The 57,671-nt window shown below is 44.4% G+C and carries 52 protein-coding genes (1 of these 52 only partly in view); 39 read left to right on the top strand and 13 right to left on the bottom strand.

Features of this window, described 5'->3' with window-relative positions; all coding sequences use genetic code 11:
- Positions 1–172 precede the first annotated feature (172 nt).
- Positions 173–1,759, top strand: coding sequence for a tetrathionate reductase family octaheme c-type cytochrome (locus L3V23_RS15705; RefSeq protein ID WP_180980323.1), 1,587 nt, complete (start codon positions 173–175; stop codon positions 1,757–1,759).
- 3 nt (positions 1,760–1,762) lie between these two features.
- The gene (locus L3V23_RS15700) at positions 1,763–2,341 is read left to right on the top strand and encodes a cytochrome b/b6 domain-containing protein (RefSeq protein ID WP_102966479.1); all 579 of its coding nucleotides are present in this window, start codon (positions 1,763–1,765) and stop codon (positions 2,339–2,341) included.
- 81 nt (positions 2,342–2,422) lie between these two features.
- Here the strand turns inward: L3V23_RS15700 and L3V23_RS15695 are convergent, their stop codons facing one another.
- A complete protein-coding gene (locus L3V23_RS15695) occupies positions 2,423–3,184 on the bottom strand; it encodes a TatD family hydrolase (RefSeq protein WP_102966478.1) in 762 nt (253 codons plus the stop codon).
- Positions 3,185–3,415: 231 nt separating this feature from the next.
- Between L3V23_RS15695 and hemB the strand changes: the two genes are divergently transcribed.
- The 3 genes from hemB to polA all read left to right on the top strand — a co-directional run bounded on the left by hemB (position 3,416) and on the right by polA (position 8,673).
- Positions 3,416–4,453 (top strand): porphobilinogen synthase, encoded by a 1,038-nt coding sequence (gene hemB, locus L3V23_RS15690; protein WP_042487945.1) that lies wholly within the window; start codon positions 3,416–3,418, stop codon positions 4,451–4,453.
- 91 nt (positions 4,454–4,544) lie between these two features.
- A complete protein-coding gene (locus tag L3V23_RS15685; RefSeq protein WP_102966477.1) occupies positions 4,545–4,982 on the top strand; it encodes a GNAT family N-acetyltransferase in 438 nt (145 codons plus the stop codon).
- Between the two features lie 892 nt (positions 4,983–5,874).
- Positions 5,875–8,673, top strand: coding sequence for a DNA polymerase I (polA, locus tag L3V23_RS15680; protein ID WP_237292487.1), 2,799 nt, complete (start codon positions 5,875–5,877; stop codon positions 8,671–8,673).
- A gap of 708 nt (positions 8,674–9,381) precedes the next feature.
- On the opposite strand, the gene yihA is transcribed toward polA, so the two are convergent.
- Positions 9,382–10,062 (bottom strand): ribosome biogenesis GTP-binding protein YihA/YsxC, encoded by a 681-nt coding sequence (yihA, locus tag L3V23_RS15675; RefSeq protein WP_102941501.1) that lies wholly within the window; start codon positions 10,060–10,062, stop codon positions 9,382–9,384.
- A 135-nt stretch (positions 10,063–10,197) separates the two neighbouring features.
- On the opposite strand from yihA, the gene L3V23_RS15670 reads away from it, so the two are divergent.
- The 5 genes from L3V23_RS15670 to hemN all read left to right on the top strand — a co-directional run bounded on the left by L3V23_RS15670 (position 10,198) and on the right by hemN (position 14,862).
- Positions 10,198–10,815, top strand: coding sequence for a c-type cytochrome (locus L3V23_RS15670; RefSeq protein ID WP_102941502.1), 618 nt, complete (start codon positions 10,198–10,200; stop codon positions 10,813–10,815).
- A 772-nt stretch (positions 10,816–11,587) separates the two neighbouring features.
- Positions 11,588–12,241 (top strand): class I SAM-dependent methyltransferase, encoded by a 654-nt coding sequence (locus L3V23_RS15665; RefSeq protein WP_042487961.1) that lies wholly within the window; start codon positions 11,588–11,590, stop codon positions 12,239–12,241.
- Positions 12,241–12,822 carry a Der GTPase-activating protein YihI gene (yihI, locus tag L3V23_RS15660; protein ID WP_102954585.1) on the top strand — a complete coding sequence of 194 codons (582 nt, stop codon included), beginning with the start codon at positions 12,241–12,243 and terminating at the stop codon, positions 12,820–12,822. The genes L3V23_RS15665 and yihI overlap by 1 nt, the downstream gene beginning before the upstream one ends.
- A 9-nt stretch (positions 12,823–12,831) precedes the next feature.
- The gene (locus tag L3V23_RS15655) at positions 12,832–13,320 is read left to right on the top strand and encodes a DUF2489 domain-containing protein (RefSeq protein ID WP_042487966.1); all 489 of its coding nucleotides are present in this window, start codon (positions 12,832–12,834) and stop codon (positions 13,318–13,320) included.
- A gap of 153 nt (positions 13,321–13,473) precedes the next feature.
- Positions 13,474–14,862 (top strand): oxygen-independent coproporphyrinogen III oxidase, encoded by a 1,389-nt coding sequence (gene hemN / locus L3V23_RS15650; protein ID WP_102954587.1) that lies wholly within the window; start codon positions 13,474–13,476, stop codon positions 14,860–14,862.
- A 76-nt stretch (positions 14,863–14,938) separates the two neighbouring features.
- Here hemN and L3V23_RS15645 read toward each other — a convergent pair whose 3' ends face one another.
- From L3V23_RS15645 to hemC, 4 genes are read right to left on the bottom strand one after another with little or no spacing between them, the layout of a single operon-like run.
- Entirely contained in the window at positions 14,939–16,120 is a 1,182-nt protein-coding gene (locus tag L3V23_RS15645; RefSeq protein ID WP_237292485.1) for a heme biosynthesis protein HemY, read from the bottom strand.
- The gene (locus tag L3V23_RS15640) at positions 16,117–17,406 is read right to left on the bottom strand and encodes a uroporphyrinogen-III C-methyltransferase (RefSeq protein ID WP_237292483.1); all 1,290 of its coding nucleotides are present in this window, start codon (positions 17,404–17,406) and stop codon (positions 16,117–16,119) included. The genes L3V23_RS15645 and L3V23_RS15640 overlap by 4 nt, the downstream gene beginning before the upstream one ends.
- A gap of 18 nt (positions 17,407–17,424) precedes the next feature.
- Positions 17,425–18,156 (bottom strand): uroporphyrinogen-III synthase, encoded by a 732-nt coding sequence (locus L3V23_RS15635; RefSeq protein WP_237292480.1) that lies wholly within the window; start codon positions 18,154–18,156, stop codon positions 17,425–17,427.
- A 39-nt stretch (positions 18,157–18,195) separates the two neighbouring features.
- A complete protein-coding gene (gene hemC, locus L3V23_RS15630; RefSeq protein WP_042487981.1) occupies positions 18,196–19,134 on the bottom strand; it encodes a hydroxymethylbilane synthase in 939 nt (312 codons plus the stop codon).
- Positions 19,135–19,512: 378 nt separating this feature from the next.
- On the opposite strand from hemC, the gene L3V23_RS15625 reads away from it, so the two are divergent.
- Positions 19,513–22,041 (top strand): class I adenylate cyclase, encoded by a 2,529-nt coding sequence (locus L3V23_RS15625; protein WP_102966469.1) that lies wholly within the window; start codon positions 19,513–19,515, stop codon positions 22,039–22,041.
- A gap of 113 nt (positions 22,042–22,154) precedes the next feature.
- Here L3V23_RS15625 and cyaY read toward each other — a convergent pair whose 3' ends face one another.
- Entirely contained in the window at positions 22,155–22,469 is a 315-nt protein-coding gene (gene cyaY, locus L3V23_RS15620) for an iron donor protein CyaY (RefSeq protein WP_042487987.1), read from the bottom strand.
- On the opposite strand from cyaY, the gene L3V23_RS15615 reads away from it, so the two are divergent.
- From L3V23_RS15615 to L3V23_RS15585, 7 genes are all read left to right on the top strand, one after another.
- Positions 22,449–22,661 carry a lipoprotein gene (locus L3V23_RS15615; protein ID WP_171138493.1) on the top strand — a complete coding sequence of 71 codons (213 nt, stop codon included), beginning with the start codon at positions 22,449–22,451 and terminating at the stop codon, positions 22,659–22,661. The two genes, cyaY and L3V23_RS15615, sit on opposite strands and share 21 nt — an antisense overlap.
- A 41-nt stretch (positions 22,662–22,702) precedes the next feature.
- Positions 22,703–23,956 carry a diaminopimelate decarboxylase gene (lysA, locus tag L3V23_RS15610; RefSeq protein WP_042487990.1) on the top strand — a complete coding sequence of 418 codons (1,254 nt, stop codon included), beginning with the start codon at positions 22,703–22,705 and terminating at the stop codon, positions 23,954–23,956.
- A gap of 11 nt (positions 23,957–23,967) precedes the next feature.
- Positions 23,968–24,798 carry a diaminopimelate epimerase gene (dapF, locus tag L3V23_RS15605; protein ID WP_042487992.1) on the top strand — a complete coding sequence of 277 codons (831 nt, stop codon included), beginning with the start codon at positions 23,968–23,970 and terminating at the stop codon, positions 24,796–24,798.
- A gap of 75 nt (positions 24,799–24,873) precedes the next feature.
- On the top strand, positions 24,874–25,611 hold the full coding sequence (locus L3V23_RS15600) for a DUF484 family protein (protein ID WP_237292478.1): 738 nt from the start codon (positions 24,874–24,876) through the stop codon (positions 25,609–25,611).
- A complete protein-coding gene (gene xerC / locus L3V23_RS15595; RefSeq protein ID WP_237292476.1) occupies positions 25,580–26,521 on the top strand; it encodes a tyrosine recombinase XerC in 942 nt (313 codons plus the stop codon). Before L3V23_RS15600 ends, xerC begins: the two co-directional genes overlap by 32 nt.
- 3 nt (positions 26,522–26,524) lie before the next feature.
- A complete protein-coding gene (gene yigB / locus L3V23_RS15590) occupies positions 26,525–27,244 on the top strand; it encodes a 5-amino-6-(5-phospho-D-ribitylamino)uracil phosphatase YigB (protein WP_237292474.1) in 720 nt (239 codons plus the stop codon).
- A gap of 102 nt (positions 27,245–27,346) precedes the next feature.
- Positions 27,347–29,830 (top strand): EAL domain-containing protein, encoded by a 2,484-nt coding sequence (locus tag L3V23_RS15585; protein WP_237292473.1) that lies wholly within the window; start codon positions 27,347–27,349, stop codon positions 29,828–29,830.
- Between the two features lie 27 nt (positions 29,831–29,857).
- Here L3V23_RS15585 and L3V23_RS15580 read toward each other — a convergent pair whose 3' ends face one another.
- Complete coding sequence (locus tag L3V23_RS15580; RefSeq protein ID WP_237292471.1) at positions 29,858–30,475, bottom strand: DTW domain-containing protein; 618 nt, start codon at positions 30,473–30,475, stop codon at positions 29,858–29,860.
- Between the two features lie 8 nt (positions 30,476–30,483).
- Positions 30,484–31,518 (bottom strand): hypothetical protein, encoded by a 1,035-nt coding sequence (locus L3V23_RS15575; protein WP_237292469.1) that lies wholly within the window; start codon positions 31,516–31,518, stop codon positions 30,484–30,486.
- Positions 31,519–31,557: 39 nt separating this feature from the next.
- Between L3V23_RS15575 and L3V23_RS15570 the strand changes: the two genes are divergently transcribed.
- Positions 31,558–32,031, top strand: coding sequence for an EVE domain-containing protein (locus L3V23_RS15570; protein ID WP_237292467.1), 474 nt, complete (start codon positions 31,558–31,560; stop codon positions 32,029–32,031).
- 87 nt (positions 32,032–32,118) lie between these two features.
- Here L3V23_RS15570 and L3V23_RS15565 read toward each other — a convergent pair whose 3' ends face one another.
- The gene (locus tag L3V23_RS15565; protein ID WP_237292465.1) at positions 32,119–32,946 is read right to left on the bottom strand and encodes a Cof-type HAD-IIB family hydrolase; all 828 of its coding nucleotides are present in this window, start codon (positions 32,944–32,946) and stop codon (positions 32,119–32,121) included.
- 136 nt (positions 32,947–33,082) lie between these two features.
- Positions 33,083–34,084 carry an alpha/beta fold hydrolase gene (locus L3V23_RS15560; RefSeq protein ID WP_237292464.1) on the bottom strand — a complete coding sequence of 334 codons (1,002 nt, stop codon included), beginning with the start codon at positions 34,082–34,084 and terminating at the stop codon, positions 33,083–33,085.
- Positions 34,085–34,357: 273 nt separating this feature from the next.
- On the opposite strand from L3V23_RS15560, the gene L3V23_RS15555 reads away from it, so the two are divergent.
- The 6 genes from L3V23_RS15555 to L3V23_RS15530 all read left to right on the top strand — a co-directional run bounded on the left by L3V23_RS15555 (position 34,358) and on the right by L3V23_RS15530 (position 40,166).
- Positions 34,358–35,584: an EAL and HDOD domain-containing protein gene (locus L3V23_RS15555; protein WP_237292462.1), complete on the top strand. Its 1,227-nt coding sequence runs from the start codon at positions 34,358–34,360 to the stop codon at positions 35,582–35,584.
- A gap of 154 nt (positions 35,585–35,738) precedes the next feature.
- The gene (locus L3V23_RS15550; RefSeq protein WP_042488019.1) at positions 35,739–36,077 is read left to right on the top strand and encodes a metalloregulator ArsR/SmtB family transcription factor; all 339 of its coding nucleotides are present in this window, start codon (positions 35,739–35,741) and stop codon (positions 36,075–36,077) included.
- 82 nt (positions 36,078–36,159) lie between these two features.
- Positions 36,160–37,164, top strand: coding sequence for an ArsJ-associated glyceraldehyde-3-phosphate dehydrogenase (locus L3V23_RS15545; RefSeq protein ID WP_167413633.1), 1,005 nt, complete (start codon positions 36,160–36,162; stop codon positions 37,162–37,164).
- Positions 37,164–37,676, top strand: coding sequence for a cyclin-dependent kinase inhibitor 3 family protein (locus L3V23_RS15540; RefSeq protein WP_237292460.1), 513 nt, complete (start codon positions 37,164–37,166; stop codon positions 37,674–37,676). Before L3V23_RS15545 ends, L3V23_RS15540 begins: the two co-directional genes overlap by 1 nt.
- A 49-nt stretch (positions 37,677–37,725) precedes the next feature.
- Positions 37,726–38,943 (top strand): organoarsenical effux MFS transporter ArsJ, encoded by a 1,218-nt coding sequence (arsJ, locus tag L3V23_RS15535; protein WP_237292459.1) that lies wholly within the window; start codon positions 37,726–37,728, stop codon positions 38,941–38,943.
- Positions 38,944–39,152: 209 nt separating this feature from the next.
- Positions 39,153–40,166, top strand: coding sequence for an acyltransferase family protein (locus tag L3V23_RS15530; protein WP_237292456.1), 1,014 nt, complete (start codon positions 39,153–39,155; stop codon positions 40,164–40,166).
- A gap of 39 nt (positions 40,167–40,205) precedes the next feature.
- On the opposite strand, the gene L3V23_RS15525 is transcribed toward L3V23_RS15530, so the two are convergent.
- Positions 40,206–40,535, bottom strand: coding sequence for a DUF2500 domain-containing protein (locus tag L3V23_RS15525; RefSeq protein ID WP_102962990.1), 330 nt, complete (start codon positions 40,533–40,535; stop codon positions 40,206–40,208).
- Positions 40,536–40,769: 234 nt separating this feature from the next.
- Here L3V23_RS15525 and L3V23_RS15520 point away from each other — a divergent pair, with 234 nt between their 5' ends.
- The 4 genes from L3V23_RS15520 (at position 40,770) to L3V23_RS15505 (ending at position 43,721) form a co-directional block, all read left to right on the top strand.
- Positions 40,770–41,138: a DUF4145 domain-containing protein gene (locus L3V23_RS15520; RefSeq protein ID WP_102962989.1), complete on the top strand. Its 369-nt coding sequence runs from the start codon at positions 40,770–40,772 to the stop codon at positions 41,136–41,138.
- A gap of 896 nt (positions 41,139–42,034) precedes the next feature.
- Positions 42,035–42,679 (top strand): lysoplasmalogenase, encoded by a 645-nt coding sequence (locus L3V23_RS15515; RefSeq protein ID WP_174435424.1) that lies wholly within the window; start codon positions 42,035–42,037, stop codon positions 42,677–42,679.
- A gap of 83 nt (positions 42,680–42,762) precedes the next feature.
- Positions 42,763–42,999, top strand: a complete 237-nt coding sequence (locus L3V23_RS15510) for a YecH family metal-binding protein (RefSeq protein WP_237292455.1) — start codon at positions 42,763–42,765, stop codon at positions 42,997–42,999.
- Between the two features lie 134 nt (positions 43,000–43,133).
- Positions 43,134–43,721 (top strand): YhgN family NAAT transporter, encoded by a 588-nt coding sequence (locus L3V23_RS15505; protein ID WP_042488042.1) that lies wholly within the window; start codon positions 43,134–43,136, stop codon positions 43,719–43,721.
- 114 nt (positions 43,722–43,835) lie between these two features.
- Here the strand turns inward: L3V23_RS15505 and L3V23_RS15500 are convergent, their stop codons facing one another.
- Positions 43,836–44,735: an AraC family transcriptional regulator gene (locus L3V23_RS15500; protein WP_102968437.1), complete on the bottom strand. Its 900-nt coding sequence runs from the start codon at positions 44,733–44,735 to the stop codon at positions 43,836–43,838.
- A 206-nt stretch (positions 44,736–44,941) separates the two neighbouring features.
- On the opposite strand from L3V23_RS15500, the gene L3V23_RS15495 reads away from it, so the two are divergent.
- The 10 genes from L3V23_RS15495 to L3V23_RS15450 all read left to right on the top strand — a co-directional run.
- Complete coding sequence (locus tag L3V23_RS15495; RefSeq protein ID WP_237292453.1) at positions 44,942–46,282, top strand: MATE family efflux transporter; 1,341 nt, start codon at positions 44,942–44,944, stop codon at positions 46,280–46,282.
- Positions 46,283–46,626: 344 nt separating this feature from the next.
- The gene (locus tag L3V23_RS15490) at positions 46,627–47,934 is read left to right on the top strand and encodes a carbohydrate porin (RefSeq protein WP_237292452.1); all 1,308 of its coding nucleotides are present in this window, start codon (positions 46,627–46,629) and stop codon (positions 47,932–47,934) included.
- Positions 47,935–48,095: 161 nt separating this feature from the next.
- Positions 48,096–50,120 carry a methyl-accepting chemotaxis protein gene (locus tag L3V23_RS15485; RefSeq protein WP_237292451.1) on the top strand — a complete coding sequence of 675 codons (2,025 nt, stop codon included), beginning with the start codon at positions 48,096–48,098 and terminating at the stop codon, positions 50,118–50,120.
- Positions 50,121–50,375: 255 nt separating this feature from the next.
- On the top strand, positions 50,376–51,383 hold the full coding sequence (locus tag L3V23_RS15480; RefSeq protein ID WP_042488053.1) for a LacI family DNA-binding transcriptional regulator: 1,008 nt from the start codon (positions 50,376–50,378) through the stop codon (positions 51,381–51,383).
- An 18-nt stretch (positions 51,384–51,401) separates the two neighbouring features.
- Positions 51,402–52,646 carry an extracellular solute-binding protein gene (locus L3V23_RS15475; RefSeq protein WP_042488055.1) on the top strand — a complete coding sequence of 415 codons (1,245 nt, stop codon included), beginning with the start codon at positions 51,402–51,404 and terminating at the stop codon, positions 52,644–52,646.
- Between the two features lie 63 nt (positions 52,647–52,709).
- Positions 52,710–53,699, top strand: a complete 990-nt coding sequence (locus L3V23_RS15470) for a sugar ABC transporter permease (RefSeq protein ID WP_042488058.1) — start codon at positions 52,710–52,712, stop codon at positions 53,697–53,699.
- A 1-nt stretch (position 53,700) separates the two neighbouring features.
- Positions 53,701–54,597: a carbohydrate ABC transporter permease gene (locus L3V23_RS15465; RefSeq protein WP_042488063.1), complete on the top strand. Its 897-nt coding sequence runs from the start codon at positions 53,701–53,703 to the stop codon at positions 54,595–54,597.
- Positions 54,598–54,606: 9 nt separating this feature from the next.
- Positions 54,607–55,956: a GH1 family beta-glucosidase gene (locus tag L3V23_RS15460; protein ID WP_237292500.1), complete on the top strand. Its 1,350-nt coding sequence runs from the start codon at positions 54,607–54,609 to the stop codon at positions 55,954–55,956.
- Positions 55,956–57,047, top strand: coding sequence for a sn-glycerol-3-phosphate ABC transporter ATP-binding protein UgpC (gene ugpC / locus L3V23_RS15455; protein ID WP_042488066.1), 1,092 nt, complete (start codon positions 55,956–55,958; stop codon positions 57,045–57,047). Before L3V23_RS15460 ends, ugpC begins: the two co-directional genes overlap by 1 nt.
- Before the next feature lie 76 nt (positions 57,048–57,123).
- On the top strand, positions 57,124–57,671 hold the start of the coding sequence (locus tag L3V23_RS15450; RefSeq protein WP_237292450.1) for a glycosyl transferase. Its footprint extends 1,864 nt past the window's final position; the window shows 548 of its 2,412 coding nt (coding positions 1–548); its start codon is at positions 57,124–57,126; the stop codon falls past the right edge of the window.

The following is a 57,671-nucleotide window of genomic DNA, read 5'->3' as shown; positions in this document are numbered from 1 at the left end:
CTGGCTGAGCAAATTCTATAACCATCACAGTTTTACGATTTGATGCGTTGTTGATGGTTTTTTGCACAATAGTTTGATTTAAAACAATTGTGCTGCGATCTGCTTTCGCATTTGAAATTCTTTTGTCTAATTATATAAGCGAATTCTAATTTACCAGGAAGGTATGTTCGGAATGAAAACTATAACGATTAGACACAGCTCGGTGTTATTGCTGTTACTTACGGTGTTTTTCACCGTAACTACGTCATTGGCTTATGCGTCAACGGCTGATCACCAAACCTTTGAACAACTGAACGGGCCTTTTAACAAAGCTCAGGAAGTGACAAAAGCGTGTTTGGAATGCCACACCGAAGCGGGTGAACAGATTCAGGCTTCAACCCACTGGACGTGGGAGCATGAACAGCTCAGTTCAGATGAGATTTACGGCAAGAAAAACGTCGTCAATAACTTCTGCATTTCTACTGCTTCCAATGAGCCTCGCTGTACAAGCTGCCATACAGGCTATGGCTGGAAAGACGACCAATTTGATTTCACCAAACAAGAGAGTATCGACTGTTTGGTCTGCCATGATCAATCCGGTCAATACCGAAAATTCCCTACCGCAGCCGGTCATCCCAATTATGTCGACACTGAATGGCCTGTTGGCTCAGGGAAAATTCTCCCTGCGGTTGATTTGGCACAATCCGCCAAAAGTGTTGCGACACCTGAAGTAAAGAACTGTGGCAGTTGTCATTTCTTTGGTGGTGGTGGTGATGCCGTCAAACACGGTGATATGGATTCAAGTCTAAATACCGCTTCACCTGAACTCGATGTGCACCTTGCCAAAGAGGGCGCTAATTTGAAGTGTCAGGACTGCCATACCACCAGTGCGCACATCACTCAGGGATCGCGTTATTCCTTGAATGCGAAAGATACCTCCGGTATCGATATTCCCGGACACACTGACATGAGTCGTGCGACTTGCGAATCTTGCCATAGTGCCGCGCCTCACCAAGGCTCACGTGAATCGATTCGCCTTAATCAGCATGCAGAAAATGTCGCTTGTCAGACATGCCATATTCCAGAATTTGCCCGTGAAAAAGCGACAAAAACCTTCTGGGATTGGTCTACTGCTGGCGACAAGAAACGGCCAATGACCAAAGATGAGTGGGGCAATCCACTTTACGATCCGAAAAAAGGGGATTTCGTCTGGGAGAAAAACGTGGTTCCTGAATATGCCTGTTTCAATGGCGAGATTGATTACACCACTGTGGGTGAGAAGGTTCAGCCTAATGCCGATGGTGTGATTGAACTGACCAAAGTTCAGGGAACTTGTGGTGAAGAAGGCACTCGCATCTGGCCGTTCAAAGTGATGAAAGGCAAGCAGCCTTATGATGTGAAAAATCAACTGATGATAACGCCACACTTGTTCGGTAAAGATAGTTCAGCTTATTGGAAATCTTATGATTGGGCTGCGGCTGCTACAGCAGGTATGGCGGCGAGTGGATTAGAGTTTGGCGGTGAGATGGCGTTTGTGAACACGGATTATCACTTTCCGATCACCCATATGGTGGCTCCAGCAGAGAAAGCGTTAGAGTGCCAAGATTGCCACAGTAAAGACGGAAGAATGGCTAAGATTGCGGGTTTCTATATTCCCGGTCGTGATGACGCCCTTGGTGGTAGCAGTCAGTACTTGTGGTGGTTGGTCGCCTTGACTGTGCTGGGTGTTGCGTTACACGGTTTGCTAAGGTTCTTTGCTCGCCCACAAGGTAAGGAGTAGGTTATGCGTCATATGGTTTATAAACGCTTTGAACGCTTCTGGCACTGGGCACAGAGCTTACTGATTATCGCGATGATAGCGACCGGATTTGAAATTCATGGCTCTTACCAGTGGTTAGGTTTCGAAGATGCTTTGTTCTGGCATGAGTTGTGTGCAGTGACATTGATTGTGCTTTGGTTGTTTGCCATTTTCTGGCATTTCACCACAGGGGAATGGCGGCAATATATGCCAACGACCGACAAACTTTCTGATGTGGTGCGTTTCTATGTGCGAGGTATTTTCCTTGGGCAGTCACATCCGTATCAAGCGACACCAGAGAGAAAGCACAATCCTTTGCAGCGCTTTTTCTATCTGGGTTTTAAGCTGATATTAGCGCCATTGATTTGGGTTTCTGGTGCTCTGTTATTGCTTCACCCTTTCGGTATTGAAGTCATTCCTTTGGGCACATTATCGGGGATGCATTTGTTGGTAGCGTTTTTATTTGTGGTGTTCTTGATTGGGCATATTTACATGACCACCACAGGGCCGACGCCCACCAGTCATATCAAAACTATGATTACCGGCTACGAGGAGGAACATTAATCTAAGGTGAAAGGAATAAAACTCTAACTCTTGGCTCACTATGAGAAAGCCCCCTTAAAAGATGAGGGGGCTTTGTTTTTACTAAAGGTTGAACAGCTTTTTGGCGTTCAATGTGGTGAGTGTGTCGACTTCTTCAATGGTCATCTCACGCAGTTCTGCGACTCGTTTCGCGACGAGTTGGGTGTAAGCCGGTTCGTTGCGCTTACCGCGATGAGGAACCGGCGCTAGGTAAGGGCAGTCGGTTTCTAAAATCACGTAGTTAAGGTTGAGATGAGGAATCACCTGATCCATACCACCATTTTTAAAAGTAGAAACACCACCTAAGCCAAGATGAAAGCCCAAATCGTTGATCGCTTTCGCTTCTTCTACACTGCCACCAAAGCAGTGGAACACGCCACGCAGTGAACCATCTTGCTCTTTACGCAGTAAGGCTAAGGTTTCCTCAATGGAGTCTCGGGTGTGTATCACCACTGGAAGGTCCATCTCTTTCGCCCAGTTAAGCTGAGTGACAAACGCCATTTCTTGTTCTGCGCGGTAGGTTTTATCCCAGTAGAGGTCGATACCTATTTCACCCACAGCGATGAAATTGTGTTTATCAAACCATGCGCGAATAGTTTCCAGAGTCTGATTTACGTTAGCGTCTACATAACAAGGGTGAAGCCCCATCATAGAACGGCATACTTCAGGGTAAGCCGCTTCTGTTGCCAGCATAGGTTCGATGGATTCTAAGTCGATATTTGGCAACAAGATTTGGTTGATACCTTGTTCTAAGGCGCGTTGAACAACGGCATCTCTGTCTTGGTCAAATTCGCTGGCATAGATATGGGCATGGGTATCAATCATGGTGTTGTCTCGCTAAATTCTGTTTGCGGGCAGTATACGTGAGTGTGAGCATCGGGTCATTTTTTGTATTTTTACTTAAAGGCTCTAGCACCAGAGTTTGAGAGTGATATGATTTCGCCTGAACCTGTTCCACTTGAAGTGCTTTTGTATGAGTGCTTTCTGTCTGAATGGGAATCTACATATCAAATAAAGTCTGAACTTTGAATCAGACAGACCAAGAAGGAGAGTAGAGTGTCAGTATCCATCCAAGGCCAGTTCCCAGGTCGTCGTCTACGCCGTATACGTAAACACGATTTTTCTCGTCGCCTAGTGGCCGAAAACAAGCTTTCGGTAAATGACCTGATTTACCCGATGTTTGTTTTGATGGGCAAAGATCGCCGTGAAGCGATTGAATCTATGCCGGGAATCGAACGTCTGTCTATCGATCTATTGTTGGAAGAAGCGTTGTATCTAGCAAACCTTGGTGTTCCTGCTATCGCTCTGTTCCCTGTGGTTAATCAAGATGCAAAAAGTTTAGACGCTGCGGAAGCCTACAACCCTGATGGATTGGTTCAGCGTGCCGTTCGTTTGTTGAAAGAACACGTTCCGCAAATGGGCGTGATCACCGATGTAGCCTTAGACCCTTATACTACTCACGGGCAAGACGGCATTATCGATGAAACCGGCTATGTGATGAATGATGAGACGACAGAAGTGCTGATCAAACAAGCGCTTTCTCATGCTGAAGCGGGTGCGGATGTGGTTGCACCATCAGACATGATGGACGGTCGTATTGGCAAAATCCGTGAAGCGCTAGAAGAAGCGGGTCACATTCATACTCAAATCATGGCTTACTCAGCAAAATACGCTTCTTGTTATTACGGCCCGTTCCGTGATGCAGTCGGCTCTGCGAGCAATCTGAAAGGTGGTAACAAGAAGAACTACCAGATGGATCCTGCGAACAGCGATGAAGCGATTCATGAAGTGGCGATGGATGTGAATGAAGGCGCGGATATGGTGATGGTGAAACCGGGTATGCCATATCTGGATGTGGTTCGCCGTGTTAAGACGGAACTGCAAGTTCCAACCTTCGCATACCAAGTTTCTGGCGAATACGCGATGCACAAAGCTGCGATTCTCAATGGCTGGTTGTCAGAGAAAGAAACAGTGATGGAATCTCTACTGTGCTTTAAGCGCGCGGGCGCGGACGGCATTTTGACTTACTTTGCTAAAGATGTCGCGCAGTGGCTGGCTGAAGAAAATGCGCAAGCAGCTCAGTTTCTAAAGTAAAACCCCTAAAATAAACCAGAAAACGAACAAGTCACTAAAGGCTGGCCATTGACCAGCCTTTTCTTTTTGAACTCAATTTAAGGAAACAATAATGAAGATACGTGAAGGCAGTTTGTCTGAAGTTGTAACCGTGGTGACTGAAATTGATGAGTTCATTGTTAAAGAAAACGAACAAAGCTTAGCTCAGCGATTAGAAGGTAAGCGCCATTTGATTCTGGTTGCGGAGCAACAAGGCCAAATATTAGGTTTCAAAATCGGCTATGAGCTCGATTCAGATACTTTCTACAGTTGGTTTGGTGGTGTTTCGCCTAAAGCTCGCAATTTGGGGTTGGCGCAAAAGCTATTAGATGTGCAGGAATCTTGGGTTATTGAGCAAGGATATCAACAACTTAAGGTTAAATCGCGCAATCAGTTTCCAGCTATGCTCAGGCTGCTATTAAGGAATAATTACCTGATTGATAACTTTGAGCCGTATGAGCCGCTATTGGAAAGCCGTATCCACTTTGTGAAGCAGTTAAAAAATAAATGAGATTTTTTCTCATTTAGTGTTGACAGTTAAATGAGAATCATTATTATTAACTTCGTCTTAGGGAATGAGTGAATTTCATAAGGATGTGAGTGACTTGCTTTTTAAACTTGTTTAATTGCAAAGAATGAACAGCTGAATGAACGAACCTATTCTTTTTGACACGACATTGCTCACATTGCTTCCAGTGTAATTTTAAGCTTTTCGGTAGTGCTGAACGTTTTATTTCAGGCTGACCTTATATTGCTAGGCGACATCAAACGATGTCGCTTTTTTTATGCCACTTATCCACCGCCCCTTTCTGGCGAGGCTGCGATCTTATATTTTTCTGTTTGGGTCGAGATGTATAGTGACAAGTTTTTATTTTCAGTGATTAACCAGATTTCTCACCGTCAGAAAAATCCTCTTTTGTAAGAATCCTGTGTCAGAGTATGAAAATTCATCATTCATTTTGGATCCAGATCTCAAGGTGACTAAAAGGACACCGAGTGTCTTTTCCACAATTGATGATCGGGGGATGATCGTATTTCAAAACTTGGATCTTTTATTTTTGTATTAAAAAACAATAAATTAAATAATGTTTCGTTGTTGTTTTTTACACATTAATAACCAGTGGATAAAATCTATGAACAGAGTTATCCACAGAATGGTTTGTATGTTGGTGAGTAATTAGACGAAAGCGTGAACTTGAGTCTGCAAGGTAACATATACCCAAACTACTTGAAGTTGCAGGTAGGCGGCAAGTGAGTGAATCCCCATGAGCATAGATAACTATGTGATTGGGGTGAACGAACGTAGCCAACACCGCTGCAGCTTCAAGTAGGAAGAGTATAGAATCCTGAACACAGTCGTGGCATCCTAGTCGCCAATTGTTTCTCATTGGACTAGCAACACTATGGCTCGCATTCCTGATAATCCGTTAATTTTGATCGACGGTTCTTCTTATTTATATCGCGCATTCCACGCTTATCCAGGCACCATGAGTAATGGGGATATTCCAACTAACGCTGTTTACGGTGTAGTGAATATGGTCCGTTCTATGATGCGCCAATTTGCTTCGGATCGTATTGCCGTTATTTTTGATGCCAAAGGCAAAACGTTCCGTGATGACATGTTTCCAGAATATAAGGCTCATCGTCCGCCAATGCCGGATGACCTGCGTTGTCAGATTGAGCCACTACACAACATTATTCGCGCAATGGGTTTGCCACTGCTTTCTGTTGAAGGTGTGGAAGCGGACGATGTGATCGGTACCTTGGCTTATCAGGCGTCACAAGCGGGTATGCCAGTACTGATTAGTACTGGCGATAAAGATATGGCTCAGTTGGTGGACGATAACGTCACTCTTATCAACACCATGACCAATGTGGTGATGGACAGAGAAGGTGTGATTGAGAAGTTTGGCATTCCACCAGAGCTGATTATCGATTACCTCGCGCTGATGGGTGACAAGGTCGATAACATTCCTGGTGTACCGGGTGTGGGTGATAAAACCGCAACGGCACTGCTGCAAGGCATCGGCGGTCTGGATGCGCTCTATGAGAACTTAGATAAGATTGCTGACTTAGGTTTCCGTGGTTCTAAAACCATGGCTCAGAAACTCGAAGATAATCGCGAAAACGCGTACATGTCGTACAAGTTGGCAACCATTAAGCTCGATGTTGAGCTGGAAAACACACCTGAATCTCTGCATAAACAAACGCCGGATCGTGATGCTCTGATTGAGCTGTACGGCAAAATGGCATTCAAATCTTGGTTATCTGAATTGCTGGAGGGCGGATCTGGTGTTGTTGAAGCCGTTGAGAAGAGTGGCGATACCGCATCTACAGCGTCGGCAGCGAGTGTCGCACTTCAAGCTGATACCTCAGCAGTGAAAATTGACCGCAGTCAGTATCAAACCATTCTCGATCAAGAAACGTTTAAAGTGTGGCTGGATAAGCTGCAATCTTCAGAGCTGTTTGCTTTTGATACTGAAACGGACAGCCTAGATTACATGGTCGCTAACTTAGTGGGTGTGTCATTTGCTGTGGCAGAAGGTGAGGCAGCATATGTTCCGGTTGCTCATGACTATCTTGATGCACCAGAGCAGCTCAGTCGTGAATGGGTACTTGAGCAGCTAAAATCGATTTTAGAAGATGAGTCAAAACATAAAGTTGGCCAGAACCTGAAATACGATGCGAGCGTACTTGCACGTTATGGTATTGAGATGCGCGGCATTGCGCACGACACTATGCTAGCCTCTTACGTCTACAACAGTGTGGGCGGTAAGCACGATATGGACAGCTTGGCGCTGCGCTTTATGCAGCATAGCTGTATTTCGTTTGAGCAAGTTGCGGGCAAAGGTAAAAAACAACTGACTTTCAACCAAATCGATTTAGAGCAAGCGGCGCCATACGCAGCAGAAGATGCGGATGTGACTCTTTGTCTCCACAATCGCTTGTGGCCGTTAATTGAGCAAGATGAAAAGCTGCTTTCTATCTACCGTGATATTGAAATGCCACTGGTTCCTGTGATTTCGCGTATTGAGCGTACGGGCGTGTTGATTAATGACATGCTGCTTGGTACTCAATCACAAGAAATTGCTCTGCGTCTTGATGAGCTAGAGAAGAAAGCGTTTGAAATTGCAGGGCAAGAGTTCAACTTAAGCTCACCAAAACAGCTGCAAACCATTCTGTTTGATCAGATGAAGCTTCCGGTTGTGAAGAAAACGCCTTCAGGCACGCCATCAACCAACGAGGAAGTGCTGCAAGAGTTGGCATTGGATTACCCGTTACCGGCTGTGATCTTGGAATATCGAGGTTTGGCGAAGCTGAAATCGACTTACACCGACAAGCTACCTAAGATGATTAACCCAACAACTGGGCGCGTACATACTTCTTATCATCAAGCGGTAACGGCAACAGGTCGTTTATCTTCAACCGATCCAAACTTGCAGAACATTCCAATTCGTAACGAGGAAGGTCGTCGTATTCGCCAAGCGTTTATTGCTCCGCATGGCTGGAAAATTATGGCTGTCGACTACTCGCAAATCGAACTGCGCATTATGGCGCACCTGTCAGGTGACAAAGCACTGTTGGAAGCGTTCCAGCAAGGTAAAGATATCCATGCGGCAACGGCTGCTGAGATCTTGGGCGTCAGTATTGATAAGGTTACCAGTGAACAGCGTCGCCGAGCGAAAGCGGTTAACTTCGGTTTGATCTACGGTATGAGTGCATTTGGTCTGGCTAAACAATTGGGCATTCCACGTGGTGAAGCACAAACCTATATGGACAGATACTTCGAACGCTACCCTGGCGTGATGCAGTATATGGAAGATACACGCAGTGCGGCTTCTGAGCAGGGCTATGTTGAAACCATCTTTGGTCGTCGTCTTCACTTGCCGGAAATCAAGTCTCGCAATGGTATGCGTCGTAAAGCTGCGGAACGTGCAGCGATCAACGCGCCAATGCAAGGAACCGCTGCGGACATCATCAAGAAAGCCATGTTGCTGGTTGATGAATGGATTCGCCAAGAGGGTGATGGTCGAGTGAAATTGCTGATGCAAGTGCACGATGAATTGGTGTTTGAGGTTGAAGAGTCAGCTTTATCCGAAATTGAAAGTAAAGTACGACAATTGATGGAATCTGCCGCTGAACTTAAAGTGCCACTGGTTGCCGAAGCAGGGCACGGTGACAACTGGGATCAGGCACACTAATCACACTGAATCGTCCAAAACACGAGATAAACATGAGCCAACGCACAAATGCTGGCTTTATTTTTACCTATAAAAAAATAAACGCATTTCAAATGTTTATGTAGCTTAATAAAAACTTAATGAAAAAAAATTACAAAAGTGGTTTTCATTTCTGACCAATTGTTGTACATTAACTTTCGTAGGGTACAGAGGTAAGATGTTCTATCTTTCAGACCTTTTGTTTCACGTTATTGGATTAGGCTGATTCAGCCGCCCCAGTCTCCTTTTGACTGGGGCGTTTTTTCTTGTGCGCTACAAAACTTTTTCTTCTCGTAAGTTGCCTTTCTTTTAGCAAAAATCTTCTGAGCTTTTCTTCTTTTACTGTCGACACCCACACTGTGTTTTCGTGAATTCTAATGTCAGTTTCGTAATTTTATATCAGCATGATTAATGATTATTTTTAGAGTAATGATTCTACAAATGGTTTTGTAACTATCTGATATTTAATAAAAATAAAGTGAGGCTGATGTGGGAGGGATTTTTCGTGATCAAGGCATATTGTTTTTACTAGGAGATTGGGGAATGCTAAACCGCATAACAATAACGATTAGCTTTTATTCTCTCCATTCCCCCACTTAGGTGGGGATTTTTGTATCTGCCACTTTTTAATAGCAAAAAGCCCCACCAATTGGCAGGGCTCATGTTTCTGAGAAGGTAAAATCCTTCTATTTATTCTTCTTTAGCTTGTTCTTCTTCAGCATCTTGCTGTTGGTCTTCAAGTACTTCTTCAACCAATTGTTCAGCAAGTGCTGGTGCAAACCAAGCATCAAGCTTAGCGCGCAGAATATCAACGCCGATACCGCTCAATGAAGAGAAGCCGTCAACACTTACGTCGCCACCAAACTCTTTCGCATCATTACGGATTTTCAGAATTTGCGCTTTACGTGCGCCACTCTTTAGCTTGTCCGCTTTAGTAAGTAGTACCTGAACTGGGATGCCACACTCAACCGCCCAAACAATGAGTTGTTGGTCGAGATCTTTCATTGGGTGACGAATATCCATCAAAACCACCAAACCCTTCAGGCATTGGCGCTTTTGTAAGTACTCACCTAACGATTGTTGCCACTTCTTCTTCATTTCTAGTGGAACCTGAGCAAAACCATAGCCCGGTAAGTCAACAATGTGGCAACCTTCGGTCACTTTAAACAAGTTAATTAACTGAGTTCGTCCTGGGGTTTTACTGGTTTTTGCTAGGCTCTTCTGATTGGTTAATCGATTGAGAGAACTAGATTTGCCAGCATTTGAGCGTCCTGCAAACGCAATTTCGATACCTTCGTCAGCTGGAAGATGGCGAATGTCTGGTGCACTGGTAATGAAATGCGTGTTTTGATAATGAATTTTTACGCTCACTGTTAACTCCATCTCGACTTTGTGTAGTCGATTGATTACTTTTTTGTGAAATTGTGTAAAATAACCGTGCTCGGCATAAGGTCGCCAATTGTACCACAGTGGTACTGGAAGCTTGATTATTATAAATGGAATGTCATGAATAAATTAGCGCTAATATTGAGTCTTTTAGCCAGCTGCTCCGTATGGGCCCAAGGCAGCATAGAAGCTGGCAAAGCAAAATCCGAAACGTGTGTTGCCTGTCACGGTGCTGATGGCAACAGTCTAATTACAACTTACCCTAAACTTGCTGGCCAACACGCTAAGTATATTGAGAAGCAGCTAAAAGATCTCAAACTTGGTGCGACGAGTGCTGGTAAACAAGGCCGTTACGACCCTGTAATGAGCGCTATGGCGATGCCACTTAGCGACGAAGACATGTCTGACTTGGCCGCTTACTTCTCTTCTCTCCCTATCTCTTCTAACTCTACACCTGAAGATGTAGTAAGCACGGGTAAAGCACTATATACAGCGGGTGACGCCTCTCGTGGTCTAACAGCGTGTATCGCATGTCATGGCCCACGTGGTAATGGTACAGAACTTTCAGGGTTCCCTAAAATTTCTGGTCAGCATGCTGATTATGTTAAGGCTCAGCTGATGAAATTCCGCGATGATTCTCGTGGTAATGACATGAACGCTATGATGCGTGATGTTGCTAAGAAGTTAACTGATGCTGACATCGAAATTTTGTCTAAATATGTTGGTGGTCTGCACTAACGAAGCCTAGCCAAGTTCGAGCAATGTTGTAAACAACCCTGAAGTCCGCTTCGGGGTTGTTGCGTTTTAGGGCTAAATTTTCTTCTCTAATCATGGTTCCATAAAGGCTCATTATCAGAAATGGCTGATGACCTTGTGAGATATTTGCCATACTGACTGCTTATCTTATTGTTAACCAAAACTTAACTAATTGATTTGTATAGAGCTTGATTAAGGTTGAGAAAATTGGCTTAAAAATTAGAGCTAGATCCATTGTTTAAACGCGTCATCGGCGTAAAGTTCCTGTGTTGGCAAGATGCTGACAGAGGAACTCAGACCATGAAGGTCTCCAAGGAGCAGGTAGGGATAGCTTGCATTCCGGTAAGGGACAGACAATAAGTAGGATGCTTATTGGGATAAGGATGGTCACCTCGTCTAAAGGTAAGACAGTGTAAAGGATCGAGCAAAGGACCGCTTTGCTACAGGAAGTAACATTTGCTATAAAAAGTAGCGATATATGCTATAAAAGGTAGCAATAAGAGGGAAGGCCAAAATTCATCAGGATGATGACAAAACACACTTTTTGGCAGGGAAAGCATTAAAAACAAATGGAATATTGGTGTACCGAATCGGTACGACCCACTTTTTGTCACATACGTGGCGACTTAGAAAGCGATAGGTAACCCTATCGCTTTTTTTATTTTTAACTAAATTGTTGAAAAAATGTTCGTCGAGTCTCCACTCTAGCGTCAGTTTCTGGTATGTTTCGCATCCCCCGTTAAAGGATGCCGAAATGCACAACTGCCCTCAATGTCGCTGCCCTTTATGCAATGGCGATAAAACCGATGCATATTTTGAAGATAAACATCGAGAGTATCTTCAATGTCAGACATGTCAGTTGGTATTTGTAAACCCGCAGCACCGTTTAAGTGCTGAGCGTGAAAAAGCGTTTTATGACTTACATGAAAACGATCCAAACGACGCAGGCTATCGTCGCTTTTTATCTCGTGTATGTGATCCTATGCTTGAAAGACTGGCTCCAGATTCGAAAGGGTTAGATTTTGGCTGTGGTCCCGGACCAACACTCTCTTTGATGTTAGAAGAAGCGGGTCACGATGTGGCTTTGTACGATATCTTCTTTCATCCAAATGAACAGGCGCTACAGACAGAATACGATTTTATGACTGCTACAGAGGTGATAGAGCACTTACATCACCCAGATACGGTGTGGCAGCAATGGTTGAATTTGGTTAAACCCGGAGGCTGGATTGGTCTAATGACCAAAATGGTAAAAGACAGAGATGCTTTTGCTAGTTGGCACTATAAGAATGACCTCACACATGTGATCTTCTTTAGTCGCGCCACATTCCAGTTTTTGGCTGAGCGAGATAAGCTCGAACTTGAATTTATAGGCAACGATGTAATTTTGCTGAGGAAACCCCAGTAATGTCTAGAGAAAAGAAAACTAAAACAGGTATTAACGGCGATCTCGTTTTCGCACGTAAACATAACCGTAAGAATGACGAAGTTGAAGGTCGTGAACGCAAGAAAGCGAAGAAACACAAAGGATTGAAAAGCGGTAATCGTCACTCTGAAGGCAAGCAGCAATCAGAAAGAGCGGCAGCGCAAGCTCGTGACCCTCGTCTAGGTAGCAAGAAAAAGATTCCTTTGATTGTTGATACTAAGAAACCAACAAAACAAGAGCGTCGTATTTCGGCTGAGAAAGAGCTGGAAATGCTAGAGAATGATGCTCAACTAAACGTATTGTTGGACCGTATCGACAACGGCGAGAAGCTGGGTGCTGGTCTGCAAAAATACGTGGATGAGAAATTAGACCGTATTGAAATGTTGATGAAGCAGTTGGGCATCTACGAAGAAGAGCTTGATGTTGAAGACGAGCAAGACGAAGACGAGTCACTTTCTGCTAGTAAACAACCTGCACCGAAAGCGACTAAACGTCAGCCAAAATCAGATGATGACTACCTGTCTGATTTCGAAAACCTCGATCTAAACGATTATAAAGGCTAAGGATTTTCAATGAACGTAACCCTATTAGTAATAGTTGGCGCTGCGATCATTGTTGGTCTGGCATCTTATGCTGGCTACCTTCTGCTGCAACTGAAAAAGCAAAAAGTGTTGCAGCAGCAACATCAGTCTCTGGCTATTGAAAAGCGCAATGCGAACATTTTCGAAAGTGTGAATGTATTGTGCATGGCAGGTATTCAGGGACAATGTGACCTTTCTGAGATAAGTATTCGCGTTTACTGCATCATGGATTATGTGCAAGGCGAAGAACGCGTCGATTTCGAAGCTGAATACCCTGCGATCTCTGAGCTGTATCATATCGTTAAAGATATGCCTCGTGGCGAAGCTCGTCAGGGAATGGCGAAACAAGAGCGCATGAAACAAAATCTCACTCGTCAGAAGGCTGAAGGCCGCTTGAATGACGCCATCATTGAAGAGCTGCACGCGTTGAAAAAACGTGTTCAGCCACTGAATAATCAAATTGCCATTCAAATGGTGTGATAAATCGTTCATCTGCTAGTAAGTGATCGAGCTAGCAGATTCGAACATTTTGTCGCTAAATTTAATTTTGCTGCCCGCCGCTTTTCTTGTCGTGTGGCAAAATACACCTATTGATACTAGGTCAAAAGACCCTAAATAACGGAAAGAGTCACTATGTCGTCGCAAGTCGTACCGAGCCAGCAGATCGTTTGGGATCAGGCTGTTTTAGACAAGTACAACTACTCTGGGCCTCGCTACACGTCTTATCCTACTGCGGTAGAGTTTCATGAAGCTTTTACCATTGCAGATTACGATAGGGCATGTGCACAGTACCCAGAGCGACCGCTGTCGCTTTACGTTCATATCCCATTTTGTCACAAGCTTTGCTACTACTGTGGTTGTAACAAAGTAATTACTCGCCATTCGCACAAAGCGGATGAGTATCTGGACATTCTGACTCACGAAATTCAGCAACGCGCTTCATTACTGCAAGGTCGTCGCGTCACTCAGTTGCACTTTGGTGGCGGTACTCCGACTTTCTTGAGCAATAAACAAATAACACGCCTGATGACGCTACTGCGTAGCGAATTCTTCTTTGAAGATGACGCGGAAATCAGTATTGAAGTCGATCCGCGTGAAATTGAATTGAGTGTTCTTGACCACTTGAGAAGTGAAGGCTTTAACCGTCTGAGTATCGGTGTTCAAGATTTCAATAAAGAAGTTCAGGCGCTCGTTAACCGTGAGCAAGACGAAGAGTTCATCGTACAGCTTGTTGAGCGCGCTAAGCAGTTAGGTTTCCGTTCTACCAACCTAGATTTGATTTACGGCTTGCCTAAGCAAACATTAGAGACGTTTAGTCAGACACTCGAAAAAGTTCTGGAGATGAAACCGGGGCGCTTGTCAGTGTTTAACTATGCACACATGCCACAGTTATTTGCTGCTCAGCGTAAAATCAAAGATGCGGATTTGCCGTCAGCCGATGAAAAAATGGCGATTCTGCAGCACTCGATTTCAACCTTAACCGAAGCGGGCTACCAGTTCATCGGTATGGACCATTTCGCATTGCCGGATGATGAACTGGCGATTGCTCAGCGTAATGGTGTTTTGCATCGTAACTTCCAGGGTTATACCACCCAAGGTGAATGTGATTTGGTTGGCTTTGGTGTTTCAGCTATTTCAATGATTGGCGACGCTTACGCGCAGAATCAAAAAGAGCTGAAAAAGTACTACGAGCAAGTGAATGAGATGCGACATGCCTTGTGGAAAGGTGTGAGTTTAGATAGTGATGATTTGCTACGCCGTGAAGTAATTAAGCAGTTGATTTGCAACTTCAAACTGGATAAGCGAACTATTGAGCAGCAGTTTGGTGTTCGATTCCACCAATACTTTAAGCATGATTTAGCGTTGCTTCAGACCTTCATTGATGACCAACTGGTTGTGGTGGATGACCAGTATATTGAAGTTACACTTCGTGGTCGTTTGTTGATTCGCAATATCTGTATGTGTTTTGACAAGTACCTGCGTCAACGTGCTCGTCAGCAGCAATTCTCACGCGTGATTTAGCGAATAGATAAATCGACGAACAGAGAACAAAATAAAAGCCAGCTTAGTTGCTGGCTTTTTGCTTTTTAGAACAGTTTTAGTTTGTTTCTAACAGGCTTAGTGCTTTACGAGTAACATCGTGAGCAGCATGAGTCATGTTCTGATGTTGCAAAGCATCGGCTAAATAAGCGTAATCGGAAACACTAGAACGTAGCGATAAGGCTTTTTCCAGATGTTCCTGTGCCAGCTTCCATTCTTGTTCGCGGAAATAGAGTTGTCCGAGAGCACTATGAGCTTCTGCGTTGCTGTCGTTTTTCTTCACTGCATCTTTCAACATAACAATCGCAGGATAGCGGTCACTAATATTGAGTTCAGGGATCAGAGCATAAAGCTCAGGCGTTGCCTGCTTCTTCAGATTCTCTTTGATTAAGGTGAACGCTTCATTGTCAGCTTTGCGTTTAATCAGTTGTTGAATCAAGGCATTAACTAATACTGGTTCTGCTTTTAGTTTTCGCGCTAAACCGTTCCAGTGTGCAAGCAGGCCTTCTGTACCTTTCTGGCTGGCAATCGATTCTAGAGCGCCGCACTGAGCCGTTAATGTAAGTTTTTCTGCTTCTTGTTCTGTTAGGCGTTTTGCTTTCACTAGTTTAGGCAGAAGTTCGAGCAGAGGAGCCCACTCTTTTTGCTGAAGGTAAGCTTGCTTCAACAAGTTCAAGATGATGGTGTTATTAGGATGCTGATGTTGCAAAGTCGTCAGTGTTTGCGTTGCTTTTTCGTAATCACCATCGCTGATTTGTTGCTTTGCTCTGGTCAGTTCGACGGCTAAGGTCGCATTTTCTTGTTTCGCCGCCATCTCTAGGTATCGGTCGCGTTTTTCGCGGTCACCCATGCCATTTGCCGCTTCAGAAGCGACAAGATAACAGAGCAGAGGCATATCGTGGTGGCTTGCCCAGCGTGTTACTTTTTTCTCTGCCTGTTTCCAGTCACCTTCGAGTAACTTGATGATACCTTGGTTGGTATAACGACGAGAGCGGCGCTGCTTACGGATACTGAACCAGTTCCAGGTTGTGAAGCTCATGTAGAAGAATTTCTTCACAACAAACTCAAGCGCGAACAGCGCAGCCAAAGCGCCGATAACAAAGATAACCAGAGTTGTAACGCTCATCTCAATGGTTTTATTGGCAATTGAGATGAGAACATAACCTTGCTGCCCTGCGTATTGAGTGCCGACGAATAGCCCCGCACCAAGGACAACGAAAAGAAAGATTAAACGAATCATTCTTTGTCCTCCTTAATCACCGACGTCACTTCGCGGCGTAAGCGCTCACTAATCACATCAGACAACTGTTTTTGCGTTTCCAGTTTTACTGGGTAATCAACCTGAACCTTTTGTTCAGCCAGTTTAGCCAGTGTCGATTGGAAGGTTTGTACGGTATTGTCATTTTGGTTAAAGAATGACGTTGACCACTCTTGAGCCGTTTTTAGCGAAGTGGTGTAGATCTCTTGCTGTTCCACATAAACAGACTTAATTGCGGTTTCAAGCTTCGCCTTCATGTTCTCTTTAAGATAGAAATGTTGCTCAGGAGAGAGTAGTGGAATCACATTGCCATCACGGGAGCGGAAAGTGATGAAGTTTTCTGCGAAGTCCTTCAGTGAGGTCATCAAGTTGTCTTGCCAGTTATTGATGTCATCGGAGACGACTTGTTGTGTCTCTTGTGGTGCGTCAGGCAAGATCGCGTTTGCCAGAGGTAAGGCATCGACTTGTTGTTGCAGGCTAATCAGACGAAGAACCAGACCATCACGATCAATTAGAGGAACGGATTTTAGTTTGGTAATGTCATTCGCCATGGCTTTACGCAGTGGCGTTAAACTTGGGTCATTCAGTGAGGCAATACGCTGATCAGCACTTTCCATCAACTGGGTTGCACTTTCCACATCGTGTTCAAGGAACAGCTTACGTCCGGCCAGTTTTACTAAGTAATCTGCTTCTGCCAGCAGCCAATCATTCGGACGACGGCCTTTGACGTCAGCCATGGCTAGCTGCAAGCTTTGAATGCTTTTTTGCTGTTGTTCAAGCACGGTTTCTGCGCGATGAGTAACTTCAGTGGCTTTGGCTTCTGCTTGTTGGGTTACTTCTGCAAGCTGAGTATCAACGGCGCTGCGAGTTTGATTTAACTCGGCACGCAGTGCGGCAATTTGTGCTTCGTACTGCGTTTGTTGCTGCTGCATCTGAATTGCAAGACCACCGCCTAGCAGCGCGGCAAGCACAATGGCAACGGTTGCCAGTTTTGTTCCTTTCTTGCTTTGCTTGTCTAATTTGTTCATTTGCTCAGCATTGGATTTTACGTTGTCTTTTGCTGGCTTAGGCTCTGTTGGTTTGATCTCTGGAGAAGCTTCTTGAGTTGGCGCGGTTTCCGCTTTTGATTGTGCTTCTTTTGAGTCCGTATTTGACGAAGTAGAGTCTGATGAAGTTGAGTCAGACGAAGTCTCAGTTGGAGCAGCAGTAGAAAGTGTTTCTTGGTTTTTTTCCGGTTCTGATTGCGGATTATCTTTTTTACTTGTCATTGCTGAGAGTCCTGTTTGTTATGGCTGGAGAGCGGCCACTAAATCTTGATTCGCTGCACTGCGAGTAACAACGATGTGTTCAAATCCCATTGTTCTTGCATCATTGGCGATACGTTCGCTTGGTACCAAAAGCTTCAACTGATGAGCCCACGACGCCATTGTAGGGTTATCTAGTTGAGACATAAAAAAAGCCAGTTGATGACCGCTGGTAATAATTAGGGTATCAACGTTTTGCTGTTGCCATTGCTTGCAATAAGCACTGGCGTCAAAAGGCAAATCTTTACGTTGATACACTTCTTTGTAGGCCACCAAAGCGCCTCGTTCACTCAGTGTTTCATGTATCAGTTCACGTCCGCCATTTCCGCGCAAAATTATAATTTTCTGCCCAGAGACTGATTGTAGTTCTGCCAGTTCAAGCAGATGCTCACTATCACTGACGTGAGGGTAGTTTACTGATTGTCCGGTAACTTTGCTTAAAAGGTGTGCTGTTTTTTGACCAACGGCAAGGTATCTTGTTGATGTTGCCCAATTTGATTGCTGTTGTCTCAAATATTGGTCACTAAAATCAACAGCGTGCTGACTGACCGCAATGATGGTATCACATTGCTTTATATCGGGAAGAAGGTGAGGCAGGTCGGTACCTGCCTCGATAGTCATGAGAGGATGGTGTAGGGCGGTGAGGCCCACATTTTCGAGTTGTTGGCACAGCTCTATGCCTTGCGCCTCGGGGCGCGTTACCAGTACCGCCATCAGTTACTTAGCCACCATCTATTATTCAGCTGTCAGAGTTTATTCGTGTTCAGCGTAAAGCTTCGTGAGGATCTCTTTGGCACCTTGATCGAGAAGCTGATGGGCAAGCTCAATACCTAAACTTTCGGCATCTTGGCGAGCGCCTCGAATTTCACCGCGTACGATGGTCGTGCCATCTGGTTCTCCGACTAAAGCGCGCAACCAAAGTTCATCACCGTCGAGAAGTGCATAGCTGCCGATTGGCACCTGACAGCCACCTTCCAATGTCAGGTTCATTGCGCGTTCACACTTCACGCGGTCAGCTGTGTCAACGTGGTTAAGCGGTGCCAGCAGTTTTAGCAGACGTTCATCATCCAGACGACACTCAATACCTACAGCGCCTTGTCCAACGGCTGGAAGTGATTGTTCTGGTTCAATAAAGCTGCGGATTCTCTCTTCGAGCTCAAGGCGTTTTAAACCTGCGGCTGCAAGAATGATTGCATCGTATTCACCAGCATCTAGCTTACCTAAGCGCGTTCCGACGTTGCCACGAAGCTCTTTGATGATTAAGTCAGGGCGAGCTTCTTTCAGCTGGCATTGACGACGTAAGCTACAAGTACCAACCACCGCACCTTGTGGTAATTCATCGATAGAAGCGTAAGTGTTTGACACAAAAGCGTCGCGAGGATCTTCTCGTTCGCAGATAGTGACTAAGCCAAGGCCTTCAGGAAACTCGACAGGCACATCTTTCATGGAATGCACAGCTAAATCTGCGCGACCTTCCAGCATGGCAACTTCCAATTCTTTTACGAATAGACCTTTGCCACCCACTTTGGCTAGTGGTGTGTCTAGAATGATGTCGCCTTTCGTTACCATGGTTACCAATTCAACTTCGAGACCCGGATGGGCAGCTTGTAGAGCATCTTTTACATAGTGAGCCTGCCATAAAGCCAGTGGGCTTTGACGAGTAGCGATTCGAATAGGTGTTGTCTGTGTCATGGTAATCCTGATAAAAATATTAGTTTGAAGGCAATTGACCTAGAAGATTTACAGGTTCCTAGTCTACCACTGGAAAAAATAAAGTTTCACTACTAGTTCTTTGTCTTGTGCTTGTGGTGTTTTATTACGAAAAAAGGAGGGGTAAGTGTGACCATTAACACTGTTTAATGATGATTCTATTATTTACTTACGGTGGATAGTTACAACGCTGATTTCATGGGCTTTCAAGCCATCTTGTTCAATAATACTTTAGTGTGACATAGTACTAAGAACGCTTTACCAGTGCTGATTAAAGTGTTAAATTGATCACGTTTTGATGGCGCTTTAGTGTGAAATGCAACCAAAGTGCACATTTTTGTTTCAACCAAGGACCATCCCTTGCAGGCTTACACACATACGTTAATCCAGAGATTAGACAAGTTAAACCGGCAACGCATTCAGCGTGCGCTGGCTCTTATGGATTTGCAAAGTCAGCGAGTATTCCACCTGATCCCCGCGTTATTTCACTACAACCATCCGCTTATTCCCGGCTATTTCAGTAACGAAGTTCCCCATGGCATTCAATGTTTTGAACTTAATGATGTTCAGCAACAGTTTGTTAGTGATGCGGAATTAACACTCAACCAACCTCTGACGACAGCAGAACGCCCAGAAATTTTGGGTCTGTATACCATGGGCAGCACATCGTCTATTGGTCAAAGCACGTCTAGTGATTTGGATATTTGGGTATGTGTTAGCTCGTTGATGGGTTGTGAAGCGCGTGAACGTTTAACCAATAAGTGTTTATTGATCACGGATTGGGCTAAGAGCCAAGGTGTAGAAGCAAACTTCTTCTTGATGGATGAGCAACGATTCCGCTCTAAACAATCAGAAGAGATGACGGGCGAAAACTGTGGCTCGTCACAACATATGCTGTTACTGGATGAGTTTTATCGCTCGGCAGTACGCTTAGCTGGTAAGCGTCTTTTGTGGCAAATTGTGCCGCCAGAGATGGAAGAGTGCTACGACGAATATGTCACTCAGCTGTGTTCAAAATCCTATATCGACTGCTCAGAATGGATCGACTTCGGTCAACTTAACCATATTCCAGCAGAAGAGTACTTTGGTGCGAACTTATGGCAGCTGTATAAGAGTATCGATTCACCGTACAAATCGGTAATGAAGGCGATACTGCTAGAGGCATATTCGTGGGAGTACCCACAAACTCAGTTATTGAGTGTCGACAGCAAGCGTCGTTTCTTTGCTCATGATCCTGACCTCTATAGTATGGACTCATACTATCTGATGCTGGAGAAAGTGACGCGTTATCTGGAACGTATTGGTGACGATACTCGCTTAGACTTGGTGCGCCGCTGTTTCTATCTCAAAACTCATGAAAAGCTGTCTCGTGAACCGGGTGTCGGTTCTGTTGAGTGGCGTCGTGAGGCTCTTGGTGAATTAACTCAACAATGGGGATGGTCACGCTCTGTGATTGAAGAGCTGGATAACCGTCGTCACTGGAAGGTTGAGCAAGTGAAAGTGGTTCACCACTCACTGCTTGACGCATTGATGCTCAGCTACCGTAACCTGATTCAGTTTGCGCGTCGTAATGACATTACGTCGGCAATTAGTCCGCAAGACATTTCGATTTTGGCGCGTAAGTTATACGCGGCATTTGAAGTTCTGCCGGGCAAAGTCACTTTGCTAAACCCACAAATTTCTCCTGACCTGCATGAGCCAGACTTAACCTTTATCGAGGTGAGTAAAGGCCGAACTAACAAAGCAGGCTGGTACCTTTATAAGCAACCAATCGAGGCGCACCGCATCATTGGTCAGCCTTACCTAGAGCACAACGAATACCTCAGTAAGCTCGTCGCTTGGTCATTCTTTAACGGCATGATCACTGAATCGACGCGTTTGCACTCTGTGGTTCGCGGAGCTCATCTGGATATAGATAAGTTCTACCAGATGGTGAGCGATTTGCGGAATACCTTCTCGCTGCGTAAACGTCGCCCAACGATGCAAGCATTGGCGAGTCCGTGTGAAATTAGCCAGTTGGCGATGTTCATCAACTTTGAAAATGACCCTACTGCAGATTTAAGCGGTAAGTCTTTGAAAGTTGACTTGAAGAACGCGGATATTTTCAGCTTTGGTGCAGAACAGAAATGTTTAGTCGGCAGTGTAGATTTGGTGTACCGAAATTCATGGCAAGAAGTGCGTACTCTGCACTTCAAGGGTGAAACCGCCATGATGGATGCCCTGAAAACGGTACTCGGTAAAATGCACCAAGACGCTTTGCCACCAGAATCGGTGGATGTGTTCTGCTACAGCAAGAACTTACGTGGCGTGATGCGTAATCTGGTTTATCAGCTATTGGCTGAATGTATCGATTTACGTTTGAAACCAGTTGAGCAAGAGAAGCGTCGTCGCTTCAAAGCGTTGCGTATTGGCGACCAGATGTACGGTCTGTTCTTTGAACGTCGTGGTGTGTCGGTACAAAAACTCGAGAACTCAGTGGATTTCTACCGCAGCATTTCAACCAACAAGCTAAAAGGCTCGCCGTTGTTGATGCTTGACCGTGATGAAGATTATCAACTGCCTGATGTGGTTGATGGCTTTGCCAGCGAAGGTTTGGTGCAGTTCTTCTTTGAAGATACAGAGAAGGGTTTCAATATTTATGTGTTGGATGAAAACAACCGCGTAGAAGTTTATCACCAGTTTAACGGTGAGAAAGATGAGATGATCGCCAGCGTGAACTCATTCTACACATCAGTTCGTGATGATAACGAATTGGCCTCTCAACTGATCAACTTCAATTTGCCTCAGTATTACCAGATTGTTCATCCGGTAGAAGGCGAAACATACGTTGTGCCTTATCGTAACGACTCATCGCTTTATTCCCGACCATCGAAAGCGGTCAACGGGTAACGGTTGTCATCGTCAGATGAACATAATCAGAATCAAAGTAAAAAAGAGCACCTAGGTGCTCTTTTTTCTCATTGCCCTTTGAAGAGGGAACATTTCGCGTAAGGCGCTGGGTTTTATTCCCAGTCAATCTCTTCGCCAGCGTGTTTTTCACACTCTTGCTTAACCATGCTGATAAGCTCAACACCTGTTTTAGAGCAGATCCATTGTTCGTCTTGCCACTGGAAGTGGAAACCGCCTGATTTAGACGCCAGCCAGATCTCTTTCATCGGCTCTTGGCGGTTGATTATGATTTGGCTGCGGTCGTCAAACTCTAACGTCATCACGTTACCCGTCGTTTCATAATCGATATCGGCACCCGAATCATCAATGGCTTGTTCGATGATTTGCATCTGGCTATCGACTAGTTGATGAAATTCAGTCTCGTTCATCCTATCTGTCCTATTGCTTTTCCTGATTGTGGTGCGATTATAGGGGGCATTGAATCAATAATCACGATATGCAAAATGAAAAAGTCCATTACAGCACTATTTCTTTTGTCTGCACTTGCATTAGCAGGGTGCGGGCAAACAGGGCCACTCTATATGCCAGACGACGCTCAAAACAGTGAGCAGAGCAAATAACGCTCTAATAAATAACGAATGAAAAAATAAGGGAAAGAATTTTGGATTACTTCAATTATCAGGATGATGGCCAGCTTTGGGCGGAAAACGTCGCTTTAACGCAACTTGCGGAGCAGTTTGGCACTCCTTTATACGTGTATTCTCGCGCAACATTAGAACGTCACTGGCATGCGTTTGATAAATCTGTGGCAGATCATCCGCACCTTGTGTGTTATGCGGTGAAAGCAAACTCAAACATTGGTGTTTTGAACACATTAGCCCGTTTAGGCTCTGGCTTCGATATCGTTTCGGGTGGTGAACTTGAACGTGTTATCGCTGCCGGTGGTGATCCGGCTAAAGTGGTGTTCTCTGGTGTGGGTAAAACCGAAGCAGAGATGAAGCGTGCTTTGGAGCTGAAGATTAAATGCTTCAACGTAGAGTCAGAGCCAGAATTGGAACGTTTGAACAAAGTCGCGGGCGAGCTTGGTGTGAAAGCGCCGATTTCACTGCGTATTAACCCTGATGTGGATGCTAAAACTCACCCTTACATTTCGACAGGTTTGCGCGATAACAAATTTGGTATCGCTTTTGACCGCGCACCACACGCTTACCGTCTGGCTCAAAGCTTAGAGAATCTATCGGTATGCGGTATTGACTGTCACATCGGTTCTCAGCTTACAGCGATTGAACCTTTCATTGATGCAACAGATCGTCTGCTGGCGTTAATTGATGAGTTAACCGCTTCTGGCATCAAGATTAAGCACCTTGATGTGGGTGGTGGCTTAGGTGTTATCTATCGCGATGAGTTACCACCGCAGCCTTCTGACTATGCGAAAGCACTGCTTGCTCGTTTGCAGAACCATCAAGACCTTGAGCTGATTTTTGAGCCGGGACGTGCGATTGCGGCTAACGCGGGTGTGTTGTTAACCAAAGTCGAATTCCTGAAACACACTGAACACAAGAACTTCGCCATTATTGATGCGGCAATGAACGATTTGATTCGTCCTGCGCTTTACCAAGCTTGGCAAGACATCATTCCGCTGGTTCCTCGTGAAGGTGAGCCAACAACTTACGATTTAGTTGGCCCAGTTTGTGAAACTGGCGACTTCCTAGGTAAAGACCGTTCTTTGGTATTGGAAGCGGGTGATCTTCTGGCTGTGCGTTCTGCAGGTGCTTATGGCTTTACTATGTCATCAAACTACAACACTCGTGCCCGAGCGGCGGAAGTGATGGTTGATGGCGATAAGGTTCACCTTGTGCGTAAGCGTGAAGAATTAAGTAGCCTATGGGCTCTAGAAAATATTTTGCCGGAGTAAAGTGACCTATTATGCACTTCCACTTTTCTAAAATGCATGGTTTGGGTAATGACTTCATGGTTGTGGATTGCATTACTCAGAACACCTATTTTTCTCCAGACTTGATCCGCCGTTTGGCGGATCGTCATACTGGTGTGGGGTTTGACCAACTGTTAGTGGTTGAAGCCCCTTATGATCCGGAAACGGATTTTCACTACCGCATTTTTAATGCTGATGGTAGTGAAGTAGAACAGTGTGGGAACGGTGCCCGTTGCTTCGCTCGCTTTGTGCGTATGAAAGGTTTAACCAATAAGTACAGCATCAGCGTCAGCACCAAAAAGGGCAAGATGATCCTAAATGTCGGTGATGGCGATGATATCACTGTCAATATGGGTGTTCCTGAGTTCGAACCAAGCAAAATTCCTTTCCGCGCCAAGCAGATGGAAAAGACTTACATCATGCGCGTTGAAGACCAGACCCTGTTTTGCGGCGCTGTCAGCATGGGTAACCCACACGTGGTCACTGTTGTTGATGATATCGACACAGCAGCAGTGGAAACGTTAGGTCCATTACTTGAGTCCCATGAGCGTTTTCCTGAACGAGTCAATGCTGGATTCATGCAAGTGGTTAGCCGTGATGAAGTGAAGCTTCGTGTTTATGAGCGTGGCGCAGGAGAAACTCAAGCGTGCGGAAGTGGCGCGTGTGCGGCAGTCGCTGTGGGTATTCTGCAAGGTTTGCTGGATGACGAAGTGGTTGTTCATCTACCGGGCGGCCGTTTAGAAATCGAGTGGAAAGGTTTAGGCTATCCGTTATACATGACAGGTCCTGCGACTCACGTCTATGACGGTCAGGTTTCCTGCTAATCTCATTTTCCCTTGTGGCTGCATTGAAGAAGCCACTGAGTTAAGGGATGAATTGTTGTTAAGGAATACATCGTTTTGTCACAACTGGAAGCAGATACTCTGACAGCAGAAGTGGTTGCTGAGTATCTAAAAGATAACCCAGACTTTTTTAAGCACCGCCCAGAGTTGGTGGACCGCTTATCTTTACCGAGCCAGCAGTCTGGCTCGGTTTCTTTAGTTCACGTTCAAATGGCTCGTCAGCGTCAGCGAATTGAAGATTTAGAAGAAGAAATTACTTCTTTGATGTCTTTAGCTGCGAGTAATGATCGTACTTTTCATGAGTTCATGGATCTGCAAGAACAGATATTAAAATGTGAATGCTTTGCCGACGTCTGTGCCATGATTGAAGAGAAGGCGCGTACATTGAACCTGATTGGTTATGTGCGTTTGCTAAACAATCAAGATACTAAGTACAGCTTATCCAAAGAGCAGTGGAGCCGTTTTTCGACCAATCATTTTAATGGCAAAAGCGCTTACCTTGGCCGCCTGAGAAAAGCTGATCGCCATCTACTGTTTGGTGAGCAGTTATTTGGTGGAAAACTGGTAGGTGAAGAACGATTTGCACCCGAAATGGGCTCTTACGTGATTTTGCCGTTAGTTAAACGTAACCCGTTGGGGATATTGGCGTTTGCTAGTGAAGATGGCGGTCACTTCCAACCTTCTATGGATACTCTGTTCTTGCGCCATCTTGCTTTAGTCGTTTCTCATTTAATCGACACCTTACCTTGGCAGCAGGAGTCCCATGAGCGAATCAGCACCTCATTTGTCAACTAACTTTGCTGAGCCTCTAGAGCGCTTTTATGAGTACTTACGCAGTGAGAAAGGCCTAAGTCTTTATACGCAGCGAAATTATAAGCAGCAGTTAGAGAGCATGGGTTTGTATCTCATGTCTGTCGGCGTCGACGGTTGGATAAATGTTGATGCCGGTTGGGTGCGTCAGCTTGCCAGTAAAGGTATGCGTTCGGGAATGAAAGAGAGCAGCATCGCCACTCGTCTTTCTTCACTGCGTAGTTTCTTTGATTTTCTGATATTGCGTGGCGAAATGAATGCCAATCCCGCCAAAGGGGTGTCTGCACCAAGGAAAAAGCGTCCTTTGCCGAAGAACCTTGATGTGGATGAAATGGCGCAGTTGCTCGAAGTGAATGAAGATGACCCTCTGTCTATTCGTGATCGCGCCATCATGGAGCTGATGTATGGTGCTGGTTTGCGTTTGGCTGAGCTGGTATCGATTAATGTCAAAGACGTTAACTTCAGCGCTGGTGAAATACGTGTGGTCGGTAAAGGGAACAAAGAACGTGTCGCTCCTTTTTCTGGAATGGCGAAAGAGTGGCTGAACAACTGGTTGAAAATTCGTGGGCAGCTAGCAAACGCAGATGAAGACGGGTTATTTGTCTCTAAGCTGGGTAGCCGAATCTCTCACCGAAGTGTGCAAAAACGTATGGCAGAGTGGGGACAGAAACAAGCGGTTCCTAGTCATATTAGCCCTCACAAATTGCGTCACTCGTTTGCCACACACGTACTGGAATCAAGTAATAACCTTAGGGCTGTGCAAGAGTTGCTGGGACACGAGAATATCTCGACAACTCAAATCTACACTCACTTGGATTTCCAACATTTAGCGCAGGTTTACGACCAAGCCCATCCAAGAGCTCATAAGCGTAAGCAAAACAAAGATAAGGAGTGAGTGATGCAAATTTATCGCAGCCTTTCACCCATTCAGGCGATGACATTTGATCTGGATGATACCCTTTATGACAATCGTCCAGTCATTCATCATGTCGAAGAGCAAGTAGCTCTTTGGCTGTTTCAACATCATCCAGTGACGGCGACCAAACCATTAGTATGGTGGAAGGCACTAAAAGCCAAATTAGCTAAGGATGACCCTTGGTTGCCGCATGATGTGAGCTTGTGGCGTTTCGAGCAAATTCGTCAAGGCTTGATACTGTTAGGTTATTCGGAAACCGATGCGCGTATCGCGGCGACCGATGCGATGCTGGAAGTGCATCGGCTGCGAAACTTAGTGGATGTCCCTGATGAGACACATAAAGTCCTTGCCGAGCTTGCTGCAAAAATTCCGTTGGTGGCGATTACTAATGGCAATGTTGATCCTGAGAAAATCGGTTTAGCCCAGTATTTTCAGCTGATATTAAGAGCCGGCCCTGACGGACATGCAAAACCGTATCCGGATATGTTTTTACGTGCGCAGGAATTTTTAGGCTTGCCCGCGCAATCCATCTTGCATGTCGGAGATCATCCCGTAAAAGATGTGATGGGGGCCAAGAAGCACGGCTTTCAAGCGTGTTGGTATAATGATCGAGGTCTCACATTACTTGCAACGCGTAAGGCTAAAATCCTTCCAGATCTCGAAATTAATCAAATTGAGCAATTATCACAACTCATAAGATGACATACCTATGCGTCCATGCAGTATAATTATTAACAATAATAACAAAAGATTCATAACGCTTTGATGTGAATCTTTCTCCATTAGTCGGGCTAGCCAACGTTCATGTTCACGTCATCGCTATTAATCACTGCTGAGCAATCTGTAAAGAGTGTTGTTGATGAAAATGCTGTTACTCATGATGGCATTACACTTATTCAGCTATTTTCAAGTCAGCCACCAAGCGAAGTGGTTGAAATCGCTAACCAACTTTTGGATGTATATCCCAACGCTCATATTATTGGTATGAGCTCATCAAATGTGATTCACCAAGGCTCGATTCACAAAAATGCCACTTTGCTCGTCTTTACCCATTTCAAGAACGTGTCACTCAGTTCGGCGGTGGTGAACTACACCGACCATTTGCTTGCCGATAGCTCTAATTTTGCCCAGAAACTGAATTTGCAAAGTAATTCCAAAGCGATTATCTGCTTTGCCAGTCGTATGGAGTTTGCTCGACAGGAGAGAATTACTCAATTCAGCCAGTTTTCGCCAGTTCCTATTTTTGGTGGTGCTTCAAGTCGGACTGATGGTGGCCGATGGGTTCTTTTAGGTAACGAATTTTTCGAAAATGCCATTGTTGGAGTGGCATTCCATAGTGATACTTTGCATCTGACCAGTGAGTGTTACACAGAGTGGAATCCCATAGGGCGACAATTAACGGTAACTAAAGCCACGGGGCGCAACTTACAAAGTTTAGATGGTGAGTCTGTTCATACTGTATATGACCGCTATTTGGGTGATTCTAAATCTGTACCTTTAGAATTACTGCAACATTTTCCTTTGATTAAAGGTGAAAGTAAGAAACAGGATGTTTATTTGCCGTTAAGCCTCTCTGAAAACGGTATTTTGTTAAACCGTGAGCTAAAGGTAGGCGATAAGGTTCGTTTTTGTTTTGATCATCCTTCATTAACTCTTGGGCAAGTTCAGCTTGGCGCTGAGCGTTTACAGAAATTTCAACCTGATCAAATCTTTGTCTATAACTGCTTGTCTCGTCTTGAGTTTATGCATGGAAATACAGAGCTTATCCCATTACAGGAAGTGGCTAATTGTTACGGCTGTTACTGCGCAGGTGAGCTGATTCGCACAGGTGAACATCAACAAATGTTGCACCACAGTTTGACGTTTTTGGCTTTGAGAGAAGGTGAGGCGCAGATCAGTGCTGCGACCCCTGCTGAAGAAAGGCAAGGTCATAACGTTATCGCTCCGTTATTTAGTCTTATTCGTAATGCTTTAGCTGATGTAGACAGGATGAATCGTAATCTGGAGAAGAAGATTCAGACACAGGCATCATTACTCACTGCCAGTTATCGAGTCGATAAACGCACAGGATTACCGAACAGAGAAGTTCTGCATGAACGTTTGGCGTTGATGGGAAATAACGATCATTTGATCACATTGAAGTTAACCAACTTTAGCCTTATTAACGAGAAATACGGTTACCAAGTGGGTGATAAACTGCTGCAAGATCTCAGTGACCATTTTCAGCAGTATATGAATAAAATGCTGGCGGGGCGCAGTAACTTATACGCCATTGGGGTGGGTGAGTGGGCATGCGTGTTCCGCAGTGATTTTGATAGCGAATATATCCACCAGCAATTTTCAATGTTTGTTGAGCAGTTAGAAAATTTCAACTTTGAGCCTTATGGTTTGCCAGAGGTGGATTACTTATCAGTATCGCTTTGTGCCGGCTTTATTAGTCGCCGAGACTTTCCTAATTTAGGAAAAGATGAGCTCTTGCTACGTTCAATTGAAGCGCGCCGATTTGCGCAGAATCAGAATCGCCATTTCTACTGTGCCAGTGATTTACGAACCCGAGATCAGGTTCGGCAGGAGCAGTTAAGCTGGCTCTCATGTGTGAGCAGAGCTGTGCTTGGAAAGAATGTACAGGTATTTGCGCAGCCGATAGTAAAAGCTAAAACTCATGAGTTGTCGTCTTATGAATGCTTAGTTCGTATCGAAGACAACGGTGAAATCATACTACCGGGGCGCTTCCTTCCTATTGTGGAAGGGACACATCTATATTCGCGTTTAAGCCGTCAGATGATATCTCGTACTTTTGAACTCATGCATTCTCGCAGTGAGTCGTTTTCTATCAATTTGTCGCCACAAGATTTTATGAGTGATAAAACGCTTCGCCATTTAGAAGACGCAATCCAAAAATTGGCTGACCCAACCAGAGTCGGTCTGGAAGTGTTAGAAACGGAGCAAATCAAAGATTACGGGCACATGATTGAAGTGTGTAATCATTTCCGCTCTCTGGGGGCTTCAATCATTGTCGATGACTTTGGATGCGGTTATTCCAATATTGACGAGATTGTGAAGTTAGAACCTCAGATAATTAAGCTCGACGGTAGCCTGATTCGTAATATCGATAAAGACGTCAAGCAACGCAAAATTGCCCAGCAGCTTGTCAGGCTATGTCAGGTACTGGATGCAAAAACGGTTGCCGAGTTCGTCCACAATGAAGAGGTTTGCCGTATCAGTGAGGATATGGGCATTGATTACCTGCAAGGCTTCTATCTTGGTCAACCAAGCCGCTTAATCTAGTTTTCTCGCCTTACAAGCAAGCGGACACTAATAAATATGCCCGCTTTTATCCGCCTGATAAACCTTACTGAAATGGGCGAGGAAATGATTGAGTTTTTCTGCATCACTAAGGTTTCCGCTTATCGCCAAAATTTCGCTGGCAACCTCTAGTGTACACAGGTGTCCTTCGCTTTGATTACGCCTCAGCTGGTAGTTTGATACCTGACTTGGGGTAAGGTGAACTCTTGGAACATCATCCAGCCACGGGCTTTTGCGCTCCATTTTCTTCGCTTCCTGCCAGGTTCCGTCAAGAACAATAAAATGCGCGCTCTTACCGTGTTGTTTGGCGGTTTCTAACGCCACATCTAAAGGAATGCTCTCTTCACTGGGGTACACCAGAAAAGAGAGGTATTCACTGTTGCTAATTCTTGCAACAAGCGATCGGTTTTCTTCCACTCGGCTCCATTTGAACTCTTGGCACAAAGGCAGAGCTTCAAGCAGCCATTTTCCTGTGTTGGTTTCCCGCAGATACTCATTTTCATGCATCAGCAGAGACAATGGCATGTCGCTGTCCAACGTCGGGATGTTTTGGCAGACGCATTGCAAACGCAATCCGCATTTGGGGCACGCACAGTTTGAAGCTTGAGACACTAAATCTAACGACATACTTTGAATTACTCGGTTGTGCTTTTGGCTGAAAACAGAACTAAGCCACCGTTCGCAATCGGATAGACGATGTTGCCCACTCGTTCTTTCTCAGCAATAAGCTGCTTATCTTGCTTGGTGAAAATTCGCTCGGATACTAAGTATTGCTGCTGGTGGTGAGTCATCACCACTTGTACTTGTGTTTGATTCAGTTGTTGCCAATAGCCTTTTTCAACAATAGTGGGATCGCCATTGCTATAAGTGTATTCAGTGGTTGCTGTGTGGTCGCTGCTCAGCGTTAGGTTGACACTAAAGTCGGTGTTTTGTGTCGAGCTGGCGAAGTACTCTCCTGTCCATGATAGTGTTGGATCACTGTTGCCTAGTGTCGCACAACCTTTGTAGCTGCGATTGGCCAAGGTGAGGTTTGAAGACCAACCGTACAAACTGTCACTCATGCCATCAGAACAGGTTTGACGTACAAGAGTAAGTTGACCGCCCTTAAACTGGTAATGGCGTGTGGCTGGTGAAATTTCACTGCCTTTTAACGTGGTGATCTGTGGTTCTTCACCCATTGGCTGGAAAGTTAATTTGTCTTTACCCAGCTTAATGTTCCAGTTTGGTTCAGTACCGAATGCGGTAGTGGGAGAACTTGGTCGTTGGCAGCGCTTAGGGTTTTCTGTACTGATGATATTGATGTTCTCTACCACAAATTTCGCACTGTAGTCGCCTTTGTAGCTGGTTTTGCTCGGTGGTGTTAAATGACCAATCAGTTCACCGTACATGGCCTGATAAGGTGAATGAGAAAGCTTCATGGTTTGCTGCACTAAAGAGGCAGGCATATCGAGCAAGAATTGCTGGTTGCTGCCACAAGGTGTGAACGTTCGAGTGTCACTGCCAACCACAACTTCTCCGCGCATGATGAAAGTCTGAGGCTTGACGCTGGAAGGCTGATCTAAACTGGCTTTTGCGTTATCTTGCATAGACTCAGGCGCAGATGACGTTGTTGAACAAGCTTGTAAAAGACAAGCCGATAAAATGGCAATTGGGGTAATCAGCACCTTCATGGTTGCTTTTCCTCATGGCAAAAACGAACGGATTTCATTATGGCATATTGGTTATTCAAAACTGAACCAGACACCTTTTCGATTGATACTTTACGCATCCAACAAGTTTCCTGCTGGGAAGGGGTGAGAAACTACCAAGCGAGAAACATGTTACGTGATGACATCAGAATTGGCGATTTAGTTCTAATTTATCACTCATCTTGCAAAAATGTGGGTGTCGCAGGGATTGCCAAAGTCGTGCGTGAAGCCTATCCAGACCATTTTGCATTTGACCCAGAAAGTGACTATTTCGATGCAAAATCGAGCCCGGAAAATCCACGCTGGGTCATGGTGGATGTGGAATTTGTACGTAAGACAAAACGTTTGATTCCACTTGGTGTACTAAAGGCTATGCCTGAGCTTAGTGAGTTAGCGTTAGTGAAAAAAGGCAACCGCTTGTCGATCATGCCAGTTTCAGAGCAAGAGTGGCAGGCGATTTTAAGTAAAGAAGAGTTGGGTAAGTCCGCACGCTAAAAAAACAGGCAGCGTGTGCTGCCTGATTAAAGAGTAGGGGGACTCTTTAAAAACGGTTTTTTTTACTCTTTCAGGATGGCCTGTAAGTTAGAACAGGTGTTCGTGAAGGTAATGCGCGACAGCATCATCCGCATGGCTGCCAATCACTTCGATTTCTGGCAGCGCTTTGATGACTTTCTCATGAGCGGTACCCATCACCAGACCTTTTCCAGCCATTGATAGCATCTCTACATCGTTCATGCCGTCACCAAATGCGATACAGTTATCCAACGTCAGATTCAAAGATTCAGCCACCGCTTTAAGCGCGTCACCTTTAGAAACGCCAGAGCCCATCACTTCCAAGCAATAAGGAGTAGAGAAGGCGACGTTCACTTGACCTGCGAATTTTTCGTTAATCAGATTCTCATAAACAACCAGCATTTCATGGTCGTGGTCTTCATTAGTGAAGAAGACTTTTGCGATACCGTCGGTAGGAGCGTTATTGATATCAAACAGCTGATAATGGAAGCCAGATTCGTTGTGATAAGCGTGTAAAGCTTCATCTTCACGGCTCATCAGCCAAGTATCGTTGCGGTAGATATGAGTGATAACTCGCTTATCTTCTTTAACTAAATCAATGATCGCTTGTACTAAATCCTGAGGTACGTTTTTGCTGTACATCTCAGCATCGTTCTGGTCGTGAACACGAGCACCGTTAGAGGTAATCATATAAGCTGGGATACCTGCGATTTCGCGGATACCCGCGACATCAACATGGTGACGTCCCGTTGCAAAGATAAAAGTGAAGCCTTTTGCATGCAGCTCTTTTAGCGTTTTCTTCGAGAAAGTACTGAGCTTGTGATCCGGCGCCAATAGGGTGCCATCCAGATCAGAAGCCACGATTTTGATTGGTTTTTCGTTACTTACTACGCTCATGTCTCTCTCTTAACTACGTCACTTGAATATAAGTTGCTTGTTTATTGGGCTTAAGTGTATGCCAAAAAGGATCGAAAAAAGAGGGAAAACCTTTTTATCCGTCATTTCCCTATTTGTTCTTAGACGAGATTGCTGCTTAATCAGCGGCTTTTACTGCGTTGGAGAAATGCTTCAGTACCGCATCCAATGCCTGATTGCGGAATTCATCTTTCTCAAAAAGAATTTCGTGTTTTGCATCAAGAATCATCAGCAGTTCGCTGTCCGGGTTGGTCTTGGCTAATCGGGCGATAAACTTTATCTGTGCGGCATTACTGACGATGGTATCTTTGCCACCTTGCAGCACTAATGTCGGAATGGTGATCTGCCTTGTGAACTGAATGCACTGCTTGGTTGCCATCAAGCTTTGCCATACCCAGCGAGTGCTTGGGCCTCCCAGTTTCAGTTCAGGCTTCTGCTCATATAACTCACGGAACCAGCGATAACGCACTTCACACTGAGTCAGAGGGTTATCTTCAAAAGGTTTTGGATAGTAGTCCGTATAACCGGGAGCATAGGTTGGCTTGCTGGCCGTTGCGGTTAACACCTGCGTCAGGGTAATGGCTATCGGTCGGATCTGCCATGGAACGTTAATACCGAACATTGGAGCACTAAAAGCAACGGCTTCAAAAGGATGCTGCGGATGCGTTTGTAGATATCGTGCGGTCACTGCGCCGCCCATAGAGTGAGCAAGCAAAAAGCGCTGTTGATAATGGTTGAGGTTAAAGTGCTTAACCAGATCGTTCATATCCGTAAGATAATTCTGAAACTCATCCACATACCCAATCTGCTTGTTGTCGATTAAGCGTTCAGAAAGGCCTTGGCCTCGATGGTCAAAAGAATAAATGTCATAGCCTTGCTGGAAGAGATCGTAAAACAGTTCTTGGTATTTCCAACAGGATTCAATTCTGCCATTCACGACCACTATGGCTTTGCTGTGCTCTTGGGATGTGATTTTGCACCAGTAAAGTTGTTTTCTATCAAATGATTGCAGAAATCCTTCTTGTCGCTGTTCCCACAATGCTTTGATTTCATTTTCGATACGTTGGGAAAAGTTTGACTCTTGCGTATAAGAGTGACAGGTTGTATTTTTTTGGCTCATAATTTACGTGCTAGAAAGCCGTCGTGGCTGAAATTGAATGTTAAGAATAAGGGAGTTAGGCGGAAATGCAATCGATCTGCCTACTTGCTTTTAGACCGATTGATGTTATTTTTGTTGTCCTCGTGGAGAGTAAAAATTAAGCAGTCGTAGTGAGTTGTTCACTGATCGTATAGAGTTGAATTGCCTTGGCCATTTACTTCTATAGTTATGAGTGTAATTGCAAATGTTGAGCACTCAATAGAGCTTAATTGAACTGTATTCGTTGAAGGTAATATGTACACCACTTATGTAGCACGACAGCCGATATTAAATTCGAAACGACACACTCTAGGGTATGAGTTGTTGTTTCGTGACGGCGAGCAAAATAGTTTTCCTCAGCATGTGGATGCTGATCGTGCTACTTATCGTCTGATTGTTGAAAACTTTCTTTCGATTGGAACCAATCCCGCGATTGATAATTCTCGTTGCTTTATCAACTTCCCCTATAACAGCCTGATACGTAGGTTGCCACTGACTCTTCCTAAGCAAAAAATAGTGATTGAAGTGCTGGAAACTTGCCACCCAACGGATGAGCTTCTGGAAGCAATTATCGAACTGAATAACGAAGGTTATTTGATTGCACTGGATGACTTCGTCTATTCGCCTGAGTGGGAACGATTTCTGCCTTACGTGCAAATTATTAAGCTCGATATTATGGCGATGGGGATTGATGCTGCTTGTGCGATGGTGAAAAAACAACTCGCCAGAGGCAGCAGAAAACGCTATCTCGCGGAAAGAGTTGAGACGGAAGATGAGTTCCGTTCAGCGCGAGAGGCCGGCTTCCGATTTTTCCAAGGCTATTTTTTCAGTAAGCCTGAAATCATCAAGCAACGCTATGTGAGCCCCAAACACATTGTGGCTATGCAGCTTTTCCAAGAAGTGTGTAAACCGCACGTCGACTTTGTACGAGTGGAACAGCTGGTGGCTAAAGATGTCGCGCTTTCTTATAAGCTACTCTGTTTTGTCAACAGCATAACGGAACGCATTGAGGTACCGATTTCTTCGTTTCGTCAGGCCTTGGTTTATCTTGGTCAGGACCGACTCAAGATCTTCGTATCACTGGCGGTTGCTTCTTATATTTCCAATCATAAACCCAAAGAGCTGTATAACTTGTCGTTGCAGCGAGCGCAGTTCTGTCAACTCACCGCTACCCGCCGCAAGTTTGACGAGCACAAAGATCAAGCTTTTCTAATCGGCTTATTTTCGGTGCTGGATGCGATGTTAGATATCTCCCTCGACGTTATTGTCGAACAATTGCCACTGACAGAGTCTGTTAAAGAAGCACTGAATAAGCGATTAGGACCATTTGGAGAGTTGCTAAATCTCGAAGAATGCTTTGAAAAAGCAGACTGGCAAGGTGTGCAGGACTACTGCGAGTTACTCGGGCTTTCATATGAAGATGTGGCACGAGATCTCAACGAAGCACAACGTTGGAGTCAAGAGACAAGCAGCTTGGTATAAACCGAAGTATCAATAACCCTTCCCACTAGTAGACAGCGAAATTTCCCCTGTAGTTTGGGTTAGATGAATTTTTGATGACAGTAACGGCACGCGCATTGACGCGTGCTTTTTTATATCTAATATATTCATATATCCGTATATGTGAGAGATAGCTATGTTACCTCATCAGTTTTTTAAACTACTTGCAGATGAAACTCGAATGAGATGTTTACTGCTAATCGCAAGAGAACAAAGGTTGTGCGTGTGTGAATTAACGCATGCGCTTGATGAAAGCCAGCCTAAAATTTCTCGTCATCTTGCCCAGCTGCGTCAGTCGGGTGTTTTGACTGACGAACGTCAAGGGCAGTGGGTGTACTACAAGGTTTCTGATCAGTTACCAGGGTGGCTGAACAAGATTATCGATGGTTTGAAGCAATCAAACTGTTTACAGCAGCAATACAGTGTCGATACGCAGCGTTTGAGCGATATGACGGACAGACCGTCTTGCTGCTAACGAATTGTTCCACATGCGCTTCTTATTAAAAGAACCGCTTGCTGCAAAAGCTTTTTAATTTCAGATATTAGGGAAACAGAGAATGACAATTAAAGTGGGTATTAACGGCTTTGGTCGTATTGGTCGATTAGCGATGCGTGCTGCGTACGATTGGCCTGAGTTAGAGTTCGTACAAATTAACGATGTGGCAGGTGATGCCACCACACTGGCGCATTTGTTGGAATTCGATTCTATCCAAGGTCGCTGGCACCATGAAGTTGCCGCAGAAGGCAATGAAATCGTCATTGCTGGAAAGCGCATCAAAACGACTCAGGAGCGTGATATCGCTGCGATTGACTGGTCTGGTTGTGATGTGGTGATTGAATCGACGGGTGTGCACCGTAAGACATCATTCCTAAATAAATACCTAGAGCAAGGCGTAAAACGCGTTGTGGTGTCTGCACCTGTGAAAGAGGACGGTATTGCCAATATTGTTGTGGGTGTCAATGACCACATTTTTGATCCAGCACAGCATCGTATTGTGACGGCGGCTTCTTGTACCACAAACTGTATTGCACCAGTGGTAAAAGTGATTCATGAGAAATTAGGTATCGAGCAATCTTCTTTCACCACCATTCACGATTTAACCAACACTCAAACTATCCTAGATGCGCCACACAAAGATCTACGTCGTGCTCGCGCATGTGGAATGAGCTTAATTCCAACTACAACAGGTAGTGCAACCGCTATCGTAGAAATTTTCCCTGAACTGGCAGGCAAAATTAACGGCCATGCAGTGCGTGTTCCATTAGCGAACGCATCGCTGACGGACATCATTTTTGATGTCAAACGTGATACCACAGCGGAAGAAGTGAATGCTCTGTTAAAAGAGGCATCTGAAGGTGAGTTAAAAGGCATTCTAGGCTTTGAAGAGAAACCATTAGTGTCTATCGACTATCGAGGTGACCAACGCTCTACCATCGTTGATGCTCTATCAACTATGGTTGTTGGGACGCGCATGGTGAAAATCTATGCTTGGTATGACAATGAAATGGGCTACGCAACCCGTACGGCTGAGCTAGTCCGTAAAGTAGGGGAGGCACAATAATGTCTAATTCAACCAAGGTTCACCCTACTTGGGAGCTCACTGTTGACTCATCAGCATTAGTATTGATGCCTTGTCCGGGGACCAAAGAGCTGGGTTTAACGGAAAGTATTCAGCAGTTAAAAGAAAGCGGTGTGAAAGCGATTGTCACTGCCATTACCCGTGAAGAGATGCATGAAAAACACGTTGAAGAGCTTGGCGTTATCGCGCAAGCCAACGGTATCTCTTGGATTCACCTGCCGATTGAAGACGATGCGGTGCCTGATGAGAGGTTTGATGAGCATTGGCCAACCGTAAGTCCACAGCTTCGCAATCTGCTCAAAAAAGGCGATAAAGTTGCGCTGCATTGTATGGGGGGGTCTGGCCGTACAGGATTATTAGCGGCGCATCTGTTGCTGGATATGAACTGGGAACTGGAAACCATTATTTCTCAAGTTCAAGCGCTACGTCCGGGTGCGTTCACCAAGCCCGAGCAACGTGAATATATTGAACATGTAGCAGCAGTGATCAGCTAATTAAGCTTTGGGATCATTATGATCCCGAAGCTCCCTTTGGATCAGTATTATGTTGAAAGTGATTTCAAATTTGGATTCATCGATCCGCCAATACATGTTAGTGACGTTCAATTACTGGAACTTTACTCTCACGGATGGCGCATTGAGGATGCTGGTGGTGTTGTATTTCCATCAGTTGGGCTATGGAACCTTAGCCATAGCTTCTTTGTTCTTGTTTTATGAGTTCTTTGGCGTTGTGACCAATCTGATTGGTGGCTGGTTAGGTGCTAGGCTCGGTCTGAACAGAACGATGAATATTGGCCTAGCGATGCAAATCATCGCGCTGGTTATGCTGGCTGTTCCTCCTGCTTGGTTGACGATTCCGTGGGTAATGGCTGCTCAGGCGATGTCTGGTATCGCAAAAGATCTCAACAAGATGAGCGCGAAAAGTGCGATTAAGACTCTGGTGCCTGATGAGCAACAGGGGGCTCTGTACCGTTGGATTGCAGTATTAACTGGGTCAAAAAATGCGTTAAAAGGGTTGGGCTTTTTCCTTGGTGGCTTGTTGTTAACAGCAGTAGGCTTTAAAGGAGCTGTTCTGCTGATGGCTGCGATTTTGACACTTGTGCTGATTGGTAGCTTGTTAGGGCTTAAACAGGAGCTGGGTAAAGCGAAGAACAAACCCAAGTTCTCTGAGATTTTTTCTAAGTCTCCGGCGGTGAATATTCTTTCTGCGGCTCGAATGTTTCTTTTTGGTGCTCGTGACGTTTGGTTTGTGGTTGCTCTGCCGGTCTATCTGGGAACGGTGTTCGAGTGGGATCACCTCTGGGTGGGCGGTTTCCTAGCATTGTGGGTGATTGGTTACGGTATTGTGCAAAGCCAAGCACCAAGAATTACGGGCAAGGCGCAAGGGCGAGTTCCTGATGGGCATGCTGCGTTTCGTTGGGCTTTAGGGTTAAGTATCGTAACGGCGGCTGTGGCGTTGGGTATCAGCCAAAACTGGCATCCTCAATGGGTGATCGTGATTGGTCTAATGCTGTTTGGCGCTGTATTCGCGGTAAACTCATCGCTTCATTCCTATTTAATTGTCAGTTACGCCAAAGGTGATGGTGTCTCTCTTGATGTTGGCTTCTATTACATGGCTAACGCGATGGGACGACTGATTGGAACCATATTGTCTGGTTACCTTTTTCAGGTCAGCGGCTTAGCCGCTTGTTTATGGGTATCGTTAGCGTTCTTGGTTCTGACTACCATTATCTCTTTACGACTGCCGAGACTCGCTAATTAGTATTTCAGCATGCTTTCGGTAGACCACTCGCTGCAAAAGCCCTCAATTGAGGGCTTTTATATGTCTGTTTTTTGTTATTCACAGTGTGGTATTCAATAAATGTAATGTTGACTAACGTTTACCACTGACTGACGTATTATTTTAATTGTGCTTTATAGTTGTAAATGAAAAATGGTTTCGAGTGCAGATTGACTAGAGAGAATCGTTGAATGACAAAACGAGTAATATTTTTTGATTTAATGCGCTGTGTGGCTGCGGTGGCGGTAATTGCGATTCATGTCCTAGCCCCTTATCGGGAGCTACAAAACTCGATTCCTTATGGTGAATGGGCGACGGCCGTTACGGTAAACGGCATGACTCGCTGGGCGGTACCTGTGTTTATTTTGATCTCTGGTGCCTTGATGCTGAGTGATACGCGTCCTTTTGATTTTGGTTATTACGTCAAAAGACGTCTTGGAAAGGTACTCGTTCCTTTTATTGCTTGGTCTGTCTTCTATGCCTACCTTTCTGGCTGGAGTTCTGCTGGCTTCGATTCTGCGTTAGCAGTGGAGGTACTGCAAAATAGCCCGCACCACGAGACGTACTACCATCTGGGCTTTTTCTACTATTTCATCCCGCTTTATTTTGTTATTCCTGTACTGCAATGGTTGATGAAACGAACGGATGATACCGCTTGGTATGTCTATCTTGGTATGTGGCTAATCACTACCACGTTATTCCTGTTCCATATTGATGGCCCTTGGAGCTATGAGATTTGGCTCTATACAGGCTATTTACCGCTTGGATATCTGCTTTATAAGAAGCTGCCGATTAATCCAGTAACGGTCGGGTTAGCGGTTGTTTTAGGTGGTGTTTCTTTCTACTTTACGGTGAATTCGGTAGTTGAGCTCAGTCTCGCAACTGGTGAGTACAGTGTCGGTCGCTGGTTCTCATACAAAACGCTTAATGTAGTGGTGGCGGCTAGTATGGTTTTCGTGTTGTGCCGTGCTGTTGGAGAATCATTATCAGAAGGTGCGAAGAAAGTGGTGAGCGTAATCAGCCAGCATAGTTTGGGTATTTATCTGCTTCACCCAATTTTCCTTTGGCCAATGAAAGAGTTTGGTTGGCATCAGGGGCATCCAGCATGGGTAATACCACTATGGATAATCATTAGCGGTGCAGGTGCGCTGGCTACTAGCTGGTTATTGTCACAGTCGTCGAAGACTCGCTGGTTGTTACCTTAGTGAAGACCACTTGGCTTATTTAATAACACTGATGACTCGTTAACGTTGTAAAGAAAAGTGGATGAACTGAGTTCCTCGATAGGTGAGTATGCCTTTGTCACCAGGATTTAGAGCGTGAAAGTAGTGCGCTCCCACTTGGAACTCTCGTTTTGGACCCAAGCGGCCTTTTTGCACGTAGATCCAAAATTCTTGATCATCTTCTCCGATGAAAGGATTGTCTACCGCGATGGACTGCTTATCGAGAATGGTGACTTGAGCTTGTTTCTCTGGTGCGTTTTCACCTTGCATATGGCGTCGGTAGAAGCGAGAAAAAAGTAAGAGCGCCACTACAAGCAGCATGATGAGTGTTGCAAGTAAAGTAATCTGCATAGTGACTCCTAAAGCAAAATGATGGTTTCATTTTACGTATTAGTTTGATTTTTCGTGTTACGTAACGTTATAAAAGGGATATAGCGCGTTGATTGGTCTTATTTTTTCGGCGCACTTCACACTTTGTTGCTTGGCTTTGCCAATACTTAAAGTGAGATACGTATAAATAGAAAAGCCCATAAGTGAAAGTCGAAGAATCAGTACATTGATGGCGATTTTAAAAGGAGAACTTCGATGTCGGACATAGAACAAGTTGTTCTTCGTACTCGAAAGTTAGAAAGATTGCTGCGCGAACAGTATCACGCACGAGGCAAAGGACTGCATCAACTGATCAGCAGTTGTGAAGAGCGTTTACCCCATGATGTTATCGCGAAACTGCGTTTTGTCGCGACAATTCGCAACAAAGTCGTGCATGAAGACCGCTATAAGCTTGAAGACCGTAGAGCATTTCTAGCTGTGTGTAATGAGTGTGAAAAAGAGCTCACACCTCGCAGTAGTCGTTTTGTATGGGGAATTGTAATTTCATTAGTCATGTTCATGACTGTGACGGCTCTTGTTTTCTACTACATACATTGGGAAGAGCTAAGTAAACACATTCAGTAGCCGCCAAACGTTAAACAATTTGAAAATAAAAAAGGACGCAATTGCGTCCTTTTTTATTTGTATAACATTGGGTTAGTACATCATTGGCAGTGTCATCAAGCCAACGATAACTGCGATCATTACCAAACCTTGTTTTTGAGATGAAGAAATCATAACACTGCTCCTTTTCTGCCTATTCACCTGTGGAATTAGATTAACACTGTTTTAATGGCTTGATCAACACATTCTTTTCTAATGGCTTAAAATAATAACTTTAACTAGTCACATTTGCTCTATTTTGGTGATGTTTACGTGTGTTTTTGGTGCGTTCATTTAATCGCCATTGTGGCTTTTTATTGCTCTATTTGTTTTTAAGTGTATGAAAATTATGTTTTTAAATGTGTTTTAATAGTGTTCTATTTCGTTTTTTTGATTGTGGTGGGGCGGTTGGTCTGGTTTGGTCTTGTTAAGTTAATTTTGTTGTTGTTTATCCTTAAATGGTTTCCTTTGTTGATATCTTTTCTCATTAATTTTCTTTCTCACGGGAGATATTATCCATTATTGGCTATTAATTTTGTTTTTTGTCATTAGCTCGTTTGTATTTTGTGTTTTTTTGGTTTTTTATTAATAACATATTGTAATTTAATTGATTATTTTAATTATTTATTCTTTTGTTTTAAGAAAGCAAACGTTTGGCTTTTTGTTTTATTGTGATTATGTGGGGGTGGGGGTGGCTAGCCTTTGTTATTGGTTTAACTTTAGTGTTTAATGCATTTTTATTGGTGTGTTTAGGCGTTTTTAATGGGTAGCAGAGGAAAGTTGAGGGCAATGAATCATAATCAAGATCCAATTTTTGTCTTTCATTTCTGGACATCCGATCTAACCTCTCTACACTGGCGGCAGATTGTTAATGAGGTATAGGCATGTTGGGCTGGATTTCGGCTTTAATATCTGGATTTATCAGCATATCTGCGTTTGAAAGCAATAAAGCGAAGCTGGCTGTGGTGTTCAATACACTGTGTTTAGGTCTGTTATCGTTGATGCTGTTATTGTCGATAATAGGTAATCAGCAAGATGATTGGTCGGTAGCACCTTTATGGGTTCTTGCCGGTTTGGTCGTTTCTGTGGTTGCAGATATTTATAGAATTCAGCAAAAGCAGGCTAAAGCTTGTTTTAGCGCTTTTCTCGTCGTACAGCTCTTTTATAGCAAAGCGTTTTGGATACAACTTACCGGGCCGATGATCTGGTGGTTACCTGCTTTGCTCATTGCCGCAAGTATTGTGGCGTTTTTCCTCTTGTTACCTCAAATCGATACTCTTATTTTTCCTGTAACCATTATGGGAATGATGTTACTCCAGATGACATGGGCATCAGGGGAAGTTTGGATTACCACTCCAACACACGCATCTTTGCTCGGTTTTATCGGTAGCTTAAGTTTTATCGTTTCGACAATCATTCTCGCTATCCATGATTATCGCCAGCCTTTGCGCTATGGAAAAACTTTAATCGGTGGAAGTTATCTACTCGCCCAAGCGCTGATCGTTGCTTCAGTTGTTATTTAAGGCTGTTTTAAATCAACGCCACGATTGAATAACAGCGATAAGCTAAGACTCCTTTTGTTCAAAAACTCAATAGGAGAGTCAAAGTGGAACAACACATTCATGCTCATAAAATTTTGAATCAGTTGAAGTTACAGCCTATGACTGAAGAGCAACTGCGTCAGTTTATTGCTGCTGAATTTGGCACCCAAGTGCTTTTCCGTACCTGCAAACTTTCTGGCATGGATACCGATACTGTGCTTGAGTTCTTTCAGGCCAAGCAGAAAGTGATCATTAAAGATGGTGTATGGCACTTAAATCTGGCAGAGATTTGTCAGCATTAATTTGTGCCTATAGTGATGGCCGAGTCTATTAGTTGTGCCAGTTTTTTCGTGCTTCAGGCTGCGATTGTTCCTAATCGTAAAATCTGAAGTACGTTGATATACTGCGCCATTATGCTTATTGACACTGAGACACTATGGACATCCTATCTGCCGCAACCTTGTTATTTCTCATCATGGATCCATTGGGCAATCTGCCTATCTTCTTATCGATCCTAAAACACATTGATGCCAAGCGCAGACGTATTGTTCTGATTCGGGAGATGCTGTTCGCTCTGGCGATTTTGATGCTGTTCTTGTTCGCTGGTCAGTCAATCATGGACTTCCTGCATGTCCAGCCTGAAACTCTTAGTATTTCTGGCGGCATTATTCTTTTCATCATCGCGATTAAGATGATATTCCCTAGCGCAGGCAGTATTACGGGGTTAGCTGCAGGCGAAGAACCTTTCATTGTGCCTTTAGCTATTCCTTTGATTGCGGGACCAACCGTGATTGCGACTCTGCTGTTACTCTCTAGTCAAAACCCGACTCAGTTGTTAGAGCTGTCTGCGGCCGTCATGATTGCCTGGACGGGAACTTCCGTGATTCTGATGTTTAATGGATTCTTCCATAAAATTCTGGGAGAGCGTGGTTTGAAAGCGGTTGAGAGGCTGATGGGGTTATTGCTGGTGATGATTTCTACGCAGATGTTCCTCGACGGTATCAAAAGCTATGTTGGTCTTTAGTCTGTTAATGAAAATTGGGCTAACGCGATAGCCAAAAAGTCAGAAAGAAAATCGTTGATGAGAACGTACGTTCTGTCTGCTTCTTTAGTTATTTAAGGCTAAGTTATTTAAGGCTTAGCTATGGGCTGTATCTTCAGTTTCTGGTTTTCTTTTTTGTTTGATGTATTGACGTGGGCTTAAGGCGAATTTCTTCTTAAAGCATTTGGAAAAATAGTTGCTGTCACTAAAACCGGATTGCTCTGCCACTTGCTGAATCGGCATAGGATTGTCATTGGTCAGTAAGGCGTGCGCGTACTTAAGCTGCATCTCTCTTAAATACAGATTCGGCGATGTGTTGAGAAACTGTTTAAACAACCTTTCGAGCTGTCGCTGGCTAATAAATGCGGCTTGGGCGATATCGCGACTATGCATATTGCTGTCGGTAAAATTTTGTTCAATAAATATCAGCGCTCTGCCTAAAGCCATGGTGGTTTGAGGAAGGTCTTGCGTTTGTTGTTGGTACATTCGCGCCAAGGTAACCGCCAGTTGCTGCATTAAACTAGTCAGCATAGTCTCAAAACCGTTTTCAGCTCGGTCATATTCTTGCCCGATTGTCTGAATGAGTTGTTCAACAATAGAAAACTGTTCGCCGTTTAAGGTTAGCTGTGAGCGGTACTTACTGGTTTGACGCGCAATTGGCTCAACTTTGAACATCGCTTGATAACCAGAGAGTCTTCTAAGTGAAGGTGTCTCAAAAAATGGGGCATCGGCTTCAAACATCAAGTTAATGATTCTTAGCTTATCGACATCCTGAAAAGCGTGTTCAATATCCCCGTTTATTACAAATATATCTCCGGGATTGAGTGGGTAAATGTGTGACGATACTAAGTGGTTGCCTTTACCACTGATCACTAAAAACAGTTCAGAATAATCATGACTGTGTAAGCCAAAATCATGGTAGTGGTGGCAATCCAGATAAGCAAACTTCAGGTGTGGGTAACGCTGATGACGTTTTAGGTGATAAGTGGTCTCCATGTCGTTATTTTCCTTTTATTGGTCGCGTTTTTGGTAGAAGTTGCCTGTTTCCTATCATAGACTTAAGCGCCAAAAAATATCAAACCCATACTTGCATATCCCGTTCGGGCAAAAATATAGAACTAACCACTCTTTTATCTAGCCAGTGATGACACCCTGTCAGCCCACTCTGGGACAGCGTTACTATCCCTTTTAAGGTCAAAATAATGCCCAAAAATGAAAAATTTCATCAACGTATGTCTATTGTTGCTTTAACGTGGCCAATATTGGTGGAAATTTTGCTGAGGACTGCACTCGGTACCAGTGATGTATTTATGCTTTCTGGTTATTCAGATAAAGCGGTTTCAGCGGTTGGGGTCATCACTCAGCTAACCTTTTTTCTGATCATTGTTTCTACATTTGTCAGCAGCGGTACCGGCATTCTTATTGCTCAATACAATGGTGCGGAGCGAGCTCAAGATGCGACTAATGTGGGCGTTGCCAGCATTGCGCTTTCCGTCGTCGTCGGTGTACTGCTCAGTATTGGCGCGGTGCTGGGTGCTGTGCATCTTATCTCTTTTTATGGTCTCGAACCTCAAGTCGAACTTTATGCCCAAGAATATCTCATCATCAGTGGCGCAATGACGTTTAATGTGACGATTGGTATCGTCTTTACCACCATTCTTCGCAGTTACGGCTATTCTCGCTCACCTATGGTGGTGAACATGGTCAGTGGTTTGCTGAATGTGGTTGGTAACTATATTGCGCTTTATCAACCGTTCGGCTTGCCTGTTTATGGGGTTCAAGGTGTAGCGATAGCGACGGTTGTGAGTCAGATTGTTGGAACGGTGACTCTTGGTTTTATATTGAAATACAGTCCTATTTCATTGCCGATGGGCTCATTAAAGAACGTTCCTGCTGGGGTATACAAAAAAATTCTTAAAATAGGCGGAATGAATGCGGGTGAAGTGTTGTCCTATAACATGGCACAGATTGCAATTGTCTACTTTGTTGTGCAAATGGGAACTGCTTCGCTTGCTGCTTTTACCTATGCGCAAAATATCGCGCGTTTTTCGTTTGCCTTTGCTTTAGCAATAGGTCAAGCAACCCAGATTCAGACGGGTTACTACATCGGCAAAGGCTGGATAGAGAGTATTCTTAAGCGGGTGCAGATCTATTTCTTGGTGAGTTTTGTTGTCTCTATTTCTGCTGCCAGTGCTATTTATTTGCTTAGAGATTCAATATTGCCTCTGTTTACTCATCAACCGGAGATCTTGTATCTCACAGGGACATTAGTGATGGGGTCGATCATTCTTGAAGCAGGACGTGTGTTTAACCTTGTTTTTATCTCTGCTTTGAAAGGGGCGGGGGACGTTCGTTTCCCAGTACAAATCGGCATACTGTGTATGTGGGGGGTTGGGGTGTGTTTCTCTTACCTTTTAGGTATTCATTGGGGCTTTGGGGTCATTGGTGCTTGGATGGCGATAGCTTTAGATGAATGGGTGCGTGGCATCATTATGTTGGTGAGATGGCGTTCATCGTCTTGGGTTAGGTTCAAACTTCTGTAACATAAAGCTGTTTTCATATAACGGTGGAAGAAAGTTGCCCGTGAAAGATTTCATAATGTTGAAAGTTTTCATGGGCAGTTTGTTTTTTAAGCACAAAGAACACGAACATTTCGTGACTAAATTCGCTAAACCCCATGAAATGAAAGCGATTTCATTATTAGTAAACGAGAAAAATCGTTCTTAACTAGTTGAATTCAATTTAATATCCATATCAAAGACTCTTCGCGCTTGTTTCATGCTATTTATTTCGATACGCGGGTGTGAAGTCGGCAAATATTTTCAAACCTTTCATTACTTATTATTTCCCTGAATTAGAACAAACCTAAATTTAATAGGGAAATAACATGAAGAACTTTAAAGTTTTACCAATAACTTTTGCTGTGGCATCTATTTTATCCTCTGCCTCTGTGTTCGCGGCAGATACCGATATGTCAGCTTTAGAAAAGCGTATTCAAGAGCTGGAAGCTAAGGTTGTTGAAATTGATTATGTAAATGATCAACAACAAGCTGTATTGACGCCAGATACAAAAGTACCTCAAGGAATTATTTTCTCTGGTTATGCTCGCTACGGCGCACATTATTCAGATAGCGACAAACGTTATGTGGAAGGAGTCGGTAGTACTGGCAGAGCGGTAGGCCGTCTTGGTAATGAAGCTAACGGCGGTGAGTTCCAGTTAGGCAAAATATTCCAAGCGGATAATGGTGCTAAGTGGGACGTAGTGGTGATGTTTGATGAGTGGGCTCATCGTGATTGGCCTGCTGCCGGAGGTGTGAGCTTGAAAAAAGCGTACGCAGGTGTGACCAACATATTTGAAAGCCAACCTGAGCTGTATATGTGGGCAGGTCGTGACTTCCACGGTCGTCTACAACAAGGTCTGAACGATTACTTTGTATTCACGCACGATGGTCAAGGGGCGGGCTTCAACAACTTAAATCTTGGTGGCGCTAAGTTAGATATGGGCTTTGTCGGTAAAGTCGACTCGGACAAGGGTAGCTTGAACAATGACAATGGTCTTTACGCTATTACGTCAAGACTGCACAGCATCAATGCGGGTATCGGTAATCTTGATCTGTATGCTAACTATGGTTTTGCTTCTGATGAAGCTGGCGCTGCTAAAGCAGATGAAACGTCATGGCAAGTGGGTGCAGTATTGGGCCTAGGCAGCTCAAACAAACTGGTTATGAAGTACACTGATGGTGCTGATGATTCTGCATTTGATTTAAAAGGCGATGACTTTAACGTTCTGTATACCAGTTTAGAAGGTAACTACAAAGTATCTGATCAGTTCATTATCGATTATCTCGTTTCATACAAAAACCTATCAGGTAAAGATGTAGTAAATGATGCGGGTGATAATCTTGAGAGAAACGAATATTCAGGCATCATTCGTCCTCAATACCAATGGGATGAAGTGCATTCAACTTGGCTAGAAGCGGGTTATGCAATGGAAGACCATGACAGTGGTAAAGAAGTGAATGGCTGGAAAGTAACAGTCTCTCAAAACGTTTCACTTGGTGGCCTACCTTGGAGCCGTCCAATGCTTCGCTTCTACACCACTGTGGGTGATGTTGAAACGACTGGAGCAGGTTCTTCTACTTCAACAACTGTAGACACAGTTGCAGTAGGTGCAATGTTCGAAGCGTGGTGGTAATCCACTCATAGTTTACTGTCTATCTATGTATTAGCCCCAAAGGCAGATTATTGGGGCTTGGTTTACCAACCAATTTAACTCCAACTTTGGGCACCAATGTGTGCCCATTTTTTATCTTGCAAAGAACGGCATGTAGTGGATTGTTTATGAGTAGGTGGAGTATGCCCTTTCAATCGTTAGTTTCTCGTCTCTATCTTGGTTGTGTGTGCGTTATCGCAATTATGATCGGGTCTGCATGGCTATCTGTCAGTAGTAACCAGAACGTTACGGCTAAGATGGAATCCATCACTCAAGATGCAACGCCGCTGATGCTTCGCTCAGCGCAGCTTACCATTGATTTTCTTAACATTAATCGCAGTTTGACGCCGTATTTATCGGCGCAGTATCTGGATGAATTGCCGCCCTTTGTTGAGTCAATTCAAGCCAATATAGAGACTTATAACACTCAGCTTCGTTGGTTTGTTGCTCAAACACAGCAGCGCCCAGACTTGCACGATTACGTAGAGCCAATCACTGTGCAGGGGGAGCAGGTATTAGCGGTTTTGAATGCTGTTATTGACGCACATGCCAGTTACTTAGATCAGTTAGACCAGAGCTATCTGTTGCAGTCTCAGTTCCAATCACTCGTCACTCAGTTGGGTAATGTGCTTCAACGTGCGCGCAGCAGCGCAGAATCGGCAGAGGCGCGAAAAGCCCTGGATGCACTTACCAGCCAAGTTGGTTTGTTGAACAACGAAGCTAACGAAGTGTTCAAGTTGCAAGATATGACGGAACTCCGCTCCGTTGCTCGTCGCCTGACCAATCGCCAGCGTTATCTTGATGAGAGTGAACAACTGCTGATCAAAAATCACTCAAAGCTCTATTCTTCGCTTGAAACACCACTATCCGTACTTAAACAACTCACTTTCCAACCAACAGGTGCAGTAAAGATGCATGTTGATGTGGTTGAGCAAGCGGAGAATCTCGCAGAATTACGCTTCGAATTAGAGCAAAAAATTGATGCTCAGTTGGCGAATGTCGACAACCTTTCTCGTTATGCTAATCAAATCGCCAACCAACTCTATGATGAAGCAAGACAAGCGTCGAGTGAGACTCGTTCGCTGTTTATTGGTATCTCGTTGGCCTCCATTTTTATTACGGCATGTCTGGTGCTGAGTTTTACCAATATGGTACGTAAAGCGACCGGACTTTTGCTCAATGCATTAAATCGAATTGCAGCTAAAGATTTGACTCAGGAAGTGGAATATTCGGCAAACAATGAATTTGGACAAGTGGCTGAAAAGGTCAACCTGGTTGTTCGCCATCTATCGCTAATTATTGAACGCATACGTCAGTCAAGTTCCGAGCTCAACAGCACTTCATTAACCAATCAAGGTATCAGTACCGAGCTCAATGACGCCATTTACGAGCAAACTTCGCAAACTGTATCTGTGGCTTCCGCGATGGAAGAAATTGAATGTTCAGTGACGGATATTGCCCAGTCGACTGAGCACACACTGAGCTTAGTGACTGAAGCGGTTGAGCACTCCGATAAGGCGCAAACGGATATGACTGAGAATGTGGCTATGTTGGAGCGACTTTCTCAAGAGCTAAATCAGGTCACGGCAACGAATCGAGCTCTGGAACAAGAGAGCATCAGCATTGAATCTATCTTGGATACCATTTCTGGTATTTCAGAACAGACCAATTTGCTCGCGTTAAACGCTGCAATTGAAGCGGCTCGCGCGGGTGAATATGGGCGAGGGTTTTCAGTGGTTGCGGATGAGGTCAGGATTCTTGCGGCTCAAACTACGCATAGTGCGAAGGAAATTCAAAATAAAATTGAGCGTTTACAGCGTCAAACAGATATTGCTGGCAAACAAATTTCCAACTGCCTCTCTGGCATGACCCAAAGCATGCAGCAAGCCAAGCAGGTTAATGGTCGCTTTGTGAAGTTGCATGAACTGCTGAATCAAGTGTCTCATCGTAGTCAACAAATCGCTTCCGCAACGATTGTTCACCAATCCGTTGCCAGTGACGTGACGAAAAATGTCAGTCATATTCATTCGTTATCTGAGCAAAATTTACAGCGGTCAACCCAAGTAGCAGAGCATGGCGAAAAATTAGAACGTTTGGCTGAAATTCAATTTGAATTGACGGAAAGTTTTATTTTGCAATCGGAAGAAAGAAATAAAGAAGTTGTATAAATAAGAATTAAATATTGGTGTTTTAAATATTTTAAGCTTTTTAATAAGAATATTTATAACTAAGGATGCCTGACTGGGAAAATAAGCTTCATGAAACTGTTTCATGGAAGGGGATGAAATTGTAAGAGCTCTCTACTTTTATGAAAGCTCTATTTTTTCCAAAAAATTAGTGTGACCATACTCACTCATTACTCTCACTAACTACGGAATACTTAACTTGTAAGCGTTTTCAACAAAAGTAGTATTGAGGTATCGGTGGCAACAATTAAACACGTTTCTGAGCATGCGGGGGTATCTCAGGCGACAGTATCCAGAGTAATTAATGGTACTAGTCGTGTGAGTCACGATAAAAAGCTAAAAGTCGAAAAAGCGATTAAAGAGCTGGGCTACCGTCCTAACTCTATCGCTCAGGCTTTAGCATCGAGTCGTACTGGCAGTGTGGGAATTGTTGTTCCGGAACTTGGTGGGCCTTTTTATTCGGGCATTCTTCATTGCTTGGAAGAGAACCTACGTCGATTTGGCTACCATGCCATCGTGACAGCGGGTTCCAATACTGAACAGGGACAACGCGAGTCTGTAGAGTTTCTGCTAGGGCGCAGAGTCGATGCATTGATTCTCCATGTTCAGCACCTGAGTGATGATTACTTAATATCTTTGGAAGAGCAGGGCATTCCTGTTGTTTTAGTGAACCGCTTTATTCCAGAGATGTATCGAAGCTGTATTGATATTGATAACGAGCTGGGGGGAAAACTCGCTACGCAGTATCTATTACAGAAAGGCCATACCGAGATCGCTTGTATTACCGGACCTTTAGACAAATCTGATGCTCGAGGACGCTTACAAGGCTATCGAAGAGCCTTGGAAGATGCAGGGTTGGAGTATAACGAAGCACTGGTTTCTGAAGCAGGTTTTACTGAAGAAACAGGTGTTATCGCGATGAAGAAATTGCTGAAGAGAGACTGTCGGTTCACTGCGATTTTTGCGTCAAATGATCATATGGCGTTTGGAGCATTTGAGGTGTTACGGGAAGCCGGTTATTCGATTCCTGATGATGTCTCACTTGTGGGTTTTGACGATAACATTTTTGCTCGTTATCTCACTCCCTCTTTAACCACGATTAATTTTCCGATTGAGCAGATGAGCATTGAGGCAGTACAGCTCACTTTGCAAAAGCTTAACAAGAATAAGCAAGATGTGAATTTCAAACTCAACCCTGCGTTAGTAGTGCGAGATTCAGTCAAGGACATAACGAGTACCCTATAACTACATTAAGGATAAAGCATGAAATTTAAGACCTTAGCACTTTCGAGTGCGATTGCGCTGGGACTTGCTACAACGGCAACCGCAGCTGATAGCCAGATCCGTTTTGATGGTTTCCCTGATTTTGATAGCAGCTTGAAAGTACTGCTACCTGACTTCGAGAAAGAAACGGGCATTAAGGTTGATTACCTGATGAACAACCATGGTGACCACCACACTAAGCTAACCACTAACCTTGCAACGGGTTCAGGTGCTGGTGATGTGATCGTTGTGGATGTAGAGAAGATCGGTCCGTTTGTTGCGTCTGGTGGTTTAGTTAACTTGTCGGAAAAATATGGTGCAGACAAATACGCTGACCGTTTTGCTCCGTATGCTTGGACACAAGGCAAAGGTGCTGATGGTGATGTTTACGGTATCCCAGTCGATCTTGGCCCAGGTGTTATGTACTACCGTACTGATATCTTCAAAAACGCGGGTATCGACGTGAATGCAGCGATCAAAGACTGGGATTCTTACATCGATGCAGGTGAAAAACTAAAAGCGAAAAACATTCAGTTGATTGCTTCAGCAGCAGACGTAGCGCAAGCCATTATCTTTACCACAGTACCTGAAGGCGAAGGTCTGTACTTCGACAAAGAAGGTAACCCAGTGGTCACTTCTGAGCGTTTTGTGCACGCGTTTGAAGTTGCGAAAAAAATTCGTGACAAAGGCTTAGATGGCAAAATTCTAGCTTGGTCAAACGAGTGGTATGAAGGTTTCCGTAACGGTACGTTTGCAACTCAGCTATCAGGTGCTTGGCTACTTGGCCACTTAAACAACTGGATTGCACCAGGAACTGCGGGTAAATGGGGCGTATCTCACCTACCTGATGGTATCTACGGCAGCTGGGGTGGTTCTTTCCTTTCTATCCCGACTCAATCTACCAAGCAAGATGATGCGTGGAAGCTAATTGAATACATGACAACTCGTCGTGATGTACAGCTTAAACACTTTGAAACTATCGCAGCTTTCCCTGCTAACGTAACTACTTACGATGATGCACTGTTCTCACAAGAAATGCCTTTCTTAGGTGGTCAGAAAGCTCGTTTGCTGTTTGCTGAAGTGGCGAAAAACATCAAGCCAGTCGCACCAGCGAAAGGTGACCACGTGGCGCGTTCAATCGTCCTAGAAAATGCACTGATGGAAGTGTTGGATGAAGGTAAAGATATCAAGACTGCGCTTGAAGAAGCAGAGCGCTTGATTAAACGTCGTACGCGCAATCTGTAAGCCAAAGTTGTTTTAAAATTTGGGAGGCGTTACTTACGCCTCCCTAGGTAAGGGGTTGTTACTATGAACCAATCTACAGGTAACTCAGTGAAAACATCAGGCGGCGAAAGCCTTTTTTCTCGCCTGAATTTGAAAGCGCTTACACCGTATTCGTTTCTGTTGCCGTTTTTAGTTATTTTTTCTGTATTTGGAATATTTCCGTTACTTTTTTCTGTCTTTTTGTCGTTTCACTCATGGAACCCTGTGGAAGGGTTGGGAGCGATGGAATATGTGGGAGTTGAAAACTACCATATCGCTCTGACTGACCCATGGCTATGGCGTTCTCTGAAGAATACTTTTTGGTTAGCGATTACCTCTGGCCTAGCTCAGCACTTAATTGCCATTCCAGTTGCGTACATTCTTGTATCAATGGGGGATAAGATCCGTCATTGGTTAACATCAGCGTATTTTCTTCCGTATATCACTTCTACGGTTGCGGCATCACTGATTTTCTTCAACATGTATTCACCAAACTCCGGCATCATCAACCAAACGTTGATAGCACTGGCAGACAGTTCACTGTTTGGTTGGGCATTTGCTTGGGTTAATGATTTCCAACCGATTCGCTGGTTGGATGATGCGACTTTGATTAAGCCATCTATCGCCATCATGGTGTTCTGGAAGTACACAGGTTTCAACATCGTACTGTACACCACTGGCTTAATGACTATTCCGAAAGACATCCTTGAAGCTGCCCGTATGGACGGTGCCAACGCACTACGTCGCTTCTGGAACATTTCACTGCCTATGATTCGCCCGTTTGTTTTCTTCGCAGTCACGATGACCATCATTGGTAACTTGCAGTTGTTTGAAGAACCGTTTGTGTTGACTCGTGGTGGCGGCGGTACTGGTCAGGCTGGTCTTACTATCTCTATGTACTTGTACAAGGTGGGCTGGGAATGGCTTGAAATGGGTACGGCGTCAGCTATCTCTTGGTTGCTGTTTGCTCTGATTGCAGCTTGTACCATGGTTCAATTCTTCTTCTTCGGTAAAAAAGGTTTGGGGGAGCAATAACATGACGACTCAATCTGTTACATCAAACTCGTCGTTGTGGGCTTCGATTAAGCCTAGCGATCGAGCGATTGAAAGTTTCACTAAGATCTTGATGGTTATTTTGGCACTTGTCCTGATTGTGTCAGCGATTGTGACTGTTTTCCCGTTCATTTGGTCTGCTCTGCTTTCGACACGTGACCGTGGGGAGATCTTCGGTACAGGAATCAGTTTTGCTATTGGTGACAGCCTTGCCATCAACTACGCCAAACTGCAACAGATCATGCCTTTTTGGCAGGCGATGTTTAACTCTATCTACGTTGCATTCTTAGGAACAACGATTTCATTGCTGTTCTGTAGTATGGGTGGATATGCGTTTGCGGTATTTAAGTTCCGTGGCAAAAACATTCTGTTTGGCATGCTGGTTGGTTCGATGATGATTCCGCCAGTGCTCAGCCTGATCCCGTATTTCATGATCGTTAAGTTCTTAGGCTTGCTGGATAACCATGTATCGGTATGGCTTCCGTTCACGACCACACCTTTTGGTATTTTCCTGATGCGTCAGCACGTAGTGGCTTCCATTCCGAAAGAGCTGCTAGAAGCGGCAAAACTGGATGGTGCAGGTGAGTTCAGAACGTATTGGAGCGTGGTACTACCGTTGATGAAACCAGCACTTGCGACTCTGGCTATCGTTCAGTTCGTCTTCTTCTGGAACATGTTTATGCAACCTCTCGTGGTGCTAATGACTCCAGAAAACTATGTAATTACTCAGGCACTACGAAGTGTACAAGGTATTCCTAATACTCCTTGGGGAGCAGTAATGTTGGGCACCACAATCTCGATTCTTCCTCTGGTTGTGACTTATCTCTTTGCGTCTAAACAGATGATTAGTGGCTTAACGTCCGGTGCAGTAAAAGGTTAAAAAATGACAATAAATAAATATCAGTTGCCGAAAGATTCGGCACTACTTACTCAAGATTTTGTTTTCGGTGTCGCGACGTCTTCTTATCAGATCGAAGGTGGTATTCATGAAGGCGGTCGTTCACCTTCTATTTGGGATACGTTTTGTAAGGTACCAGGCAAAGTAGATAAAGGTGACAACGGGGATATTGCTTGTGACCACTACCACTTGTGGAAGCAAGATATCGAAATGATTGCAGACCTAGGTGTGGATGCGTACCGCTTATCGATTGCATGGCCAAGAATCCTGCCTCAAGACGGCGTGGTTAATCTTGAAGGTCTTAAGTTCTATGAGCAGATAATCGACGAGTGTCATGCTCGTGGTTTGAAAGTTTATGTGACGCTTTACCATTGGGATCTTCCACAATATTTGGAAGACAAAGGTGGTTGGCTGAACCGTGAAACAGCGTACAAATTTGCCGAATATGCTGAAGTTGTCAGCGCGCATTTTGGTAACAAGATCGATGTATATACCACGCTCAATGAACCATTCGTTGCTGCTTTCTTAGGCTACCGTTGGGGTCAACATGCACCGGGTATTAAAGGTGATAAAGAAGGCTATCTAGCAGCCCACCACCTGATGTTAGGCCATGGTTTAGCTATGCCAGTGCTAAGAAAAAATGCGCCTGAGTCCATGCATGGCATCGTATTCAACGCAACGCCGAGCTATCCGGCTACGGATAAAGACAAAGCGGCGGCTGACTACTGTGAAGCAGAGAACTTCCATTGGTTCATCGACCCTGTACTCAAGGGGCAATATCCGAGTGTTGTAGTTGAAAAACAAAAAGCCAACATGCCAATGATCCTAGCGGGCGACTTAGAAATCATGTCGGCACCGGTGGATTACATCGGTATTAACTATTACAGCCGCAGTGTTGCTCGTTTCAATGAGCAAAATGAGATTGAAACAATTAAGCCAGAAGGCGCTGAATACACTCACATCGGTTGGGAAATGTATCCGCAAGGCCTAACGGATCTTCTCGTAAGAATTGATCAGCGTTACGACAATGTGCCGCCTTTATACATTACGGAAAATGGTGCAGCTGGTAATGATTCAATTATCGATGGTGTCGTCAATGATGAACAACGTGTTCGTTATTTCCAAACTCACCTAGAAGCGGTTGATAACGCTATCCGCGCAGGTGTTCGTGTCGATGGTTATTTTGCATGGAGTTTAATGGACAACTTCGAATGGGCATATGGCTATGAACAGCGTTTCGGCATCGTCCATGTTGACTATGCAACCCAGAAAAGAACATTGAAGCAGAGCGCTATTGCGTACCGCAATATGCTTCTAGAGCGCGCCGAGGAGAACAAGTAATGGCTAAAGTAGAATTTCGTAAAATTAAAAAGTCTTTTGGAAATGTGGATGTTGTTAAGCACTTTGATTTCACAGTAAAGGATGGCGAATTTGTGGTTTTCCTTGGTCCTTCTGGCTGTGGTAAATCAACTACGCTACGTATGCTCGCGGGACTTGAAGACATCTCTTCTGGCGAAATCTATGTTGACGATAAGTTGATGAACAAGATTGATGCTAAAGATCGCGATTTGGCGATGGTGTTCCAAAGCTACGCTTTGTACCCACATATGACTGTGTATGAAAACATTGCTTTTGCTCTCAAGCTCAAAGGCATGAAGAAACCAGACATCGATGTGGAAGTTCGTAAAGCAGCCAAAATGCTGGAGCTAGAAGCGCTACTGGACCGTAAACCGAAAGAGCTTTCTGGTGGTCAACGTCAGCGTGTTGCGATGGGCCGCGCGATGGTACGTACACCGAAAGTGTTCTTGTTTGATGAGCCGCTGTCTAACCTTGATGCCAAGCTACGTGGTGTGATGCGTGAAGAGATCAAACAGCTACACCGTGAGCTGAAAACAACCACAATCTATGTAACGCATGACCAGATCGAAGCGATGACATTGGCTGATCGCATCGTGATTCTGAAAGATGGCTATGTGGCACAGGTTGGTACTCCAACGGAAGTGTTTAAACGTCCTGCAAACAAGTTTGTTGCACAGTTCATCGGTAACCCGTCAATGAACATGTTAGATGCGAAATTGATTAGTGAGCAGAATGAATACTTTATTCTTTTGGGTGATGTGAAGATTCCACTCCCTGAGCGTTTTAAAGCGCATGCTTCTAAGAATCTTGCTCTGCACTTTGGCATTCGACCAACCGATATCCACTTACGTCCAGAGCAAGTCGATCATGACCGTGTGTTGCCGATTCCAGTCACTATCAAAGACAAAGAGTTGCTTGGTGCAAGCATCTTGCTGAGAACAGAAGTGAGCGGTCAACCTTTGACTGTAGAAACACAGGCGGCAGAAGTAGAGAGCAAAGAACAGACGCTTTACGTTGACCTGGATGCTATTCACTTGTTTGACGCGCTGAGTGAAAAATCACTGGCTCACTAGTAACCAGCCTAAATACAAGACCCAAGAATCAATTTAATAGTTAGCTCCCACACGTATGGGAGCTAAGGATAGTGATATGAAATTCGGATATTTTGACGATAACAATAAAGAATATATCGCCACCACTCCTTGTACACCGATTAAGTGGTGTAACTATGTAGGTACACTGGAGTTTGGTGGTCTCGTTGACAGCAACGGTGGTGTTGTTTTGTGTAAAGGTGACCCTGCGCTGAACCGCATCACCAAATACATTGCCCAACTGCCAAACTCAGACTTTAAAGGCTCTACTGTTTATCTGAAAGTGACTAACCGTGAAGGTAAAGTTGAAGTATTTTCACCTTTTTACACGCCAACATTAAAGCCGCTGGAAAAGTTCGAAAACCACACCGGTCTTTCTTACACAAAAATCATTTCAGAAGGCTATGGCGTTCGATGTGAAGTGACTCTGTTTGTGCCTAAAGATGCTCCTGTGTTACTTGAAGACATCAAAGTTACTAACATAAGTGATGAAGAGCTGCATGTAGATGTTGTGCCTGTGTTTGAATTCACCCATTTTGACGCGTTAAAACAACTGGTTAACGCAGACTGGGTACCTCAAACCATGACTTTGAAAGCGCATCAACA

This window comes from Vibrio sp. A1-b2 (assembly GCF_021726015.1).
Taxonomy (GTDB): domain Bacteria; phylum Pseudomonadota; class Gammaproteobacteria; order Enterobacterales; family Vibrionaceae; genus Vibrio; species Vibrio diazotrophicus.
Note: the sequence above shows the minus strand (reverse complement) of the source record. Positions and strands in the feature narration are given on the sequence as shown.

Excerpts from the sequence above, each read along its gene's own strand:
- L3V23_RS15705 (WP_180980323.1), top strand. The coding sequence starts at position 173 with ATGAAAACTATAACGATTAGACACAGCTCGGTGTTATTGCTGTTACTT.
- L3V23_RS15700 (WP_102966479.1), top strand. The coding sequence starts at position 1,763 with ATGCGTCATATGGTTTATAAACGCTTTGAACGCTTCTGGCACTGGGCA.
- L3V23_RS15695 (WP_102966478.1), bottom strand. The coding sequence starts at position 3,184 with ATGATTGATACCCATGCCCATATCTATGCCAGCGAATTTGACCAAGAC.
- L3V23_RS15685 (WP_102966477.1), top strand. The coding sequence starts at position 4,545 with ATGAAGATACGTGAAGGCAGTTTGTCTGAAGTTGTAACCGTGGTGACT.
- polA (WP_237292487.1), top strand. The coding sequence starts at position 5,875 with ATGGCTCGCATTCCTGATAATCCGTTAATTTTGATCGACGGTTCTTCT.
- L3V23_RS15670 (WP_102941502.1), top strand. The coding sequence starts at position 10,198 with ATGAATAAATTAGCGCTAATATTGAGTCTTTTAGCCAGCTGCTCCGTA.
- L3V23_RS15665 (WP_042487961.1), top strand. The coding sequence starts at position 11,588 with ATGCACAACTGCCCTCAATGTCGCTGCCCTTTATGCAATGGCGATAAA.
- yihI (WP_102954585.1), top strand. The coding sequence starts at position 12,241 with ATGTCTAGAGAAAAGAAAACTAAAACAGGTATTAACGGCGATCTCGTT.
- L3V23_RS15655 (WP_042487966.1), top strand. The coding sequence starts at position 12,832 with ATGAACGTAACCCTATTAGTAATAGTTGGCGCTGCGATCATTGTTGGT.
- hemN (WP_102954587.1), top strand. The coding sequence starts at position 13,474 with ATGTCGTCGCAAGTCGTACCGAGCCAGCAGATCGTTTGGGATCAGGCT.
- L3V23_RS15645 (WP_237292485.1), bottom strand. The coding sequence starts at position 16,120 with ATGATTCGTTTAATCTTTCTTTTCGTTGTCCTTGGTGCGGGGCTATTC.
- L3V23_RS15640 (WP_237292483.1), bottom strand. The coding sequence starts at position 17,406 with ATGACAAGTAAAAAAGATAATCCGCAATCAGAACCGGAAAAAAACCAA.
- L3V23_RS15635 (WP_237292480.1), bottom strand. The coding sequence starts at position 18,156 with ATGGCGGTACTGGTAACGCGCCCCGAGGCGCAAGGCATAGAGCTGTGC.
- hemC (WP_042487981.1), bottom strand. The coding sequence starts at position 19,134 with ATGACACAGACAACACCTATTCGAATCGCTACTCGTCAAAGCCCACTG.
- L3V23_RS15615 (WP_171138493.1), top strand. The coding sequence starts at position 22,449 with ATGAAATTCAGTCTCGTTCATCCTATCTGTCCTATTGCTTTTCCTGAT.
- cyaY (WP_042487987.1), bottom strand. The coding sequence starts at position 22,469 with ATGAACGAGACTGAATTTCATCAACTAGTCGATAGCCAGATGCAAATC.
- dapF (WP_042487992.1), top strand. The coding sequence starts at position 23,968 with ATGCACTTCCACTTTTCTAAAATGCATGGTTTGGGTAATGACTTCATG.
- xerC (WP_237292476.1), top strand. The coding sequence starts at position 25,580 with ATGAGCGAATCAGCACCTCATTTGTCAACTAACTTTGCTGAGCCTCTA.
- yigB (WP_237292474.1), top strand. The coding sequence starts at position 26,525 with ATGCAAATTTATCGCAGCCTTTCACCCATTCAGGCGATGACATTTGAT.
- L3V23_RS15585 (WP_237292473.1), top strand. The coding sequence starts at position 27,347 with ATGTTCACGTCATCGCTATTAATCACTGCTGAGCAATCTGTAAAGAGT.
- L3V23_RS15580 (WP_237292471.1), bottom strand. The coding sequence starts at position 30,475 with ATGTCGTTAGATTTAGTGTCTCAAGCTTCAAACTGTGCGTGCCCCAAA.
- L3V23_RS15575 (WP_237292469.1), bottom strand. The coding sequence starts at position 31,518 with ATGAAGGTGCTGATTACCCCAATTGCCATTTTATCGGCTTGTCTTTTA.
- L3V23_RS15570 (WP_237292467.1), top strand. The coding sequence starts at position 31,558 with ATGGCATATTGGTTATTCAAAACTGAACCAGACACCTTTTCGATTGAT.
- L3V23_RS15565 (WP_237292465.1), bottom strand. The coding sequence starts at position 32,946 with ATGAGCGTAGTAAGTAACGAAAAACCAATCAAAATCGTGGCTTCTGAT.
- L3V23_RS15560 (WP_237292464.1), bottom strand. The coding sequence starts at position 34,084 with ATGAGCCAAAAAAATACAACCTGTCACTCTTATACGCAAGAGTCAAAC.
- L3V23_RS15555 (WP_237292462.1), top strand. The coding sequence starts at position 34,358 with ATGTACACCACTTATGTAGCACGACAGCCGATATTAAATTCGAAACGA.
- L3V23_RS15550 (WP_042488019.1), top strand. The coding sequence starts at position 35,739 with ATGTTACCTCATCAGTTTTTTAAACTACTTGCAGATGAAACTCGAATG.
- L3V23_RS15545 (WP_167413633.1), top strand. The coding sequence starts at position 36,160 with ATGACAATTAAAGTGGGTATTAACGGCTTTGGTCGTATTGGTCGATTA.
- L3V23_RS15540 (WP_237292460.1), top strand. The coding sequence starts at position 37,164 with ATGTCTAATTCAACCAAGGTTCACCCTACTTGGGAGCTCACTGTTGAC.
- arsJ (WP_237292459.1), top strand. The coding sequence starts at position 37,726 with ATGTTGAAAGTGATTTCAAATTTGGATTCATCGATCCGCCAATACATG.
- L3V23_RS15530 (WP_237292456.1), top strand. The coding sequence starts at position 39,153 with ATGACAAAACGAGTAATATTTTTTGATTTAATGCGCTGTGTGGCTGCG.
- L3V23_RS15525 (WP_102962990.1), bottom strand. The coding sequence starts at position 40,535 with ATGCAGATTACTTTACTTGCAACACTCATCATGCTGCTTGTAGTGGCG.
- L3V23_RS15520 (WP_102962989.1), top strand. The coding sequence starts at position 40,770 with ATGTCGGACATAGAACAAGTTGTTCTTCGTACTCGAAAGTTAGAAAGA.
- L3V23_RS15505 (WP_042488042.1), top strand. The coding sequence starts at position 43,134 with ATGGACATCCTATCTGCCGCAACCTTGTTATTTCTCATCATGGATCCA.
- L3V23_RS15500 (WP_102968437.1), bottom strand. The coding sequence starts at position 44,735 with ATGGAGACCACTTATCACCTAAAACGTCATCAGCGTTACCCACACCTG.
- L3V23_RS15495 (WP_237292453.1), top strand. The coding sequence starts at position 44,942 with ATGCCCAAAAATGAAAAATTTCATCAACGTATGTCTATTGTTGCTTTA.
- L3V23_RS15490 (WP_237292452.1), top strand. The coding sequence starts at position 46,627 with ATGAAGAACTTTAAAGTTTTACCAATAACTTTTGCTGTGGCATCTATT.
- L3V23_RS15485 (WP_237292451.1), top strand. The coding sequence starts at position 48,096 with ATGCCCTTTCAATCGTTAGTTTCTCGTCTCTATCTTGGTTGTGTGTGC.
- L3V23_RS15475 (WP_042488055.1), top strand. The coding sequence starts at position 51,402 with ATGAAATTTAAGACCTTAGCACTTTCGAGTGCGATTGCGCTGGGACTT.
- L3V23_RS15470 (WP_042488058.1), top strand. The coding sequence starts at position 52,710 with ATGAACCAATCTACAGGTAACTCAGTGAAAACATCAGGCGGCGAAAGC.
- L3V23_RS15465 (WP_042488063.1), top strand. The coding sequence starts at position 53,701 with ATGACGACTCAATCTGTTACATCAAACTCGTCGTTGTGGGCTTCGATT.
- ugpC (WP_042488066.1), top strand. The coding sequence starts at position 55,956 with ATGGCTAAAGTAGAATTTCGTAAAATTAAAAAGTCTTTTGGAAATGTG.